This is a genomic window from Microbacterium sp. 1.5R, from assembly GCF_001889265.1.
Lineage (GTDB): Bacteria > Actinomycetota > Actinomycetes > Actinomycetales > Microbacteriaceae > Microbacterium.
Genome location: NZ_CP018151.1, coordinates 2,038,666 through 2,094,822 on the forward strand (window position 1 = coordinate 2,038,666; position 56,157 = coordinate 2,094,822).

Consider the following 56,157-nt stretch of genomic DNA (forward strand, 5'->3'; position numbering starts at 1 on the left):
CGCCATCGCCGTCGTCGGCGTCGCGCTCGCGGCTCTCCGCGTCGCAGGTGTTCCCGCCGACATCATCGTCACCGCCGGCTTCCGCTACAGCCAGCCGCTGTGGTTCCTCGGAGTCTTCCTGGGCTGTCAGGCGCTCCTCCCGGCACTCTCGAGAGCCCACGCACGCAGGCCCCTGGTCACCGTCGCAGCCCTCGTGTGCCCATCGGTCTGCGTCGATGTGGTCCGGGCGAGCACCGGGGTCGAGGGACTGGGGTTTCTGATTCTCGCCTTCGTGTGGCTCGCACTCCAGCAGATCGGGTTCTTCCTCGCCGACGGCACGATCGACCGGCTGCCTCGAGCGACGCGGGCCCTAGTGGGAGCAGCGGCTCTGACCGCCCTCATCGCAGCGTTCGCGACCGGGATCTACTCCCCCGACCTCATCGCGAACATCAATCCCCCGACCGCCGCGCTGCTGCTCGTCGGCGTCGTGCACCTGAGCGCCGTCTCGCTTCTGCGCGATCGCATCGACGCGCTCAGCCACCGGCCGGTCCCCGCCGCGTTCGGCGCCTTCGTCAATCGCCGCACCATGACGATCTACCTGTGGCACATGCCGGTACTGCTCGCCATGGCGGGGATCTCGGCCGTCGCCTCACTCGTCAGCGGAATCGCGCTGCCGGATCCGAGTTCCGTCTCCTGGTGGGTGTCGCGTCCGATCTGGCTCGCCGTCGCCCTGACTCTGACAGCGGCGATCGCGACCTCCCTCACCCGCATCGAGACGCAGCCGTCGCCGCGATCCGCTGACAGGACGCACCGGGTCGTGATCGCCGCCGTCCTGGGCATCGCCTCCGTCGTCCTGCTCCTCGTCGCGGGGACGACCGTGCTCACTGCCTCGGTCGCCGCCGGCGGGATGCTGCTGTCCCTGCGCATCGCCCGCCGATCACACGAGACCGCGAGCGGCGAGAGCGTCGCCGACGTCGTCCGCGTGGCGTAGTGTCCTGACCATGAGCGGCACCGCGCCTCGCACGCCGCGACGGATGCCGCGTGCGAGGTGGGCCTCGGTGACCGCATGGGCGAAGCCTGCGACCACCGGAATCATCGTGAGGGTCAGCGAGATCGTCATCGCGACGGCATCGGCATCGATGCCCAGTCGGCGCAGCGGTCTCAGCATCCGATGCAGCACCGCGAGCAGATCGCCCATCCGGGTGGTGATCGTGAGAAGCGACGCCAGCAGCAGCAGTGATGCCACCCTGGCCGTGCTGACCCATGCCGTGAGCGGTGTGGCGAAGATCCACAGGGCGGCCCCGAGAACCAGTACGAGCCACCGCAGCCGCCACGCCTCGACGAGCAGGGTCGTCACCGGAAGGCCGGCGGCGAGATAGAGCAGGCAGACGACGAGAAGCGCGGCTGTGACGCTCCATCGATCGTGCGGGTAGCCGGACGAGACGAGCGCGAGCACGGCGAAGACGGCGAGCTTGGGGCCCGCCGGCATCCGGTGGACGATACTCGCCCCCGGCCGATAGGACTGGATCACGCGGCCAGCTCGCGATACTCGGCGACCACGTCCGGCGGGGCGCCCGACGCGATGATCGAGCCCGCCTCGAAGAGGACCGCGTGGTCGCACCTCGCTGCGAGCTCGAGGTCGTGGGTGACGATGACGACCTGGGCGGGAAGCGCCAGCAGCAGATCCGCGATCCGTCGGGAGTTGCGCAGGTCCAGCAGGGTCGTCGGCTCGTCGGCGACGATCAGCTGCGGTTCGGTGATCAGGACAGACGCGAGAGCCAGCATCTGCTTCTGACCGCCGGACAGCTCCGACGCCGGCACGTCCGCCCGATCGGTCAAGCCGTGCTCGGCGAGTGCCGCGGCCACACGTCTGTCGACGTCCGCACGAGAGGATCCGCGAAGCGACAGCGCGAGGTCCTCGGCAGGCGTAGGCATGAGGATCTGCGCCTGCGGATCGGTGAAGACGAAACCCACCCGCCGCCGCAGAGCCTTCACATCCCGACGAGAATCGAGACCGTGCACCGTCACGCGCCCTGCATCCGGGAGCACGAGGCCGTTCAGCAGACGCGCGAAAGTGGACTTTCCTGAACCGTTCGCGCCGATGACCGCGATCCTCGCCGTCGTGAGCTCGATGCTCACATCGCGCAGGATCGGCTGCCCCTCCCGCTCCACGGTGACATCGTCGACCGAGATCGATCCGGTCGAGGTCTCAGACCGCACGGACGGATGCCGGCACGGATGGGGCACTCGTGCCGAAAGCTCGAGGGTACGCGCGCCGTAGCGCGAGGACCAGCGCTGTGGCCGCTGCCGCCTTGAGCAGATCGCCGGGGAGGAAGACGAGACTCGCCAGTGCGGTGGGTCCCAGGTCGAGCCCGAGTACGAGCGCGGTGACGGGCACCCCGCAGACGTACACGACCACGATGCCGCCGACGACGACCCCGAGGGCGATCCGCCACCAGCGGGGCCGACCGCTGCGCACGATCAGTCCGATGACGATGACGCCCAGGAGCCACCCGAGCAGGTAGCCGGCTGTCGGACCGACGAAGACGCCGAGACCGCCACGGCCACCGGCGAGGACGGGGAGCCCGACCGCTGCCAGCACCAACACGAGGAGCACCGAGAGCGGGGCCAACCGCGGGCCGAGTACAGCGCCGGCGAGCATCACCCCCAGGGTCTGCGCGGTGATGGGCACCCCGCCGGGGATCGGGATCGTCACCATTCCGAGGACGATGATGAGCGCGGCGAAGATCGCCACCCTCGCGAGTTCGCGACCGAGGTCGTCTGTGTGCCGAGCCATCATCCATCACCTTCCTGAACACCGTTCACTTGAACGGTGTTCACTATACTGACGGGATGGCCCCGGCGCACAACTCGACCCGTCACGACCGCGACGGCGTCGCGCGCGCTGCACTCGCGCTCCTCGACGAGGTCGGCCTCGCCGACCTCTCGATGCGGCGGATCGCCGGCAGGCTCGATGTGCAGCCGAGTGCTCTCTACTGGCACTTCTCGAGCAAGCAGGAGCTGCTGGCGGAGTTGGCCGATCGCATCACCGCGGGCATCCCGCGCGACGATGCGGACGTGTTGACCACCGCCCGCAGCATCCGCGACGCGCTCTTCACCTATCGCGACGGGGCCGAGCTCGTGCTCAGCACGTATGCCCTGCGTCTCGGCTCGTCGTATGCGCACACCGCACTGGAAGCCGCGCTGACGCGCCACGGCCTGTCGGACGCACCGGAGCGAGCAGCCGCACTCCTGCACTTCGTGCTCGGCCATGCGACTCTCGTTCAGCAGCGGATGCACGCCGACAGCCACGGAGCAGCGCTCGACGACCACACGATCGACGTCACAGCGGGACTCGACCGCGTCTTCGACCTCGGCGTGGCCGCGCTCGCCGGAGAGTCGTCCGGCGCCGGCCTCACCGCTCGGGCGACTCCGCATCCGTCAGCTCCGCGGCGTGCCCCAGCCTGAGTCCCGGCACGAACGCCAGGAGCACCAGACCGAGACAGAACGCGAAGACGACGCCGAAGGCGCTCGCACCACCGCCGAGGCTGGCGACGGCGAGACCCGCGAGAGCGATGACGACCGCGGCGCCCGTGGAGTCCGAGATCGACAGAGCTGACGAGTTGAAGCCCTGGTTGCCGGCATCCGAGTACGCGAGCGTGAGCACGGTGAGGCGGGGATAGAGCAGACCCATGCCGCCGCCGGCGAATGCCCATCCCACCACCACGAAGAGCGGCGAGAACCCCCAGAGCGCTGCGAGGAGCACGAACACCAGAGCACAGACCAGCAGCGAGAGGCTGATGACGGTGATCCTCGTGTTGCCGAGACGTTCACCGAACCTCCCCTGCAGCGCGGACGCACCGGCCCAGGCGAACGCGGCGAACATCAAGGCGATGCCCGCCCACGTCGCCGTGAACCCGAACCTCTCCATGAGCAGGTACGGGATGTACGCTTCCGCGGCGAAGAACGCGCCGGCGACGACGCCCCGCATGAGCACGACGCTCGGCAGGCCCCGGCCGGCGCGCAGAGTGCGTCGAGGGAGCAGCGGCAGCACGGCCACGGCGATGACGGCCACCGAGCCCAGTGCGACCGACCATCCGATCTGCGCGGTCATCTCGGCCGTGAAGCCGATCAGCACGGCGAACACCGCGACGACGACGGCGAGCATCAGACGAGTCACGAGAGCTCGACGGTCCTGTGGTTCGCCATGCCCGAGGTCGACGCCGCGCAACCGGATCGCGATCATGAGAAAGGCGGCCGTCGTCAGCACGGCCACCCCGAGGAATGCCCACCGCCAGTCGAGGTACTCGGCGACGGCACCCGCGAGGAACGGGCCGATCATCGACGGCACCACCCAGGCCGCGGCGAACGCCGCGAAGACCCTTCCGTGCAGGTGGGGCGGATACAGGCGGGCCACCACGACGTACAGGGCCACCGTCTGTCCGCCCGCACCGAGCCCCTGCACCAGGCGGCCGATGAGGAACTGATCCATCGTCACCGCGAACCCCGACAGCAGAAGGCCGGCGATGAACAGCGACACGGCGGCGTACAGCGCACCCCGGGGCCCGCGAGCGTCCGACCAGGCACCCGCGGCGACCATCCCGATCACGCTCGTCGCCAGTGTCCCCGCGAAGGCGACTGCGTACAGCGCCTGGCCGTCGAGCGCCTCGCTGACGATCGGCATGACGGTCGTCACCGCCAGAGCCTCGATCGCCGCCAGGAAGATCAGCGCGACCGCGCCGGCGGTGACCCAGAGGCGTTCCCGGTCCCAGATCGACGATGTCGCGCGATCGACCGTCATCGATCCACGAGCGTCGCGATGCGCTCGATGGCCTCGGTGATGATCTCCGGACTCGTCCCGAAGTTCAACCGCACGAATCCCCTGCCCTGCTCGCCGAAGGCGGGGCCGAAGTGCAGGGCCACCTTCGCCTCCTTGAGGATCCGACGCGCGGGGTTGTCGCCCCATCCGAGAGCCGAGAGATCGATCCAGGCGAGGTAGCCGGCATCGGGCATCCGGTAGCGGGCGCCGGGGAGCTTCGATGCGAGCAGGTCCTCGAGGAGTACGCGGTTCGCGTCGAGTGTCGCGAGCAGCCCGTCCAGCCACTCATCGCTCTCCTCCGAGAAGGCGGCGACAGCCGCGAGCAGACCGAACTGACCGGTGCGCCACTCGACCTCGATCGGCAACCCGCGCACGACCGCGCTCGTCGAATCGGAAGCGGTCACCATGAGGGCGCACTTGAGGCCGGCCAGATTGAAGGCCTTGCTCGCGCTGACGACCGCATACCCCACGCGCTCGGCGGCCTCGCCCGTGTCGAGGAACGGCGTGAAGCCGGTTCCCGGCTGGGCGAGCGGTGCGTGGATCTCGTCGGAGACCACCGCCGCGCCGAACTCGTCGGCGATCTCGGCCAGCGCCGCGAGCGCGTCGCGACTGTGGACGGTGCCCGTCGGGTTGTGCGGATTGCAGAGCAGGATCGCGGTCGCGCCGTCCTCGAACGCTGCACGGACGCCGTCGAGATCGAGTTCCCACCCCATCCCCGTGTCGATGAGAGGCACCCGTTCCACCTCGGCGCCGGCCTCGGATACCAGGTCGAAGAACGGCGGGTACACGGGAGGGGTGACGACCACGCGCTCTCCCGGCTGCGTCACGCGGCGGAGAATCTCGACGATGCCCATGCTCACATCGGCCGTGGTGCGCATCCGCGTCGGATCCGCCTCCCAGCCGAAGCGACGGCGTGCGAACGCCGCGTAGGTGTCGGGCAATGGTGTCCGCGAGGCGATGTACCCCGTGTCTCCGAGCTCGACGGCGCGACGCAACGCGTTCGAGACCTCCGGTGCGAGCGGGAAATCGGTCTCCGCGACGAAGAGCGGAAGCACGTCGGCGGGATACTCCCGCCACTTCTCGCTGCTACGTCGTCTGAGCTCCGCCAGAGGCAGAGCCGTGACTTCGAGCATTCTCAGATCGCGAAGCCGAGGGCGCGCATCATGTCGCGCCCGTCGTCTGTGATCTTCTCCGGACCCCACGGCGGCATCCACACCCAGTTGATGCGGAAGCGGTCGACGACGTTGTCCAGAGCCTGCGCGGTCTGGTCCTCGAGCACGTCCGTCAGGGGGCAGCCGGCGCTGGTCAGCGTCATGTGGATGACGAGAGCATCGTTCTCGTCATCCCAGGCGAGGTCGTAGATGAGGCCGAGGTCGACGACGTTGATCCCGAGTTCCGGGTCCATGACGTCTTTGAGCGCCTCGGTGACCTCGTCGTACTTCGCGTCCGTGAGGGTGGCTGTCATGCGAATCAGCCTACGCCTCGATGGGGGCTGCGGGGTCGAGGAAACGGTCGTATCCCTCTTCCTCGAGCCGGTCTGCAAGCTCAGGGCCGCCCTCTTCGACGATCTTGCCCGCGACGACCACATGCACGAAGTCCGGACGGATGTAGCGGAGGATACGGGTGTAGTGCGTGATCAGCAGCACGCCGAGTCCGGTCGACTCCTTGGCGCGATTGACGCCTTCCGAGACGATCTTCAGCGCGTCGACGTCGAGGCCCGAGTCGGTCTCGTCGAGAATCGCGAACTGCGGCTTGAGGACCTCGAGCTGCAGGATCTCGTGACGCTTCTTCTCGCCACCGGAGAAGCCTTCGTTGACGTTGCGCTGAGCGAACTTCGGGTCCATGCGGAGGTTCGCCATGGCCGCCTTGACGTCCTTGGTCCAGCCGCGGATCGCCGGAGCTTCGCCGTCGAGTGCCGTCTTGGCGGTGCGGAGGAAGTTCGTCACCGTCACGCCGGGGATCTCAACCGGGTACTGCATCGCGAGGAACAGGCCGGCGCGCGCGCGCTCGTCGACGCTCATCGCGAGCACATCCTGGCCGTCGAAGGTGATCGAGCCGGAGGTCACGGTGTACTTCGGGTGGCCGGCGATCGTGTACGCGAGCGTCGACTTGCCCGAGCCGTTGGGGCCCATGATCGCGTGCGTCTCACCGGTGTTCATGGTGAGGGTGATTCCGTTGAGGATCGGGGTGGTACCCGCCTCGGTCTCGACCGTCACGTGCAGGTCGCGGATTTCGAGAACAGACATTCAGACTTCCTTCGTCACAGTCGGGTCGATGAGCACGTCGTCGCCGTCGATCTCGACGACGTAGACCGGAACGGGCTCATAAGCAGGGAGGTTCTGGGGCTTGCCGGTGAGCAGCGAGAACGCGGAGCCGTGGGCCCAGCACTCCACCGTGTCACCTTCGACGAAGCCTTCGGCGAGAGAGATGTCGCCATGCGTGCAGGTGTCCCCGATGGCGTGGATCACGCCTTCGGAGTCCTTGATCACGGTGATCGGGACGCCGTTCGGCTCGACGCGGATCGGCATGTCCTGCTCGAGTTCCGCGACGCCGCACACGCGCTCGGCGCTCATGCGTTCACCTCGGCGAGCTCCGTCTCGATCGCGTCGAGCAGCTCGGTCTCCAGTGCCGGGATCCCCAGGCGCTGAACGATGTCGGTGAGGAATCCGAGCACGACGAGTCGGCGCGCTTCCTCTTCGCTGATGCCGCGGGCCTGCAGGTAGAACAGCTGCTCGTCATCGAAGCGCCCCGTGGCGCTGGCGTGGCCGGCGCCGAGGATGTCCCCGGTCTCGATCTCGAGGTTCGGGATCGAGTCGGCGCGTGCACCCTCGGTGAGCACCAGGTTGCGGTTCGCCTCGTAGGAGTCGGTGCCCGTCGCATCGGCGCCGATGAGCACGTCGCCGATCCACACGCTGTGCGCTCCCTGCCCCTGGAGCGCACCCTTGTAGAGCACGTCGCCCTTGGTGTGCGGGCCCTTGTGGTGCAGGTAGACCTGGCTCTCGAGGTGCTGCCCGGCATCGGCGTAGGACAGTCCGTAGAGGTAGCCCTCGGATCCGGCGCCGGCGAGCTCGACGCTCGGGTTCACGCGCACGACTCCGCCGCCGAAGCTGATCACGAAGTGCTTGAGCGTGGCATCCGCATCGACCCTGGCCTGATGCGCAGAGGTGTGCACGGCCTCGTCCTGCCACTGCTGCAGGCTGATGACAGTGAGCTTCGCGCCATCGCGGACGATGATCTCGACGTTCTGCGAGTACTGCGCGGCTCCGGTGTGCTGGAGCACGACGGTGGCCGAGCTGTGCTCGAGGGCCTCGATCACGATGTGGGCATCGGCGCGCAGTTCGGCGCCGAGGCCCTCGATCGAGACGAGGATCGGCTCAGCGACCTCTTCTTCGCGCGGGATGCGGATGTGCAGCGCCTCGGACGAGCCCTGCCAGGCGACGGCCGCCGTGATGTCCTCGGCCAGGAAGACCTCTCCGCGCGGGGCATCGCCCGCGGCGAGCGGTGCCGCCACGTACTTCTCGCCGTCACCGAACGAGTAGCGCACGCCCTCGGTTGGACCTGCCACCTCGAAGAGGGCGGAGAGCTTGGCCACCGGAGTGTGCTTCCAGTTGACCTCGCGGCCGGTCGGCGAACCGAAGTCGGCGGGTTCGAAGGAGTGCGGACGCTCCGAGCGGGTCTGCACCGGGACGAATCCGGCATCCGAGACCTGAGCTGCGGGGTCGATGTGCGCGTTCGTGTGCTGCGCCTCGCTGGGCGCTGTCGTCGAGGCCGCCATTTAGCCGACCGATCCTTCCATGCCCATTTCGATGAGCTTGTTCAATTCCATCGCGTACTCCATGGGCAGTTCGCGCGCGATCGGCTCGATGAAGCCGCGCACGATCATCGCCATCGCCTCGTCCTCGGGCATGCCGCGGGACTGCAGGTAGAAGAGCTGCTCCTCGCTGACCTTCGAGACGGTGGCCTCGTGGCCCAGCTGCACGTCGTCGACCCGGATGTCGATGGCCGGGTATGTGTCGGAGCGCGATTTCGTGTCCACCAGCAGCGCGTCGCAGCGCACGGTGTTCGCGGAGTGGTGCGCGTTCGCGTCCACCCTCACCTCGCCGCGGTATCCCGCACGTCCACCGCCACGGGCGATCGACTTGGAGACGATCGACGACTGCGTGTACGGAGCCATGTGGATCATCTTCGCGCCGGCATCCTGGTGCTGGCCGGGACCCGCGAAGGCGACCGAGAGGGTCTCGCCCTTGGCGTGCTCGCCCATCAGGTAGATCGACGGGTACTTCATCGTCACCTTGGAGCCGATGTTGCCGTCGACCCACTCCATCGTCGCGCCCTCATGGGCGACGGCTCGCTTGGTGACGAGGTTGTAGACGTTGTTCGACCAGTTCTGGATCGTCGTGTACCGAACGCGGGCGTTCTTCTTCACGATGATCTCGACGACGGCCGAGTGCAGCGAGTCCGACTTGTAGATCGGAGCGGTGCAGCCCTCGATGTAGTGGACGTAGCTGTCCTCGTCGGCGATGATCAGGGTCCGCTCGAACTGGCCCATGTTCTCGGTGTTGATGCGGAAGTACGCCTGCAGCGGGATCTCGACGTGCACGCCCTTGGGGACGTAGACGAACGAACCTCCCGACCACACGGCTGTGTTGAGCGCGGCGAACTTGTTGTCGCCGGCCGGGATCACGGTGCCGAAGTACTCCTCGAAGAACTCGGGGTGCTCGCGGAGCGCGGTGTCGGTGTCCATGAAGATGACGCCCTGCTCCTCCAGATCCTCGCGGATCTGGTGGTAGACGACCTCGGACTCGTACTGCGCTGCGACGCCGGCGACGAGGCGCTGACGCTCGGCCTCGGGGATGCCGAGGCGCTCGTACGTCTCGCGGATCTCAGCCGGGAGATCCTCCCAGGACTGGGCCTGCTTCTCGGTCGAGCGCACGAAGTACTTGATGTTGTCGAAGTCGATCTCGCTGAGGTCTGCACCCCAGGTCGGCATCGGCTTGCGACCGAAGAGCTGATAGCCCTTGAGTCGGGTCTTCAGCATCCATTCGGGCTCGTGCTTGAGCGCCGAGATCCCGCGGACCACCTCTTCGGAGATACCGCGCTTGGCGATGGCTCCGGCGGCATCTTCGTCATGCCACCCGAATTCGTACACCCCCAGGCCGTCAAGCTCCGGGCGGTCGATCAGCACATCCGACATCACACACTCTCCTCACAGGTCCCAAACGGTGTCATCCGCCCCGACACACCTGATCCCCGTCGAGTCTGCGGGAGCGGGTGCCGTTGGTGGGCCCTCATCACCGGCGCATCCATCGCGCCTAAACTGTTAGCGATGCTTCAGCGCGGTCAGCGCTCATCACAACAATCCGATTCTACAGGTTCCGCCTGAAGACAGGGCCGCTCGCCGTGTCCGGCGCGGTTCGGAGAGACTTATGCCCGAGACGACGATCTCCTCCCCCACGAACGCGGCAGCGTCGACGCATGCGATCCTCTGGGGACGAGCGCTTCGCGTCTTCGCCTGGCTCTCATTCCTCGCGCAGACCATCATCATCGGCACCGGCGGTGCCGTGCGGCTGACCGGATCAGGCCTCGGATGCTCCGAGTGGCCGCTCTGCACGCCGGAGTCGCTCGTCCCGATCTATGCCGATCAGGGAATCCACGGCATCATCGAGTTCGGCAACCGCGTCATGACGGGTGTGGTCGGCGTCATCGCCCTCGCCGTCCTGCTGCTCGTGCTGGCGCGCACCGGGGGGAAGGCCACGGTGTTCTCGGCCCTCCGCTTCGCCGCCGCCGGAATCGTGGCGGCCGGGGTCGTGTTCTTCGTCTTCACGCTCGTCGACCTCCCCGCCACGCCCTTCGCGATGGCGGCTCTGCTCGTGACGGTCATCGCCGCCACGGTCAGATCGGTCAGGGTGACGACCGAAAGGCGGGATCTCGTCATCCTCGCCTGGGTCGTGCTGATCGGCGTCGTCGCGCAGGCTCTTGTGGGCGGCATCACGGTGCTCACGGGACTGAACCCCTTCATCGTCGGATTCCACTACGTGTCGTCCCTCCTCCTTGTGTGCGTGACCGCGGCCTTCCTGGTCAGGCTCTACGCCGCGCCCGGACCGCGTGAGCGCGCGGTGCCGACCTGGTTCGCGGCACTGAGCCACATCACCGGTCTCGCCCTCGCCGTGACGATCCTGTTCGGCGTGCTGACCACCGGTTCCGGGCCGCACTCCGGCGACGCGGCCGTCGAGCGCCAGGGATTCGACGCCACGGTGCTCGCCCACGTGCACTCCTGGCCGGGATACATCCTCGCCGCGCTCGTCGTCACCTTGACGATCGCCGCGTGGGTCCTGCACCTACGACCGCGCAGATGGCTGCTCGTGCTCGTGCTGGCGATCCTGGTGCAGGTCGGCGTGGGCGTGTGGCAGGCGCGCGAAGGCCTCCCGCCGGTGCTCGTGGGCATCCACATGGTGCTCGCCTCGCTGTCGGCGGCTGCGTACACCGTGGTGGTGCTGAACCTGAAGAAGCCGGCCGCTGCGGAGGCCTGACCCCGGCTGCGCACAGGGGATGCATAGCCCGGGCATCAGCGGCTCATCAGTTCGTCGTGCACCGTTGCGGACATGAACAAGTCATTGACACGCAGCATCGGCTTCTGGCTCCTCCTCGTGCTCTCGCTCGCTTCAGCGGGAGTGGGCGGGTGGCTGATCGCCGGCCAGGTCGGCACCATGACGAGCACTCTGCTCGACGGCACGGCGACCGGCATCGAGGTCTACGTGGGGCAGTCGCTCGTCGTCGTCGGAGCCGCGCTTCTGGGCGCCGGCGTCATCGGCGTGCTGATCGCCGTCGGTCTGAGTGCGGTGCAGGCGCTCCTGCCTTCTCCTGCACCCGCAGTCGTCGGGCCGATCGACGGGACGAACGAGTCAGCTGAGGCGGATGAAGCCGACACCATCGACTCCGAGATCCCCGCGACAGCGGCGGACGACGAGCTGGTCGGCGACGCCGAGCAGGATCAGAACGGCAGCAGCGGGTCGACCGCGACGGCCACGAAGATCAGCGTCAGATAAGTGATCGAGGCGTGGAAGACTCGCATCGGCCGCGCCTCGTTGCCTCGCACCGCCTGGTTGTACAGGCGGTGCGACTCATAGATGAACCAGCCGCCGAACACCGCGGCGGAGACGCCGTAGACGAGGCCCATGTTCGCGATCGGGATCAGCAGCAGCGAGCAGGCGACGGTCGCCCAGGCATAGAGGATGACCTGGAGGCCGACCTGTGAGGCGTTGCGGGTGACACCGAGCATGGGCACGTCGACGTCGTCGTAGTCGTCCTTGTACTTCATCGACAGCGGCCAGTAATGCGGCGGCGTCCAGAGGAAGATGAGCGCGAACAGGATGAACGCGGGCCAGTCGAGCGAGCCGGTGACGGCAGCCCAGCCGATGAGCACCGGGAAGCACCCGGCGATGCCGCCCCAGATGATGTTCTGCTCGGTGCGTCGCTTGAGGATCATCGTGTAGATGACGACGTAGAAGAAGATGGCGGATGCCGACAGCGTGGCCGCCAGCCAGTTCGTGGTGAACCACAGCCATACGGTCGAGACGACGGCCAGCGTCCAGGAGAAGATCAGCGCGCCTCGCGGGCTGATCTCGCCGGTCACCAGCGGACGGTTCTCCGTGCGATGCATGTGGGCATCGATGTCGCGGTCGAGGTACATGTTGAACGCCGCGGCCGAGCCGGCGCTCAGCGAGCCGCCGATCACGGTGGCCAGCACGAGCCACATGTCGGGAAGACCGCCCTGAGCGAGGAACATCACCGGGACGGTCGACACCAGCAGCAGTTCGAGGACGCGCGGCTTGGTGAGGGCGACGTACGCCTTCACGGTGCGACCGATGGACTTCTTCACAACGGTCTGATCAGACATCGTCGAGATCTCGATCGCCTCCTCCACACGCGTCACGACAGCGTTTCCCAGTCTAGGGCACGCCGGGCGCAGGGCTCGCCCGCCCCGATGATCAGCGCTCCACCGACCCTCGCATCCGGGCTCCCGGGACGCGACGGGATCGCGTTCCAGGACTCCTGATCCGCAGTTCCACCGCCCATCGGAAGCCTCGACGAAGGCATGGAATTACTGGACGGGCGGAGCGTTGTAAAGGGGGGTAACGAGTCGAACCTCGGCGCTATGCTGAAATGACTCGCGCGTCCGGCGCACATCACAAACCCCTCCGTATCGTTGCGGACTGCGATCGTGCAATCCGGCGCTCTCGAACAGTTGCAGAAGGGCTTCACAGTGTCGGAATTGCAGTGGGATGAGATCGACCGACGCGCGGTGGACACCGCGCGTCTTCTGGCTGCGGATGCCGTGGAGAAGGTCGGCAACGGCCACCCCGGCACCGCGATGAGCCTGGCTCCGGCCGCGTATCTCCTCTATCAGCGGGTGCTTCGTCACGACCCGGCCGACACCGACTGGCTGGGTCGTGACCGTTTCATCCTCTCGGTCGGACACTCCTCTCTCACCCAGTACGTGCAGCTCTACCTCGGCGGCTTCGGCCTCGAGCTCGACGACCTCAAGGCACTGCGCACGTGGGGTTCCCTCACCCCGGGCCACCCCGAATACGGTCACACCAAGGGCGTCGAGATCACCACCGGCCCGCTGGGACAGGGACTCGCTTCCGCCGTCGGCTTCGCCTACGCCGCCCGCTACGAGCGCGGCCTGTTCGACCCCGAGGCAGAGGCGGGCACCAGCCCGTTCGATCACTTCGTCTACGTGATCGCCGGTGACGGCGACCTCCAGGAAGGCGTCACCAGCGAGGCCTCCTCGCTCGCGGGCCACCAGGAGCTCGGCAACCTCATCGCGATCTACGACTCCAACCAGATCTCGATCGAGGACGACACGAACGTCGCCTTCACCGAAGACGTCGCCAAGCGCTACGAGGCCTACGGCTGGCAGGTCCAGGTCGTCGACTGGAAGAAGACCGGCGAGTACGTCGAGGACGTCGCCGAGCTCAACGCGGCGATCGAGGCCGCGAAGGGCGAGACCTCGAAGCCGTCGCTCATCATCCTGAAGACGATCATCGGCTGGCCCTCGCCCGGCAAGCAGAACTCCGGCAAGATCCACGGCTCCGCGCTCGGTGGCGACGAGCTCGCCGCAACGAAGAAGGTCCTGGGCTTCGACCCCGAAGAGCACTTCGCCATCGCCGACGACGTCATCGCCCACACCCGCGCACTCGCGGATCGCGCCGCGGAGACCCGCGCCGAGTGGCAGAAGTCGTTCGACACGTGGGCCGCGGCCAACCCTGAGCGCAAGGCGCTGCTCGACCGCCTCGAGGCGAAGCAGCTGCCAGCCGACATCACCTCGGCGCTCCCCGTCTTCGAAGGCGGCAAGGACGTCTCGACGCGTGCGGCCTCCGGTCAGGTCATCAACGCCCTCGCCGCCGAGCTCCCCGAGCTCTGGGGCGGATCGGCCGACCTCGCCGAGTCGAACCTCACCACGATCAAGGACTCGAAGTCCTTCATCCCCGCCGAGTGGTCGACCCACGAGTGGTCGGGCGACCCCTACGGCCGCGTGCTGCACTTCGGCATTCGCGAGCACGCCATGGGCGCCATCGTCAACGGCATCGTGCTGCACGGCCCGACGCGCGCCTTCGGCGGCACCTTCCTCATCTTCAGCGACTACATGCGCCCGCCGGTGCGTCTGGCCGCGCTGATGAACGTCCCCAGCATCTTCGTCTGGACTCACGACTCCGTCGCCCTCGGAGAAGACGGCCCGACGCACCAGCCCGTCGAGCAGATCGCGACGCTCCGCGCCATCCCGAACTTCACCCTGGTGCGTCCGGCTGACGCCAACGAGACCTCGGCCGCCTGGCTCGAGATCCTCCGACGCCACGAGGGCCCCACCGGCATCGCGCTGACCCGTCAGAACATCCCGGTGTTCGAGCGCGGCCAGGGTGCAGCCGACGGTGACCTCTTCGCCTCGACAGACGGTGTCTCGAAGGGTGCATATGTGCTCGCCGAGGCGCCGAACGGCACCCCCGACGTGATCATCATCGCGACCGGGTCCGAGGTCCAGCTGGCGGTCGACGCCCGTGCGGCCCTGGCCGACGAGGGCGTCAACGTCCGCGTCGTCTCCGCTCCGTCGCTCGAGTGGTTCGACGAGCAGGACGAGGCATACCGCGAGTCGGTCCTGCCGAAGGCCGTCACCGCCCGCGTCTCGGTCGAGGCCGGCTCCGTCCTCAGCTGGCGCGGCATCGTGGGCGACCGCGGCCGTTCGGTCGGCATCGACCACTTCGGCGCCTCCGCCGACTACAAGACCCTGTTCCAGAAGTTCGGCATCACCACCGAGGCCGTCATCGCGGCCGCACGCGAGACCATCAAGGAGAACGCATGAGCACCCCCACCGCAGACCTCGCAGCAGCCGGTGTCAGCATCTGGCTCGACGACCTGTCCCGCACCCGCATCTCGTCCGGCAACCTCGCCGAGCTGATCGAGTCGCGCAACGTGGTCGGCGTGACCACCAACCCGACGATCTTCGCGAACGCGATCACCGACAAGAACAACACCTCGTACGACGCTCAGGTCACCGAGCTCGCAGCGTCGGGCGCCACGGCGGAAGAGGCCGTGTTCGCCGCGACCACGCAGGACGTCGCCGCCGCTCTCGACGTCTTCCGCCCCGTGTGGGAGAAGTCGGGCCACGTCGACGGCCGCGTCTCCATCGAGGTCTCCCCCGACCTCGCGCATGACACCGAGGGCACCGTCGCACAGGCCAAGCAGCTGTGGGCAAAGGTCGACCGTCCGAACCTGCTCGTGAAGATCCCCGCGACGAAGGCGGGCCTGCCTGCCATCACCGAGGCGATCGCATCGGGCATCAGCGTCAACGTCACCCTGATCTTCAGCCTCGAGCGCTACGCCGAGGTCATCGACGCCTACCTCACCGGTCTCGAGCGCGCGCACAGCGCCGACTTCGATCTGTCGAGCATCCACTCCGTGGCCTCGTTCTTCGTGTCGCGCGTCGACACGGAGACCGACAAGCGCCTCTCGGCGATCGGCACCGACGAGGCCGAGGCGCTCAAGAGCAAGGCAGGCCTCGCGAACGCGCGTCTCGCCTACGAGCTCTACGAGCAGAAGTTCGCCGAAAAGCGTGCGCAGGACCTCATCAAGCTGGGCGCCAACCCGCAGCGTCCGCTGTGGGCGTCGACCGGCGTCAAGGACCCGGCCCTGCCCGACACGCTCTACGTCACCGAGCTCGTGGCGAAGGACGTCGTCAACACGATGCCGGAGAAGACCCTCGAGGCCACCTTCGACCACGGCGTCGTCACCGGCGACACGATCACGGGCGGCTACGACGAGGCTCGCGCCGTGTTCGCCGGTCTCGCCGACCTCGGCATCGACTTCACCGACGTCACCCAGGTGCTCGAGGACGAGGGCGTCGCCAAGTTCATCGACTCCTGGCACGATCTGCTGACGCAGGTGGCTGAGGGCCTCGAGGCTCAGCGATGACCTTTGCGATCCACGCCTCGGGCGCGGCTCGGGTCGCGATCGACGAGACGGTTCCCGCTCTCGTCCACGACCTGGTCGCCTCGCGGGTGACCGGCGGCGACGCAGCCCTGTGGGGTCCCGCCGCCGAGTCCGAGGCGTCGATCCGCCTGGGCTGGGTCGAGGCGGTATCCGTCTCGCGCCCCCTCGTCGCCGAGATCGTCGCCCTCCGCGCCGATCTGCACGCGAAGGGTGTGAACCGCGTGGTGCTCGCCGGCATGGGCGGCTCATCGCTCGCCCCCGAGGTGATCGCCCAGACCGCCGGTGTCCCGCTGACGATTCTCGACTCGACCGCGCCGAGCCAGGTGCTCGCCGCGCTCGACGAGGGCCTGGAGAACACCGTGCTGGTCGTCTCCTCGAAGTCCGGCTCGACCGTCGAGACCGACTCGCAGCGTCGCACTTTCGAGGCCGCGTTCCGCGACGTGGGCATCGACCCGCTCGAGCGCATCATCGTCGTGACCGACCCGGGCTCGCCGCTCGACGTCTCCGCTCGTGAAGCCGGCTACCGCGTGTTCAACGCCGACCCGCACGTCGGCGGGCGGTACTCGGCCCTCACCGCCTTCGGCCTCGTACCGTCGGGGCTCGCGGGCGCTGACATCGCCGAGCTCCTCGACGAGGCCGAGGCCTCGCTCCTCGAGGTCGCCATCGACTCGGCCGACAACCCGGCACTCCGGCTGGCCGCGGCGATCTCCGCCACCACGCCGCGACGCGACAAGCTCGGTCTCATCACCGACGGCACGCACATCAACGGGCTCCCCGACTGGATCGAGCAGCTCATCGCGGAGTCCACCGGCAAGGACAGCACCGGCATCCTTCCCGTCGTCCTGCTGCCCGTGTCGCCGGAGCTCGACTCCCGACCCGCCGATCTCCAGATCGTGCGGCTCGTCGACGACGCGAACGAGTTCCACCTGCGCGAACGTCACGAGGGCGAGATCCTCGTCAGCGGTTCGCTGGGTGCGCAGCTCATCGTGTGGGAGTACGCGACCGCCATCGCCGGGTATCTGCTCGGCATCAACCCGTTCGACCAGCCCGACGTCGAGTCGGCGAAGGTCGCCGCCCGTGGACTGCTGGATGCACGTCCCTCTCCGACGACACCGGCGTTCGTCGAGAACGGCGTCGAGGTCCGCGTCTCCGACCCCGCTCTCGCGGTGTCGGGAACCGTCGAGGGCGTGCTCGACGCGCTGTGGGCTGTGCTGCCGGAAGACGGCTACGTGTCGATCCAGGCATACGTCAACAGGCTCGACGTCCCGCAGCTGCAGGGTCTCCGCGAGCTCGTCGCCGCCGACTCCGGTCGGCCGACGACGTTCGGATGGGGACCCCGGTTCCTGCACTCCACCGGCCAGTACCACAAGGGCGGGCCGGCGCAGGGCGTGTTCCTGCAGATCCTGGAGCGCACGGATGTCGACCTCGAGATCCCCGAGCGCCCGTTCACGTTCGGACAGCTCATCGAGGCACAGGCCGCCGGCGATGCCGGTGTCCTCGCCGAGCACGGCCGTCCGGTCGTCTCCCTGACGATCACCGATTCGTCGGCCGACGTCCTCACCCTCTTCGAAGCCGCACAGAAGTAACAGCCAGGAGAATCCCCCACCGATGTCTGTTCCCATCTCGCGCGGGCACAACCCGCTGCGTGACCCCGATGATCGCCGCCTCAACCGGATCGCCGGGCCCAGCGCCCTCGTGATCTTCGGTGTGACCGGAGATCTGTCACGCAAGAAGCTCATGCCCGCCGTCTACGATCTCGCCAACCGCGGACTCCTGCCTCCCGGATTCGCTCTCGTGGGCTTCGCCCGTCGAGACTGGGAGGACCAGGACTTCGCCCAGGTCGTGTACGACGCCGTGAAGCAGCATGCACGCACGCCCTTCCGCGAAGAGACGTGGGCGCAGCTGCTGCAGGGCATCCGCTTCGTCTCGGGCGAGTTCGACAACCCCGAGTCCTTCCGCAAGCTGCGCGACACGGTCGATCAGCTCGACGTCGAACGCGGCACGATGGGCAACCACGCGTTCTACCTGTCGATCCCGCCGAAGGATTTCCCCCTCGTCGCGAAGCAGCTCAAGGACTCCGGCCTCGTCGGAGCGAATGACGACGACGATGAGCGCTGGCGACGTGTCGTGATCGAGAAGCCGTTCGGCCACGACCTCGAGTCGGCGCGCGAACTGAATGCCGCCCTCGAGGTGGCGTTCTCCGCCGACTCGATCTTCCGCATCGACCACTACCTCGGCAAGGAGACGGTCCAGAACATCCTGGCCCTGCGCTTCGCGAACGAGCTGTACGAACCGATCTGGAACCGCAACTACGTCGACCACGTGCAGATCACGATGGCCGAGGACATCGGCGTCGGTGGCCGTGCGGGCTACTACGACGGCGTCGGTGCTGCGCGCGATGTCATCCAGAACCACCTGCTGCAGCTGCTCGCGCTCACCGCCATGGAAGAGCCGATCAGCCTGTCCGCCGAGCACCTGCGTGCCGAGAAGGAGAAGGTTCTCGCTGCGGTCCACGTGCCGGAGGATCTCTCGCTCGCGACCGCCCGCGGGCAGTACGCGGGAGGCTGGCAGGGTGGCGAGCAGGTGACCGGATTCCTGGACGAGGACGGGATGAACCCCGAGTCCGCGACCGAGACCTATGCCGCGATCAAGCTGGAGATCGACACCCGACGCTGGTCCGGCGTCCCGTTCTACCTTCGCACCGGGAAGCGTCTGGGGCGTCGTGTGACCGAGGTCGCCGTCGTGTTCAAGAAGGCACCGGAGCACCTCTTCGGCCGCTCGAACACGGCAGAGCTCGGCCAGAATGCGCTCGTCATCCGCGTCCAGCCCGATGAGGGCGTCACGATCCGCTTCGGATCGAAAGTTCCCGGAAACGGCACCAACGTGCGCGATGTCACCATGGACTTCGGTTACGGCCACGCGTTCACCGAGGCGAGCCCCGAGGCGTACGAACGTCTGATCCTCGACGTGCTCCTGGGCGACCCGCCGCTGTTCCCGCGCCATGAGGAGGTCGAGCTCTCCTGGAAGATCCTCGACCCCGTGGAGAAGTACTGGGCAGCCGAGGGCGGCCCGGTCGACCAGTACGCACCCGGTTCGTGGGGTCCGGCATCCGCCGACGACCTCCTTGCCCGTGATGGACGAGTGTGGAGACGCCCATGATCATCGACCTTCCCGACACGACCGTCAGCCAGGTCGCCAAGCAGCTCGTCAAGGTGCGCGAAGAGGGCGGCGCCGTCGCACTCGGCCGTGTGCTCACGCTGATCATCTCTGCACGCAACGGCGTCGCAGAGGCAGCGATCGACGCGGCAAACGACGCGTCCCGCGAGCACCCCATGCGTGTCATCGTTCTCACCACGGGTGAGGGCGAGTCGCGTCTCGACGCTCAGATCCGCGTCGGCGGTGACGCCGGCGCCTCCGAGGTCGTCGTCCTCCGGGCCTACGGCGACGCCGCCAGCAACGAGGAGAGCCTGGTCACAGGTCTGCTCCTGCCCGACGCCCCCGTCGTCGCCTGGTGGCCCGAAGAGGCGCCGACGTCGCCGGCCTCGTCTCCCCTCGGCAAGATCGCGCAGCGCCGCATCACGGATGCCGCGACCGCACCCGATGTTCGCGACCGCCTGGGACTGCTCGGCGAGACCCACGCGCCCGGCGACACCGACCTCGCGTGGACCCGTCTCACGCACTGGCGCGAGCAGCTCGCCGCCGTGCTCGATCAGCCGCCGTTCGAAGAGGTCACCGCGGTCGAGGTGCGCGGTGGATCGGCCTCGCCGTCGACCGCGCTTCTCGCCGCATGGCTGCAGATGGCCCTCGACGTCCCGGTGACCTGGTCGTACGAAGACCCCGAGCACTGGCAGGAGGGCATCAAGTCGGTGCGTCTGCACCGCTCGTCGGGCGACATCCTGCTCGAGCGGCCCACGCCCGGCGTGGCCGTGCTCACGCAGCCCGACCAGCCCGACCACGACCTGCACCTGCCGCGCCGCACGCTGCGGGAGTGCCTCGCCGAGGAGCTGCGTCGCCTCGACCCCGACGTCCTGTACGGTCGAGTGATCACCGAGGGCTGGGAGAAACTGGGTCCGCCCCAGACAGGAGAATGATGTCGACGAAGACAGCGCCCGCAGAGAAGCGGGTCGTGGTCGAAGCCACGCCCGCAGCACTTGCCGCGAGCGTGGCCGACAGATTCCTGACGCGCCTTCGTGCGCGCACGCGCAACGGCCGCATCGCCCACATCGCCCTCACCGGCGGTTCGATGGGCGGTGCGGTTCTGCGTGCGACGCGCGACGACCCCAGGTCGGGTCAGATCGACTGGTCGCTGGTGCACTTCTGGTGGGGCGATGAGCGGTTCGTCGCTCGCGACGACGCAGATCGCAATGCGGTGCAGTCGCGTGAGGCCCTGCTCGACCACATTCCCGTCCCCGCCGAGAACATCCACGAGGTCGCTGCTGCGGACGAGGGGCTGACCCTCGACGAGGCCGCGTCGGCGTACGCGGCGGATCTCGCGCGCTACGGGACCGACGAGCACCCGTGGCCGTCGTTCGCGGTCTGCTTCCTCGGTGTGGGGCCCGACGGCCACATCGCCTCACTCTTCCCCGATCGCCCCGAGGTCACCGTGACGGACGCCGCCGCGCTGCCGGTTCGCGACTCTCCCAAGCCTCCGCCGGAGCGTGTCACGCTGACGCGCCCGGTGCTCAACGCGTCGAAGCGTGTCTGGCTGGTCCTCACCGGCGCGGACAAGGCGTCGGCGCTCGGACTCGCCCTCGCGGGAGCGAGCTACACCAACGTTCCAGCCGCGGGCGCCAAGGGCCGCAAGCGCACCGTCTTCTTCGTCGACGAGGCCGCTGCGTCAGAGGTCTCGCCCGACCTCATCGACCCGGCGTACTGAAGTCGAGAGAACTCAGGCCTCGGGGTCTTTTGTCGCGTCGTCACTGCCGCGCGTGATCCCGAGGTCCTGGCTGTCGCTCAGCACCTGCGGGTGGTACCGCGCGAGGTTGACGACGCCCCAGATCGCGATGGCACCGGCCACGGCGAAGATCACGAGGACCCACGGCGGTGACGCCGCGGCCTCTCCGAGCACGACCATGCCGATGAGCACGGCGACCATGGGGTCGACGACCGTCAGTCCGGCGATGACGAGATCCGGCGGCCCCGAGCTGTAGGCGGACTGGACGAAGTACGCTCCGACGGCACCGGCCGCGATCAGCGCGATGACGCACACGAGGGTGATCCACTCGAAGTTGCCGGCGCTGATCCGGCTGATGACGGCTTTGGCGAGAGTGGCGACGAAACCGTAGAGGATGCCGGCGCCGATGACGTAGAACAGAGCGCGCATGCGGTGGCGGAGCACCAGCCAGCAGGCGCCGAGCACGATGATGACGACCAGCAGGATCGCCAGGATCGTGAAGAGCTCGGTGTCGGTGATCTCCTTCTCCGTGGCGTAGATCGCTGCGAAGAAGACGAACAGGAAGATGCCGCCCACACAGCAGACGATCGCGATGATCGACTTCCTGGTCGGCGAATGACCCGAGATCCGTGCGTTTAGCAGCGTGGTGATGACAAGCGCGATGGCGCCGAGCGGCTGCACGACCATCAGCGGCGCTTGAGAGAGCGCCGCGAGCTGACACACGATCGCCAGGCCGAGCATCAGCGTTCCGGCTATCCAGGAGGGCCGGGTGAGCAGGCCCTTCATCTGGCTCATGCTCAGACCGCTGGCTCCGTCGGATCCGCTGAGCCGCTCCACCTTCTCGACGCCACGATGCTGATACTGCGCGCCGAGAGACATGAAGACGGCACCCGCAAGCGCGAGGGGGATGCCGAGGAGCAGTTTCGGGTTCTGGAAGACACCGACCAGCTGCTCGGTGACGTCTTCCGCCCCAGTCATCCATACGGAGATGCTCACCCTTCGACCCTACCCGGCGATGTGCGCCGAGTAGGGTTATGGCGTGGCTGTTCTTCCTATTCGCATCATGGGCGACCCCGTCCTGCACTCCCCCGCTTCCGTCGTCGAGGAGATCTCCGACGACATCCGCACGCTCGTCGCCGACATGTTCGAGACGATGGACAGGGCCCCGGGCGTCGGTCTCGCCGCACCCCAGGTCGGCGTGCCGCTGCGCATCTACACGTACGCGTACGTCGATGATGACGAGCAGCCGTGGCGTGGCGTGATCATCAACCCGGAGCTCTGGATGGTGCCGCTGGAGCCCGGCGAGCCGGACGACGAGCTGGAGTCCGAAGGCTGCCTCTCGTTCCCGGGTGAGCGATTCCCGCTGCGGCGCTCGGAGCGGGTGCGGGTCTCAGGCGTCGATCTCGACGGGGCGCCTGTGGAGATCGCGGTCGACGGCTGGCGCGCCCGCATCATGCAGCACGAGTTCGACCACCTCGACGGCATCCTCTACATCGACCGCCTCTCGGACGGCGACTGGAAGACCGTCCAGAAGATCGCGAAGAAGCGCGGGTGGGGCAAGCCCGGCGCGAGCTGGGTCCCCGGCATCGACGATCTGGAAGCCTGACCTTCCCTCCCAGCCCGCTCACAGTCTTCTCGGAGTTGCATCACAGACTCCGGCCCGGATACCGTGCTTGAGGTGGTATTTCAATATGCCACTCACCAAGAGGCTCTGGAGGGGACGAAATGATGAAGATGCGCACGCGACGCGCACTGGCGCTGGCAGGTTCTGCTGTGGCGCTGTCGGTCGCACTGACCGGCTGCAGCGCGCTGAACGGCATCCTGGGGGGCGGTTCGGGCGACGCCGACCGCGACGAGGACACCGGACAGGTGACCGAGAGCTCGAACATCGACATCTTCTCGCTGAAGCTCGGCGACTGCAAGATGGCGAGTGCAAGCGGTCTCATCGAGGACGCCGACGTCGTCCCGTGCGACCAGCCGCACGATGAAGAGGTCTACTACGAGATCACGATGGACGACGGCGAGTTCTCCGAGGAGAACATCGACGCCGCGTCGCAGGAGTGCATCGGCGACGCCTACACGAGCTTCGTCGGTGTCGCCTTCGAGGCCTCGGTGCTCGAGGTCTACCCGATCACGCCGACCCAGCAGACCTGGGACGAGCTGAACGACCGCGTCGTGCAGTGCGTGATCTCCGACCCCGCCGGCCAGACCACCGGGTCACTCAAGGGCGCAGCGCGCTGATCTCGCTCTGATCACCGAACGAGGCTCCGTCATCCGACGGGGCCTCGTTCGCGTATCCGGAGGTCACCATCGAATGACCTCGAGGAGACAGTAGCGGGGACTCGCACCGCAGAAAGGGAAAAGCCCCTCCGAAGAGGGGCTTTTCATTGGCTCCCCGGCTTGGACTCGAACCAAGAACCTGCCGGTTAACAGCCGGCTGCTCTGCCAATTGAGCTACCGAGGAATGTGCTCCGCTGTGCGGGCAACTCGTCAATCCTAGCAAACTCCGGAGCGTGCTCGTGACACGGGCCGCAGGTCGGGCGTGTCGTCGGCACCCCTGTCAGTGGCCCGAATCCGCCTCGGCGTTGGGCGCCCACAGCAGGTCCTTGCCGACACCGCGGGCGACCACGTGACCCCCGCGCAGCATCAGCGTCTCCGCATTCAGCTCACGGATGAAGTCGGCGTCGTTCGTCACCAGCAGCGCGCCCATCCCCTGCTCCTTGCGCCGACGGGTGATCGCGTCGAACACCACGGGCCGCACCTCGAGATCGAGGTTGGCGAGGATCTCGTCGGCGATGAGCACCCAGGGCTCGAGCACGAACGATCGCGCAATCGCCACGCGCTGACGCATGCCTGCGCTCAACTCGTACGGGAACCTCGCGGCTGTTCCGAGAGGCAGGTGCAACTCGTCGAGCAGCGTCGCGACGCGAATGGTGAGCGCCTGGGTATTGACCCGCTTCTCGCGGATCAGGATCGGCTCTGAGATGATCTCGCTCACCGTGAGCTGGGGAGGGAGGTCGGCACCGGCGCGCTGCGGAACGAATCCCGTGCGGTAGGTCAGCAGGCGATGCTTGCGTCCCGGCCGGCGGATGTCGACTCCGCACACCTGAGCGCTGCCTCCGACGACCCGGACCGACGGATCCGTGGATCCTGCCAGCGCCGCGACGAGCGTCGACTTGCCCGAGCCGGTCGGGCCGGCGACGCAGATGAGCTCGCCCGGTGCGAGAGCGAAGCTCACCCCGTCGATGGCGCGGGTGGGGCCGCTGTGCCCGATTCGATCGATGACCAGATCAGAGCTGTCGATCGCGTTGGTCGATTCGGGCCGGGAGAACATTCCTCCATCCTGCCTTGCCGCGCCTGACAGCCGGCGTTACGACTCGGCGAACCGCTGACGCTCGACGTCGATGTCGCGAAGACGCATACGCAGGGCGCGCCCGCCGTCCGAGTCCGCGGGAACCCGCTGCACGGCACCGAGGAGCTCCTGCTTCTCGTGCTCGAGGATGCGCATGATGAGCCGCTTGGCGAGATCGGTCGTCGAGGCGACGGCGCCGTCTTCGTTGCGAGCCGGGAACGGCGTCATCAGCAGCTCGCCCGCGAGCGATCGGTAGGGTTCGCGCACCGAGTTCACGGCATCCGTCACCCAACCGGCGCGGGTGCGGTCAGCCGCGGCCGCGACGGCCTCGCGCACGGCGTCGAGCCCCGGGGTGCGGAACGGAGCGCTGAGGGCGCGGGTGAGCAGCGCCTGATCGATCTGGTGACCGTACTGCAGGGCGCCCATCAGCGCGTCGCGTTCGACCGCGACATCCGCGGTTCGCGGCAGGCTCGCAAGAGTGACCGGAGCCATGCCCGGCGCCACTGTGGCGGGGTCGATCGTGGTCTCGTGCCTGGCCGCCTCGTGCCGCGCGGACTGCGCTCCCCCACGTGCGGCACGTTCGACCTCGTTGCGCACCTCGGTCGGGTCCATGCCCAGCCTTCGCGCGAGCACCCGCTCGTATCCGGGTCGCAGCAGACGATCGCGAATCTCCGCCACGATCGGCGCTGCCGCGCGCAGCGCGCCCACCCGGCCCTCGACCGTCGAGAGGTCGAAGCCGCTGAGCTTCCTGTCGATCGCGAACTCGAACATCGGCTGCTTGGTCTCCATGAGGGAGCGCACGGCGGCATCACCGCGCTGTAGCCTGAGGTCGCACGGGTCGAGGCCGTCGGGCGCCACCGCCACGAACGTCTGCGCGTTGAAGCGATCGTCCTCGGTGAAGGCGCGAAGCGCGGCCTTCTGACCTGCCTCGTCGCCGTCGAAGGTGAAGACCACCTCTCCGGAGGCGTTGTCGTCGCCCATCACCCGGCGGAGCACCTTGATGTGATCGGTTCCGAACGCCGTGCCGCACGTCGCGATCGCGGTCGTGAGGCCGGCGAGGTGACACGCCATGACATCGGTGTATCCCTCGACCACCACGACCCGGCGGGGATCGCCCCGCGAGATGTCGCGCTTGGCGAGATCGAGGCCGTACAGGACCTGGGCCTTCTTGTAGATCGGCGTCTCAGGCGTGTTCAGGTATTTCGGCCCCTGGTCGTCGTCGAAGAGCTTGCGCGCACCGAACCCGATCGTCTGACCGGAGACGTCGCGGATCGGCCAGACGAGGCGGCCACGGAAGCGGTCGTAGACGCCGCGCTGACCCGTCGACACCAGACCGGCAGCACTCAGTTCCTCGCGCGTGAACCCCTGAGCCGTGAGGGCTTTCAACATCTTGTCCCACCCGCGCGGCGCGAAGCCCACGCCGAAGTGCGCGGCAGCACCGGCGTCGAAGCCGCGCTCCCCGAGGAACCGGCGTCCCGCCTCCGCATCGGCGGTGAGCAACTGGCCGCGGAAGTACTCGGCGGCAGCGGTGTTGGCCGCATAGAGACGACTGCGTCCGCTCGTCTCCGGTGCCGACCCGCCGTCCTCATAGTGCAGCGCGTAGCCGAGGCGGCCGGCCAGTCGCTCTACGGCCTCGGTGAAGCTGACGTGGTCCATCTCGCGCAGGAACGAGTAGACGTCACCCGATTCACCGCATCCGAAGCAGTGGTAGTAGCCGACCTGGGGCCGCACGTGGAAGCTGGGGCTCTTCTCGTCATGGAACGGGCACAGGCCCTTCAGCGAGCCGACGCCGGCGGACTTGAGTGCGACGCGCTCCCCGACGATGTCGGCGATGTTCGTGCGGGCCTTGACCTCGTCGACGTCGGCCTGGCGGATGCGGGGCATCAGCCGACCCCTTCGATGACCGCCTGACGCGGGGTGTGCTGACGAGCACCCGGTCGCGCATGTCTCGGAGTCCAGATCCCGACCTCTGCAGGGTCGATCTCGCCGACGAGCCTGTTGTGCCAGTCGATCGCGCTCTGATCGGTGAGGCTCGCGATCTGATCGACGATCACGCGGGCGCGCTCGGCGTCGCTCGTCGCCGCGAGGAAGTCCGCCGAGAAGGCGGGCTCGAGCACGTCCGCGCCGGCAGACCACAGCGCGTCGGTCGACCAGAGCGCATCGGCCAGACGCTTCAGCACCCGCCGCTGCTCTTTGTACACGCCCTTACGGGCATCGATCGTGACGATCGCCTGCCCCATGATGCCCTTGAGCACGGCGATCTCAGCCTCGATCACCCGCGGCACCACGACGTGAGCGTTGTAGCGCACGAGAGCGGGGCCGGAGTATGCCTCACGCGTCGCCGAGACGGCTGCTCTCGCGAAGCGGCCGATGAAGTCGCTCGTCAGGTTCTTGAGCCGGACGAGGTCATGCCGTGATCGGTCGAAGGACTGCAGCCACATCGGCTGGGAGGCGAGTCGATACAGGGCATCGGCGAGGTCGTCGCGGGTGAAGTCGTACCCGACCCACTGCTGGATGCGGTCGATGAGCGCCTCATGCTGACGCGGATCGGACAGCTGCGCGACATCGACGTAGCCGTTGACGATCGCATCCTCGAAGTCGTGCACCGAATAGGCGATGTCATCGGACAGATCCATGATCTCCGCCTCGATGCAGCGTCGGCGTCCAGGGACTCCCTCGCGCAGCCACCGGAAGACCGCCTCGTCCTCGGGATACACGCCGAACTTGAGTCGACCTCCCGGGTCGGGCACGGGGCTGTCGGCGGTCCACGGGTACTTGCAGGTCGCGTCGAGGCTGGCTCGCGTCAGGTTGAGTCCGACAGAGCGCCCGTCGTCGTCGATCGCCTTGGCCTCGAGACGGCTCAGGATGCGCAGCGACTGCGCATTGCCTTCGAACCCGCCGATGGGCTCGGCCCACTCGTTGAGCGCACGCTCGCCGTTGTGCCCGAAGGGAGGGTGTCCGAGATCGTGACTGAGGCACGCGGTGTCGACCACATCGGCCGAGACTCCGAGTGCGGTGGCGAGTTCGCGTCCGACCTGGGCGACCTCGAGCGAGTGGGTCAGACGATTGCGGGCGAAATCGGCTGTGCTGGCCGGGCTGAGCACCTGGGTCTTCGCGGCCAGTCGACGCAGAGCCGCCGAGTGCAGCACGCGCGCACGGTCGCGGGCGAAGTCGTCTCGTTCGGATCGATGGGTCTCGGCGAAGAATCGCTCGGCATCGCGCGGGTCGTATCCGTCCGAGCGTCCGCGAGCCGGGTATGCCTGAGGATCAGCCACCACTGTTCTCGATCTCCGCCCCTCGCATCATCTCTGAGGCCGACGCCGCGAGTTCCCGCGACTCCAGCCACTTGTCCGGCAGCGCCGGGCGTTTCGGGCGACCGGACCGACCGCGCTGTCCTTCGGCATCGGCGCCGGGGTACGGCGCCGAATGATCGAGCTGGCCGAGCAGCTCGTCGATCTCGGCGAGGCTGGATGCTGTCGCGAGCCCCGTCCGGATGTCGCCGCCGACCGGATAGCCCTTGAAGTACCACGCGACATGCTTGCGGACATCGCGGCATCCGCGGTCCTCATCCTCGAAGAACTCGACCAGCAGCTCGGCGTGGCGACGGAAGGCATCGGCCACGAACCCGAGGGTCGCGTCGACCGGATGCGATTCCGCGCCAAAGGCCGCCGCGAGCTCGCCGAAGAGCCAGGGACGACCGAGGCATCCACGTCCGACGACGACTCCGTCGCAGTCGGTCTGCTGCATCATGCGCACGGCGTCGTCGGCCGACCAGATGTCGCCGTTGCCGAGCACGGGGACGCTGGTGACGGCCTGCTTGAGCTCGCCGATCGCGTTCCAGTCCGCGAAGCCGGAGTAGAACTCGCTCGCCGTCCGCGCATGCAGCGCGATGGCCGAGACACCGGCGTCTTCGGCAGCGCGCCCGGCGTCGAGGAACGTGAGGTGGTCGGGATCGATGCCCTTGCGCATCTTGATGGTCAGGGGCACGTCGCCCGCCGCCTTGACCGCCTGGGTGACGATCTGCGAGAAGAGAGAGCTCTTCCACGGCAGCGCCGCTCCCCCGCCCTTGCGCGTGACCTTGGGGACCGGGCATCCGAAGTTCAGGTCGATGTGGTCGGCGTGGTCTTCGGCGACGATGATGCGGACGGCCTCGGAGATCGTGTGCGGGTCGACGCCGTAGAGCTGGATCGACCGCGGAGTCTCGGACTCGTGGTGGCGGATGAGTCGCATCGTGGTCTCGTTGCGCTCGACCAGCGCGCGCGAGGTGATCATCTCGCTCACGTAGAGCCCCGCACCGTATTCGCGGCACAGCCTGCGGAACGCGGTGTTCGTGATACCCGCCATGGGTGCGAGGACGACCGGCACGTCGAGGGCGATCGGACCGATGTTGAGGGTGCGAGCTGAGGCGGTGGCGAGAGTCATGTCCCCTCCATTCTCCCAGACACGGAGCCGGTCTCGGCGCATCGACCTAAGCTGTGAATATGACCGATCCCGCAGTCCGTTCCATCCCCTTCACAGACGCCGACGGCAACGAGAAGACACTCGATGATCTGGGTGCCGATGTCGTCCTCGTGGTGAACGTCGCCTCGAAGTGCGGCCTCACTCCGCAGTACGAGCAGCTCGAGGAGCTGCAGCGCCTGTACGGCGACCGCGGGTTCAGCGTCGTCGGGTTCCCCTGCAACCAGTTCTTCGGGCAGGAGCCGGGATCGGTCGATCAGATCCTGGAGTTCTGCTCGACCACGTACGGTGTGACCTTCCCGATCAACGACAAGGTGAAGGTCAACGGCAAGAACGCCACCGATCTCTACAAGACGCTCAAGGAGACCCCGGATGCCGGCGGCAAGGCGGGTCGCGTCGAGTGGAACTTCGAGAAGTTCCTGGTGCTTCCCGACGGAGAGGTCGTCCGCTTCCGCCCGAAGCAGAAGCCGAACGACCCCGAGATCGTCGGCGCGATCGAAGCCGCGCTGACCCGCTAGACCGCGGCCGTCTCGGCTTCGGCTTCCGGCTCGGTCTCACCGCGCTTGGCCCAGAGGTCACGCAGGACGTTCTCGAACGCTGCGGGCGGCTGCGCTCCGCTGATGCCGTACTGACCGTCGATCACGAAGAACGGCACGCCCTGGATCCCATAGGCCTGGGCCTGCGCCTGGTCCTGGCGGACGTCGGCGAGGTGACGAGCGGACACCAGCGCTTCTCTCGTGTCGTCCGGGTTCAGTCCGACCTCGACCGCGAGTTCGACCAGGTCGTCGATACGGCCGACGTGCTTGCCCTCGGTGAAGTACGCGGACATCAGCCGCTCCTCCATCGCGTGCTGCACACCCTGTGCCTTCGCGAAGTGAAGGAGCTCGTGCGCCTTCACGGTGTTGGTGTGCTGGAGGAGGTCGAAGCGGTACGCGAGCCCGGCGTTCTCGGCGACTCCGGTGACGTGCGACAGCATCTGCTCGACCTGGTCGCGCGGCATCCCCTTGTGACCGGCGAGGAAGTCGATCTCATCCCCGTCGAAGTCGACCGGGGTGTCGGGCGAGAGCTCGAACGAATGGAAGGTGATGTTCACCTGCGGCGCGTCGTCGTCGCCGGAGACGGCTTCGAGACCCTTCTCGAGGTTGCGCTTGCCGATGTAGCACCACGGGCAGGCGATGTCGGACCAGATGTCGATCGAGATGGCTTCACTCACATTGACATCCAACCGTATGCACCTATGGGCTATTCCGTCGTTAGGATTCTCAGATGCTCTCCGCCGACGATCCGCTGCCGCTTCGGCCGGAGAGAGTGCTGATCGCCGGTGTCACAGGATCGGGCAAGACGACGCTCGCACGACGCATCGCCGACCTCTGGGATCTGCGTCACGTCGAGATCGACGGACTCTTCCACGGTGAGAACTGGACTCCACGGCCGTCCTTCCTCGACGACGTCCGCGCCTTCGCTGCGGAGGACCGCTGGGTCACCGAGTGGCAGTACACGAGCAAGGGAACCGATGAGATCCTCGCTCCTCGTGCGAAGGTCGTGATCTGGCTGGACTACCCGTATCGCGTGGTCCGGGCACGTCTGCTGCGGCGCACGCTCGGGCGCAGCATCCTGCGCACCCGCATGTGGAACGGCAACGTCGAGAAGCCGATCTGGCGGATGTTCTCGGGAGATCCCGAGGAGAACATCATCGCCTGGCAGACGCTAACGCTGCACAAGTGGACCGAGCGGATGCCCGGCGTCGTGAGCGAGCAGCCCCATCTTCTCATCGTCCGGCTGCGCCACCCGCGAGAGACGGAACGATGGCTGCGGGCTCAGGCGGAAGCGTCAGGGGTGTCGATCGCCCCGCCGAAACGACGATCGCGGGACAGGTAGACCCCGATCGCGCGCCAGAGCTCCTCGCGAGAGAAATCGGGCCAGAGCGTGTCGAGGAACACCATCTCGGCATACGCCGCCTGCCAGAGCAGGAAGTTCGAGGTGCGCTGCTCGCCGGAGCTGCGCAGGAACAGGTCGACGTCGGGCATGTCCGGCACGTAGAGGTTGCGACGGATCATCTTCTCGGTGATCGCGTTCGGTTTCACCCGTCCCGCCGCGACATCGGCGGCGATCGCGCGCATCGCGTCGACCAACTCGATACGCCCGCCGTAGTTCACGCACATGGTGAGGGTGAGCACGTCATTGTTCTTCGTGAGCTGCTCCGCGTACTGCAGCTCTTTGATCACGCTGCCCCACAGCCGGGGCTTGCGTCCAGCCCATCGCACGCGCACGCCCCACTCGTTGAGCTGATCACGTCGACGGTGCAGCACGTCGCGGTTGTACCCCATGAGAAAGCGCACCTCCTCGGGAGACCGGGCCCAGTTCTCAGTCGAGAACGCGTAGACGGAGAGATGCTTGACCCCTGCCTGGATCGCACCGGCGACGACGTCGAGGAGCACCTCCTCCCCCGCCTTGTGCCCCTCGACGCGGTTCAGTCCGCGGCGGTTCGCCCAGCGGCCGTTGCCGTCCATGACGATGGCGACGTGCTCGGGCACCGCTCGGAACGCCGGCGGGTGGACGCCCGTCCAGTCGAGCGGACGATAGGCGACGGCATCCTTGTGGGTGTAGGGCTTGGGGCTCACCGTGCTCCTTCTCGAGGGATGTCGGCCACGAGGTGGGCCAGCGAGCGGATGCCGCGCTCCAGGTGCCACTGCGCATAGGCAGCGACGAGGCCTGATGCCGCGGCGTTGTCCGCGTGAGGCGCGGCATCGATCGCCTCCCACTCTCCGGTCATGAGGGATCGCAGCAGCGACAGGGTCTTCTCTGCCACCTTCGGACTTCCGGCCGGCGCGCAGTTCACGCATACGGCGCCTCCGAGCTGACCGACGAAGTGCGCGTGCGGGCCGGGGGCGGCGCATCGTGCGCAGTCGCCGAGAGACGGCGCCCATCCCGACAGCGCCATCACGCGCAGAAGGTAGGAGTCGAGGATGCTCCTGGGGGAATGCTCGCCCCGCGAGAGCGCACGCAGCCCGCCCACCAGCAGCAGGTACTGCTCGGGCGTCGCCTCGGAGTCGCTCAGCCGATCGGCGGTCTCGACCATCGCGTTCGCCGATGTGAACCGGTCGTAGTGGGCCGCGATGTCGGAACCGTAGGAGCCGAGCGACTCCGCCTGCTGCACGATGTCGAGCGAGCGTCCCTGATACAGCTGCACGTCGGCCACCATGAACGGTTCGAGGCGCGACCCGAACTTCGACGACGTGCGCCGGACGCCCTTGGCCACCGCACGGATCTTGCCGTGCTGACGCGACAGCATGGTGACGATGCGATCCGCCTCACCCAGCTTGTGGGTGCGCAGGATCACCGCTTCGTCTCGGTAGGTGGGCACCGTTCGATTATCCTCCGTGCGGGAGAATAGAGGCGTGACCGAACCGCTCTTCACCATTCCGCTCTGGGCGGACCTCCTCGGCGTCGGCCTCGGCGGCGTTCAGGGCGCGATGTTCGCGTCGGGGTTCCAGGGGCAGCGACGACTCGACTGGCTCGGCGTCGCGATCATCGGCATCATGATCGGCATGGGCGGCGGTCTCATCCGCGACATCCTGCTCGGTCAGACTCCGGCCACGCTGCAGAGCAACTGGTACTTGCTCACGGCCACCGGCGCCTCGCTGCTCGGGATGCTGCTCGCGGGACTATTCAACCGTCTCAACACCGTCATCGTGGTGCTCGACGCCGTGGTGATCGGCATGTTCGGCGCGTTCGGCACGAGCAAGGCGATCGCCTTCGGCATCCCTCCCGTTCCCGCGGTGTTCATCGGCGTCTGCGCAGCGGTCGGCGGCGGCGTGCTGCGCGACATGCTGATGGGCCTGCCGACCTCGATCATGCATGTCGGCTCGCTCTACGCCGTCGCCGCCGGTGCCGGCTGCGTCTTCATCGCCACCGCGAACGGACTCGGGATGTCGATCACGCTCGCCGCCGTGCTCGGCATCGTCGTCACCGCGGTGATCCGAGTGCTCGCCGTGAGCTTCGACGTCTCGCTTCCGGAGCAACGTCGCCTGTATCGCCGCAAGGTCGCCGCGGAGACCGGAGTGATCCAGGTCGTCAAGCCGAGCCCTGAGTGACCGATCCTCGGCACGGGGCAGACGTAACGCCCCCGCGGTCGATGACCGCGGGGGCGTTCTCGTCGACCCTCAGACCGCTGCCAGCTCCAGCTGGCGCGTGCGGATCGAGCGGTTTACTCCCGAGACGATCGCCTTGAGGGATGCCGTCGAGATGTCTCCGTCGATGCCGACGCCCCACAGGCGCTGATCGCCGACCTGCAGCTCGACATACGCCGCAGCCTGTGCGTCGCCACCTGCACTGAGTGCGTGCTCGACGTAGTCGTAGAGAGTGATGTCGAAGCCCTGACCGCGCAGCACCTCGATGAACGCGGCGATCGGTCCGTTGCCGTTACCGGCGACGGACACCTGCTGATCGTCGTCGCGCAGTGTCACGTCGAGCACCACGTCACCCGACATGTCGCTGCGGGTCTGCGTCGAGAGCAGCTCGAACCGGCCCCACTTGGCCTCGGTGTCAGTGGCGGGCAGGTACTCGTCGTTGAAGATCGACCAGATCTGCTCGCTCGTGACCTCGCCGCCCTCGGCGTCGGTCTTGTTCTGGACGACGCCCGAGAACTCGATCTGCAGCTTGCGCGGCAGGTCGATCGCGTGGTCCGCCTTGAGCAGATAGGCGACGCCGCCCTTGCCGGACTGCGAGTTCACACGGATCACGGCCTCATAGGAGCGTCCGAGATCCTTCGGATCGACCGGCAGGTAGGGGACGGCCCATTCGATGTCGTCGACCGTGACGCCCTCAGCCTCGGCACGGGCAGCCATCGCCTCGAAGCCCTTCTTGATCGCATCCTGGTGCGACCCGCTGAACGCGGTGAAGACCAGGTCGCCCGCCCACGGCGACCGCTCGGGCACCGGCAGCTGGTTGCAGTACTCGACCGTGCGCTTGACCTGGTCGATGTCGCTGAAGTCGATCTGCGGATCGATGCCCTGCGTGAAGAGGTTGATGCCCAGCGCCACGATGTCGACGTTTCCGGTGCGCTCGCCGTTGCCGAACAGGCAGCCCTCGATGCGGTCGGCCCCGGCCATGTAGCCGAGCTCGGCCGCCGCGATCGCCGTGCCACGGTCGTTGTGCGGGTGCAGCGACAGGATCACGTTCTCGCGGTGCGCCAGGTTGCGGCTCATCCACTCGATCGAGTCGGCGTAGACGTTCGGCGAGGCCATCTCGACGGTCGCCGGCAGGTTGACGATGACCTTGCGGTCGGGGGTGGGCTCGAAGACCTCGATCACCTGGTTGCAGACGTCGACGGCGAACTCGAGCTCGGTTCCCGTGTAGCTCTCGGGCGAGTACTCGTAGTAGACCTTCGTGTCGGGGATGGTCTTCTCGTACTGACGGCACAGCCGAGCACCCTCGAGCGCGATGTCGATGATGCCCTGCTTGTCAGTGCGGAAGACGACCTCGCGCTGCAGCACGCTGGTCGAGTTGTAGAGGTGCACGATCGCCTGCTTGGCCCCGGAGATCGACTCGTACGTGCGGGCGATCAGATGCTCGCGCGCCTGGGTCAGCACCTGGATGGTGACGTCATCCGGGATCAGGTTCTCTTCGATGAGCTGACGGACGAAGTCGAAATCGGTCTGGCTCGCCGAAGGGAATCCGACCTCGATCTCCTTGTACCCCATGCTAACGAGGAGTTCGAACATGACGCGCTTGCGCTCGGGCGACATCGGGTCGATGAGCGCCTGATTGCCGTCGCGGAGGTCGACTGCGCACCAACGGGGCGCCTCGGTGATGCGGGCGTCCGGCCAGGTGCGGTCGGGCAGGTTGACCGTGATCTGCTCGTGGTACGGCCGATACTTGTGGATCGGCATCGCAGACGGGCGCTGAGTGTTCTGCATGATGGGGCTTCTTCTCTTCGTCAGAATTGTGAACGGGCCAACACAAGCGCCGCGACGAGGAAGGCCCTAGCTTTAGGACTCGTCGCGGCAGCTAAGAAGAAGCAGACCGCCGAAAGGCATGCGGCCATGGTAGCAGGGATGCCGATCCGCTCCGAGCCGCCGTGAGACGATCACGCGTCACGAGACACTGTCAGGCATGAGCACACCGCACAGCCGCATGCTTCTCGCCGCCGTCGCCGTCATCGGGATGTGCGTCCTCGCCGCCTGCTCGTCCGGTTCCGGCGGTGCATCCGCGCCGACGAGTTCGGCCTCACCGACCTGGGACGCCGCGAGCGTCCCACCGCCGGAAGGACGGGTGATCGGCACGGGCACGGTGCTCGATGTGGGCGGTGAGCCTCGGCTCTGCCTCGGAATCGTCGCCGAGTCGTATCCCCCGCAGTGCTCGGGCCTTCCCCTCGACGGCTGGACCTGGGACGGGGTAGACGGGAGCGAATCCAGCGGCGACACCACGTGGGGAACCTACGCGGTGTACGGAACCTTCGACGGCGAGCGATACGCGGTCACCGATCCTCCGATCATGCTCGCCCTGTACGACCCTGTCCGACCCGAGGATCCCACGGGCGGTGTCCCAGGCGCGAGCTCCGAGGCTGAGCTGGCGCAGGTGTCCGACGAGCTGTCGAATGCCGTGGGACGCGATGCGCTCACCCTGTGGACCGAACGCGGCTATGTCTGGATGCAGGTCGTGTGGGACGACGGGTCGGTGCAGAACGCGATGGATGCGGCCTACGGCGATGGGGTCGTGGTCGTGACCTCGGCGCTGCGCGAGATCGATTAGGACGACGGGATCAGAGCGAGCTTTCCGCCGGGGTGCCCTTCGGCGAGCAGAGCGAGTGCCGCCGGAGCGTCCTCCAGGGCGAACGTCCGCGCCACGGGAACGATCAGATCTCCGTTCTGAGCGAGAGCGATCAGTTCCCCGCGCACCTCGTCCCGGAATCGGGCGCTGACGGGCATCGAACCGGCGATCACCCGGATGCCGTCGGAGGCGGCCCTGCCCATCGCTGCGATCGTGACGATGCGCTGGCGGTCTGCGACCAGCTCGAGGGACACGTCCACGGCCTCGTCCGTGCCCACCGCGTCGAGGGCTGCCGAGACGCCCGCCTCGCCCGCGGCCCCCCGGACCCGCTCCGCCAGGCCGGCCCCGTATCGCACGGGGACTCCCCCGAGACGACGGACGACGTCGAACCGCTCGGCGCTCGCGGTGCCGATCACTCGAATCCCCCGCAGTGCGGCCTGCTGCAGCACGCTCACTCCCACCGCTCCGGACGCGCCGTGCAGGAGGATCGTCTCCCCCGGTGCCGCGCCGGTCACCCAGAGCATCTCAGCGGCCGTGGTGCCGGCGAGCAGCAGATTCGCGGCCTCCGCGTGCGTGAGTGTGGTCGGCTTCGCGAAGGCCTTCTCGGCGGGCACGGTCAGCTCGGTCGCGTATCCCCCGCGCACGCGGAAGGCGACGACCTCGTCACCTTCTTTCGCATCCCCCGAGCCGATCCGCGTGCCGGGTCCGATCGCGCTGATCGTGCCCGAGACCTCGTAGCCGATCGGCACAGGCAGCTGCACGCCCTGGTGAGCAGACGCGACGTGCTTGGCGTCCGCGGGATTCACCCCGGCGGCCTCCACGCGGATCGTCACCTCACCGCGGCCGGGAGACGGCACCTCGTAGTCGACGAACTCCCATGTCTCAGGCGCGCCCCACGACGATGCGATCCAGTGCTGTGCGAGTGTCATATCGCGACCCTACCCCTGCGGGAGAGTCCTGCGGCCGTGCCGCTGGAGCACCGGATCCTCGCCGCCTCTCGTGTCGAGGGTCAGAAGCCGAGGCGGCCGAGCTGCTTCGGGTCGCGCTGCCATTCCTTCGCGACCTTCACATGGAGGCCCAGGAACACCCTCGTGCCGAGAAGCTCTTCGATCCCGACACGGGCCCGGCGTCCGACATCGGCCAGACGCTTGCCCTTGTGGCCGATGATGATCGCCTTCTGGCTGTCACGCTCCACCACGATGGATGCGTGCACATCGGTCAGGTCGGTTCCCTCACGCGGGGCGATGTCGTCGATCACGACCGCGATCGAGTGGGGAAGCTCGTCGCGGACCCCGTCGAGCGCGGCCTCGCGGATCATCTCGGCGATCCGGTCCTCCTCCGACTCGTCGGTCGTGACACCCTCGCCGTACAGAGCCGGCCCCTCGGGCATCAGTGCGAGCACCTCGTCGGCGAGCACCTCCAGCTGGTCGTTCGTGAGCGCGGAGATCGGGATCACCGCGTCCCAGTCCTCGCGCAGCGCGTCGACCTCCATCAGTCGCTCGGTGATCTGGTCGCGACTGGCCGCGTCCGTCTTCGTGACGATGGCGATCTTCTTGGCACGACGGTACCCGTCGAGAGACGCCGCGATGCGGCGGTCGCCGGGGCCGACCTTCTCGGTCGCCGGCACGCAGAAGCCGATCACATCGACGTCGCCGAGCACCTGTTCGACGAGGTCGTTCAGGCGCTCGCCGAGGAGCGTACGGGGCTTGTGGATGCCGGGGGTGTCGACGATGACGAGCTGCCCCTGCGGACGGTTCACGATCCCGCGGATCGCCCGCCGCGTCGTCTGCGGCTTCTCACTGGTGATCGCGATCTTCTCGCCCACCAGCGCATTCGTGAGAGTGGACTTCCCGACGTTCGGTCGTCCTACGAAGGTCACGAACCCGCTCCGCGTCTGCTCAGTCATCGTTTCCGTCTCTCTCATCTGCGGCATGACCCGCGTCGTCTGCCGCTCGTTCCACGAAGACGGTCGCGATCCCGCGCCCTCGTCCTCGAGACGCGCCGCCGGTGAGGGTCAATCCCTCGACCGTCGCTGTGGATCCCGGTTGCGGGACCTGTCCGAGTGCCTTGCCCAGCAGACCGCCGATGGAATCGACGTCCTCGTCCTCGAGCTCGAGGCCGAACAGATCGCCGACGTCCTCCAGCGAGAGTCGGGAGCTCACGCGATAGCGTCCGTCGCCGAGTTCGACGACCTCTGCCGATACCTGATCGTACTCGTCGGAGATCTCGCCCACGAGTTCCTCGATGAGGTCCTCCAGGGTCACGAGCCCTGAGATGCCGCCGTGTTCGTCGATCACGAGGCACACGTGCACGGCGTCCCGCTTCATCTGCTGCAGAAGGGTCTCGGCGCGCATGGACTCCGGCACGAAGGTCGCGGGTCGCGAGATCGGACGGATGGATGCGGTTCGCCAGGCGTTCTCGTCGCGGAAGGCGAACAGCACCAGGTCCTTCAGATAGAGCACTCCGACCACGTCATCGGCGTCGTCGTCGACCACAGGCATTCGGGAGACGCCCCGCTGCAGGAACAGCGTCATCGCCTCGCTCGTGGTCGCCGTCGCATCGACCGTCACCATCTCGGTGCGCGGCACCATCACCGCACGCACGAACTGGTCGGTGAAGTCGAATACGGAGTGGATGAGGTCGCGGTCGTCAGCCTCGATCAGATCGTTCGAGGCGGCCTCGTCGACCATGCTCAGCAGCTGCTCCTCGGACGTGAACGAGCTGCGTCCCCGCCCGGGGGTCACCCGGTTGCCGAGCACCACGAGTCCGTGAGCGAGTGGCCCCAGGATGATGCGCAGCCCGCGGACGATGCGTGCGTTGGCCCGGAGCATGCCCTCGGCGTGGTGCCGCCCGAAGGATCGAGGGCTCGCCCCCACCAGCACGAAGCTGATACCCGTCATGAGCAGCGCTGCGGCCAGCATCGCCCACCAGATGTTGTCGAACAGGATGCTGAACGCCACCGTGACGAGCACCGCGGCCGCCGTCTCGGCGAGCACGCGGATGAATGCGACGGCGTTGACGTGTGCGTCAGGGTCGGCGGCGATGCGCACCAGCTGGGGGCCGTTGCGCCCCTCCGCGCCCATCTCCTCGATGTCCGACCGGGACGTGACACCGAAGGCGGCGTCGATCGCCGCCATCAGGCCGCCGAAGGCGACGAGCAGGACAGCGCCTGCGAGCAGGAGGGCCGCGGTCATCGTCGACGTTCAGCCGCGGCGAAGCCCTGGATGAGCTCCTTCTGCAGTCCGAACATCTCGCGCTCCTCGTCGGGCTCGGCGTGATCGAAGCCGAGGAGGTGCAGCAGACCGTGGGTGGTGAGCAGGATCAGCTCGTCCATCAGGGTGTGGCCGGCGGCCTGGGCCTGAGCCTCGGCGACCTGAGGACACAGCACGATGTCTCCCAGCAGCCCCGGGGCCGTGGGGCGATCCTCGGTGCCCGGGCGCAGCTCGTCCATCGGGAAGCTGAGCACGTCGGTCGGACCGGGCTCATCCATCCACTGCACGTGGAGGGCCTCCATGGCAGCCTCGTCGACGAGCACGATCGCGACCTCGGCGTCCGGGCTGACATGCATCTGCGCGAGGTTGAAGTCGGTCAGGCGCTGCAGCACGGTCTCGTCGACGTCGATGGCCGACTCGTTGTTGATCTCGATCATGGCTGTGCTCGTTTCATCAGGAGAGGCCTCGTTTCGGCATCCGGTCTCGGGGTCCTGGTCGCTGTGCGCCCCGCCGGTCGGCACGGTTGGCGAACTCCGCCGCCTGCTCGCGCTCGTAGCGCTGGGCGGTGCGCCGCTCGTCATACTCGCTGTAGGCGTCGACGATCCGTCCGACCAGCGAGTGACGCACCACGTCGTCGCTCGTGAGCCGCGCGAAATGGATGTCGTCGATGCCGTCGAGCACGCGGGTGACGAGCCGGAGTCCCGAGGATCCCTGCGGGAGATCGACCTGGGTGATGTCACCGGTGACGACCATCTTCGACCCGAAGCCGAGACGCGTGAGGAACATCTTCATCTGCTCGGGAGTCGTGTTCTGCGCTTCGTCGAGCACCACGAACGAGTCGTTGAGCGTGCGGCCGCGCATGTAGGCGAGAGGGGCGACCTCGATCGTGCCCGTCGCCATCAGACGAGGGACGATCTCGGGGTCCATCATCTCGTTCAGCGCGTCATAGAGCGGGCGGAGGTACGGGTCGATCTTGTCGGTGAGCGTGCCGGGCAGGAATCCGAGCCGCTCTCCGGCCTCGACCGCGGGGCGGGTGAGGATGATGCGGGTGACCTCTTTGCGCTGCAGGGCCTGGACGGCCTTGGCCATCGCGAGGTAGGTCTTTCCGGTACCGGCCGGGCCGATGCCGAAGACGATCGTGTTCTCCTCGATCGCGTCGACGTACTCCTTCTGCCCCAGCGTCTTGGGACGGATGACCTTGCCCCTGGTCGACAGGATCGCCTCTCCGAGCACCTCGCTCGGGCGAGGGCCGCCGTCGTTGCGCAGCAGGCGGGCCGAGCTCGTCACGTCGCTCGGGGCGAGGTCGTGGCCTGCCTTGGTCATGGTCATCAGCTCGTCGACCAGGGTCTTCGCCTTCGCGACGGCCTCCGGCGCGCCGGTGAGCGTGATCTCGTTGCCGCGCACGAGCACCTGGACGTCGCGGTGCTCCTTCTCGAGCATCCGGAGCAGTCGATCCTGCGGACCGAGGAGCTGCACCATGGCGACGCCGTCGGCGTAGATCTTCTCGACGGCGGTGTCGGATGCGGTTAGGTCGTTTTCGTCAGAAGCCAACGAGCTTGCTCTCCTCGATGTTGCCGAGCACATGGGCGTGCACGTGGAAGACGGACTGGGCGGCGCTGGCGCCGTTGTTGAAGATGAGGCGGTATTCGCCGTTCGCATGCTCGGAGGCGAGCTGCTTCGCAGCCGCGACGATCTCCGCGAGCAGACCGGGGTCGCCCTCGGCGAGCCCCGTGACGTCGCGGTAGTCCTCGGTCTTGGGGATCACGAGCGCGTGCAGCGGTGCCTGCGGGTTGATGTCCCGGATCGCGAACACGCGGCCGGTGTCGAGCAGGATCTCACCCGGGATGTCGCCGTTGAGGATGCGCGTGAAGATCGAGGGCTCGGACATGCTCCCAGTCTACTGACCGCAGCACTGCCGGGTCCGTAGCCTGATCACCAGCGGCTGAGTGCGACCGACAGCACGGCGATCGCAGCCGGGCCCGCCGTGGACGTGCGCAGCACGGTGTCTCCGAGCAGCACACGCTCGGCGCCGGCATCCGACAGCTTCGAGAGCTCGTCGTCGGAGATACCGCCCTCGGGCCCGACGACGAGGACGATGTCCCTGCCGTCCGGCTCGAGCTCGGACAACCGCACGGGGGCGGTCGGGTCGAGAAGCAGCACCCGCTGAGATGCGGCGCGTCTCGCGAGGTCGGCGGTCGACGCCGGAGGCGCCACCTCCGGGACCCACGCCCGGTGAGCCTGCTTCGCCGCCTCGCGGACGATCGTCGCCCACCGCTCGCGCCCCTTGACGGCCTTGGGACCATCCCATCGGGACACGCTTCGGCTCGCCTGCCACGGCACGATCTCATCGACGCCGAGCTCGCATGCCGCCTGCACGGCGAGCTCGTCGCGATCGCCCTTCGCGAGAGCCTGCACGAGCACGATGCGAGGGCTGGGCGCGGGGTCGACCGATCGCTCGGCCACGCGCACGTCGACGCGGGACGGAGACACCTCTTCGGCGACGCCGGTCAGCCACACCCCCGAGCCGTCGCCGACCGTCACCGCCTCGCCGACGCGGAGCCGTCGGACGACGGCGGCGTGCTTCGCCTCGGCGCCGGTGAGCGACACGAGGTCGCCGACCGCGGCATCCGAGGAGTTCTCGACGAGGAAGTGGAGTGCCATGAGCGCCGTCCGGATCAGTGCGAACGGAAGCGGTCGCGGAGCTTCGAGAACAGCCCCTGCTGGAACTGCGCCAGCTGCGGGCCCGGTGCCTTGGTCTTCTTCGCGAAGTCCTCGATGAGCGCGCGCTGCGCGGAGTCGAGCCGGGTCGGAGTGACCACCTGCACGCCGACGCGGAGGTCGCCGCGCTGGTTGCCCCGCAGCGGCGTGATGCCGCGGCCCTTGATCGTCAGCACGTCGCCGGACTGGACGCCCGAGCGGATCTCGAGATCGACCTCGCCGTCGAGACCCTGGATCGTGGTCTCGGTGCCGAGGATCGCATCCGGCATCGACACCTCCAGCGTCGCCAGCAGGTCGTCGCCGTCGCGGCTGAAAGACGGGTGCGGGTTCACGGTGACCTCGACGTACAGGTCGCCGTTCGGGCCACCCGCCTTGCCGACCTCGCCAGAGCCCGGCAGCTGCAGGCGCAGCCCGGTCTCGACGCCGGCGGGGATGTCGAGCGAGACGGTGCGACGCGAGCGCACCCGCCCCTGGCCGCCGCAGGTGCCGCACGGATACGGGATCGTCGTGCCGTAGCCCTCGCAGGTGCCGCAGGGCTGAGAGGTCACGACGTTGCCGAGCAGGCTCCGCACCTGACGCTGAACGTGTCCGGAGCCGCCGCAGATGTCACAGGTGACGGGCGACGTGCCCTCCTGGCAGCACGAGCCGTTGCACGTCTCGCACAGCACGGCCGTGTCGACCTCGATGTCGCGGTGCGCACCGAAGACGACGTCGCCGAGATCGAGGGTCACCCGGACGAGGGCGTCCTGTCCCCGTTCGCGGCGTGACCGCGGACGCGCGCCCCTGCCGCCGCCTTGGCCCGCGCCGAAGAAGGTCTCGAAGATGTCCCCGAAGCCGCCGAAGCCCTGGAAGTTGCCGGCGGTGCCGTCTCCGCCGCCCATGTCGTAGCGGCGACGGGAATCGTCGTCGCTCAGGACGTCGTATGCATGCGTGACGAGCTTGAACTGCTCGGCCGCGTCCTCGCCCGGATTCACATCGGGGTGGAGCTGACGAGCGAGGCGTCGGTACGCCTTCTTGATCTCGTCGGTGGAGGCGTCACGAGAGACGCCGAGTACCTCGTAGTGGTCTGCCACAATGGCCCTTCTGCGTGTGCTGTTCTCTGGGCGGCCGCGTCAGCGGGCCGCCTCGTCTTCGTCGAGCATCCGAGACAGATAGCGGGCCACGGCCCGCGCCGCCGCGAGATTGCTCGGATAGTCCATGCGCGTCGGCCCCATCACGCCGACTCGCGCCGTGCCGCTGGGGGCGGCGTAGTTGCTGGCCACGATCGATGCCTCGCCGAGGCCGAAGGACGCGTTCTCGGTGCCGATGCTGGCGGCGAGACCGTGGGAGTCCGCCTCCATCTCGCTCATCAGCCGCAGCAGCGTCACCTGCTCCTCGATCGCCTCGAGCAGAGGGTGGATGCTGCCGCGGAAGTCCTGCTCGCGTCGAGCCAGAGTCGCTGCTCCGGCCATCACCAGGCGCTCCTGACGGAAGGCGCCGAGCTCGTCGACGACGATCGTCGCGAGAGCGCGCAGTACGACGTCATGACTGTGTGCGTCGTCCGCGAGAAGCGCCTGCAGCCGCTCAGCGGCGTCGCTCACCGCCCGGCCCGTGATCAGGGCGGAGAGACGAGCACGCAGCAGCGCCATGTCGGCGTCGTCGACGTCGACGGGCAGCGGGGCGATGCGCTGCGAGACGCCGCCCGCGTCGGTGACGAGCACGATGAGCAGACGATTCGGCGCCAGCGCCACGAGTTCGAGATGCGTGAGATGCGCGCGCGCGAATGACGGGTACTGCGCCAGCGCGACCTGCCCCGTGAGCTGCGTGAGCACTCGGACCGTGCGCACCATCAGGTCGTCGAGGTCGGAGGGAGCGGTGAGGAAGGACTCGATGGCCGTGCGCTGCGCGACCGACAGTGGCCGCAGCTGGGCGAGATGATCCACGAACACGCGGTAGCCCTTGTCGGTGGGGACGCGACCGGAGGAGGTGTGCGGGGCGGCGATCAGCTCTTCGTCTTCGAGCAGTGCCATGTCGTTGCGGATCGTCGCCGCGGACACGCCGAAGGAGTATCGGTCGACGATCGATCGGCTGCCGACGGGTTCATGGGTCTCGACGTAGTCCTGCACGATCGCGCGGAGAACCTGGAGGCCTCTTTCGCTGACCATCGCAACTCCCTCCCTCTTGGCACTCACTGGCTACGAGTGCCAATTCTACCCGCCGACGCCGACCACGTGCTGATCCGGCACGATGTCCGGACTCAGCGGTCGCCGATCAGTCGGTGAGCTCACGCACGACGGCATCGGCGAGCAGGCGCCCCCGCAGTGTGAGCTGCACGCGTCCGCGAACGGCAGCGGCCGGGTCGACGAGCCCATCCGCGATCAGACCCGCGACGCGTGTCCTCTTGTCCGCGGCGAGGTCGCTGACGGCGATGCCCTCGCGGATGCGACTCAGCAGCAGGATGCGCTCGAGCGTCGTCGACTGCTCGTCCGGCCGCTCCGTGCCGGCGGCGGGAGACTCCGCTGCGGCGAGCCGCTGTGCATACGCGGCCGGATGCTTGACGTTCCACCACCGCAGGCCGGCGACGTGACTGTGCGCGCCGGGACCGAATCCCCACCAGTCGCTCCCCCGCCAGTAGGCGAGATTGTGCCGCGAACGCTGCTCGGGCGAGCGAGACCAGTTGCTGATCTCGTACCAGTCGAAGCCCGCCGCTGCGAGACGCGCATCGGCGAGCTCGTACATGTCGGCCTGCAGGTCGTCGTCCGGCGCCGGCACCTCGCCTCGGCGGATCTGTCGCGCGAGCTTCGTGCCGTCCTCGATGATCAGCGCGTACGCCGAGATGTGGTCCGACTCGAGTGCGAGCGCCGCGTCGAGCGACGCCTCCCAATCACCGATCGACTCACCGGGGGCGCCGTAGATGAGGTCCACGCTCACGGCGAGGCCTGCGTCCTTCGCCGCGGCGACCGCTGTCGTCACGTTCTCGGGGCGATGAGTGCGGTCGAGAGCGGCGAGCACATGCGGCACTGCCGACTGCATGCCGATCGACAGCCGCGTGACGCCGGCATCCGCGAGGGTCCGCGCGACCTCGGACGTCACCGTGTCGGGGTTCGCCTCGACCGTGACCTCGGCGCCGTCGACGAGGCCGAACGCGTCGGTCGCCGCACCGAGCATCCGCGCCAGGTCGCCCGGCGGCAGCAGCGTCGGCGTGCCGCCTCCGAAGAACACGGTGTCCATCGGGCGCAGCGCGCCCGCATCCGCGAGAACGCGCCTCGCCAGGGCGATCTCGGTGATGAGCGTCGAGGCGTAGTCCTCCTGCTTCGCGCCGCGGAGCTCTCCCGAGGTGTAGGTGTTGAAGTCGCAGTAGCCGCACCGCACCCGGCAGAAGGGGACGTGCAGATATGCGGAGAAGGGCACGGAGGAATCGATCGGCAGATCGGAGGGCAGATGTCCGTCTGCCGGTGCCGGATCGCCGAGTGGGAGCGGACCGGCCATCAGAGAGGTGCGACCATCAGACCGGAGTCGCGTACAGCGGCGAGATCGCTCGCAGATAGCGTGCGAACAACTCGCGGCGACGGCGCTTCACCAGCGGCGGGACGACGCGGTAGAGAAGGGAGTTCGGCGCGTCGAAGGCACGGACGGAGAACCACACCTCGTCGTTGTCCTCGCGCCAGTCGATGTCGAAGGACTCCTCACCGCGCACCACCGAGCCTCCGACCGTGCCCAGCACGAACCCGATCCGGCGCTTCTCCTCGGTCACGGAGATCACGCGCAGCTCGGCATCCGCCCGCATGCCGGCAACCCGCCCATGCAGGCGCAGCGTCATGCCCGGGCCGGCGAACGGGGTGCCTTCCGCGTCGAAGCGCTGTTCGACGTCGTTCTTGCTCGGTGCGATCGGAGTGCCCTCGGCGTCGAAGCTGACACCGGCGTAGGCGGGACCGGGCGCGGGACGCACATCCTCGATGCTGAGGCCCGCCGCGCGCTGCGCGGTCCAGGTCAGCAGCGCTTCGCCCGCGGACTGGAAGCGGTCATGACCGCTGCCGATCCGCCAGGAGTTCTCCGCCGGGATGCTGCGCTCCGGCGGGTACTGCATCAGATCGGGCGCGTGGGTCGCACCCACGGCCGCATAGTCAACCGTGTCGTCTCGGAAAGTCCCGCGCCGCATGCGTTCCAGCCTACTTCCCGTTCCCTGGACGATCACCCTCCACGCCGGGAACAGCCCGGCCCGAAGGTCCTACTTCTTGTCCTTGCCCTCGACGTCGCCGGAGAGCGCTGCGATGAACGCCTCCTGCGGCACTTCGACACGACCGACCATCTTCATGCGCTTCTTGCCCTCTTTCTGCTTCTCGAGGAGCTTGCGCTTGCGGCTGATGTCACCGCCGTAGCATTTGGCGAGCACGTCCTTGCGCAGCGCCCTGATCGTCTCGCGGGCGATGATCCTGGCGCCGATAGCGGCCTGGATCGGCACCTCGAAGTTCTGGCGAGGGATCAGCTTGCGCAGTCGCTCCGTCATCAGCGTGCCGTAGGCGTAGGCCTTGTCGCGGTGCACGATCGAGCTGAACGCGTCGACCTTGTCACCCTGCAGCAGGATGTCGACCTTGACCAGGTCCGCCTCCTGCTGTCCGGCGGGTTCGTAGTCGAGCGAGGCATAGCCCTGGGTCTTGGACTTGAGCTGGTCGAAGAAGTCGAAGACGATCTCACCGAGCGGCATCATGTAGCGGAGCTCCACGCGCTCCTCGGAGAAGTACTCCATGCCCAGCAGCGCTCCGCGACGAGACTGGCAGAGCTCCATGACCGTGCCCACGTAGTCCTTGGGCAGCAGGATCGCGGTCTTCACCATCGGCTCCGACACCGAGCCGATGCGACCGTCGGGGTACTCGCTCGGGTTCGTCACCGTCACGGTCTCGCCCGTGTCGCTCGTGAGCACCTCGTAGATCACGCTGGGTGCGGTGGTGATGAGGTCGAGGCCGAATTCTCGCTCGAGACGCTCGGTGATGATCTCGAGATGCAGGAGTCCCAGGAACCCGCAGCGGAAGCCGAAACCGAGGGCGACCGAGGTCTCAGGCTCGTACTGCAGCGAGGCGTCGGAGAGCTTGAGCTTGTCGAGCGCCTCCCGGAGCTCCGCGTAATCGCTGCCGTCGATCGGGTAGATCCCCGAGAAGACCATCGGCTTCGGGTCGGTGTAGCCCGGCAGAGCCTGGGTCGAGGGCCTGCGTGCCGTCGTGATCGTGTCACCGACCTTCGACAGACGGACGTCCTTCACTCCGGTGATGAGGTAGCCGACCTCGCCGACGCCGAGCCCCTTGGACGGCACCGGTTCGGGGCTCGACACGCCGACCTCGAGCGCTTCGTGGTTGGCACCCGTCGACATCATCTGAATGCGCTCGCGGGGCGACAGGCTGCCGTCCACCATGCGGACGTAGGTGACGACCCCGCGGTAGGCGTCGTAGACGGAGTCGAAGATCATGGCGCGGGCCGGAGCATCGGCGTCTCCGACGGGTGCGGGGATCTCCTTGACCAGTCGGTCGAGCAGCTCCTCGACGCCGACACCGGTCTTGCCCGAGACACGGAGCACGTCCTCGGGCTTGCCGCCGATGAGCGATGCCAGCTCCTTGGCGTACTTGTCGGGGTCGGCCGCCGGCAGGTCGATCTTGTTCAGCACCGGGATGATGTGCAGGTCGTTCTCAAGCGCGAGGTAGAGGTTCGCCAGAGTCTGGGCCTCGATGCCCTGGGCGGCGTCGACGAGCAGGATCGCGCCCTCGCAGGCGGCGAGAGACCGGGACACCTCGTAGGTGAAGTCGACGTGCCCCGGGGTGTCGATCATGTTGAGCGCGAAGGTCTCGCCGTCGATCTCCCACGGCATCCGCACGGCCTGGCTCTTGATGGTGATGCCGCGCTCACGCTCGATGTCCATGCGGTCGAGGTACTGCGCGCGCATGTCGCGATCCGAGACCACGCCGGTGATCTGGAGCATGCGGTCGGCGAGGGTCGACTTGCCGTGGTCGATGTGCGCGATGATGCAGAAGTTGCGGATCTGCGCCGAAGGCGTCGCGGCAGGCTGAAGCGGAGTGAGAGCGCGTGGTGACATGTCCTGACGATTCTACGGTGAGGCGAGGCTTATGCCCGCTTCGTGCGATCCGGTGATATTCTGCCGAGGTTGCCCGGGAGCCATCCGTGACACCGGATCCCGTGAGCGATAAGACTCCGTCACAGACCAAGTGCAGGCGTCGTGTCGCGCAGATCGGCTGATGGTGATTGACTGTCTTCCCGGCTCAGCGTTGCGTCGGCGGATCCCGCGCGCGTCTGTAAAAGAGAAAGAATCATCACCTTGATCAAGTATCTGTTGCGCCGCCTGCTGGGATGGGTGCTGATGATCGTCATCGCGACGAACATCACCTACTTCCTCGCGTGGCTGTATCTCGATCCCGAGAACAACTACGTCGGACGTCGACCTCCGCTTTCGCCCGATCAGATCGATGCGCTGCTGAAGCCTCGCAACCTCAGCGAATCGGTCCCCCTGATCGAACGATGGTGGACCTGGTTCTCGAGCATCCTCTTCCGCTGGGACTGGGGAGTCGGCCCCACAGGCGAGTCCGTCAACGAGCAGGTCGCATACCGGGTCTGGATCAGCGCCGAGCTCGTGCTCGGGGCGACGATCATCACGACCATCCTGGGCATCGCCCTCGGTGTCTACACGGCATCCCGTCAGTACAAACTGGCCGACCGCATCGGTCAGGGCACGAGCATCATCACGATGAACATCCCCACGGTCGTTGCGGGATTCGCTCTGGTTCTGCTCGCGATCAACTTCAACAACGCGGTCGGCACGACCGTCTTCTACGTCGTCGGATCCTCCAGTCAGGGGGTCGAGGGATTCTTCCCCGTCCTCATAGACGTCCTCCAACATCTGACGCTCCCCACACTCGGCCTGGTGCTCACGGGCTACGCGTCCATCCACTTCCTGCAGCGCTCGCTGCTGCTCGACAACATCAAGGCGGACTACGTTCGCACCGCTCGTGCCAAGGGACTCACCAAGCAGCAGGCCATCCGCAAGCACGCGCTGCGGACGTCGCTGATCCCCGTCACGACGCAGGTCGCGTTCACGATCCCCGCGGTCTTCACCGGAGCGGTGCTGACCGAGACGATCTTCAACTGGAACGGAATGGGTCGGTACTTCATCCAGACCCTGAACAACAACGACATTCACGGCGTGGTCGCAGTCGCGGCGTTCGGCGCCCTGATGACGGCGATCGGCGCGATCCTCGCTGACGTCGCCGTGGTCGTCCTCGATCCGAGAGTGCGGGTGAGCTGATGTCCCTGGAAGCCATCGGGGTGTCCCCCGAGATCGCCGAGCCGGAGAAGCCGAAGAACCGCAAGCGCACCTCGATGCTGACGCTGTACACGCGTCGGTTCCTGCGCAACCGCGGTGCCCTGATCGGCGTCGTCATCCTCGCGCTTCTGGTGGTGTTCGCGATCGTGGGACCGCTCATCGCGCCTTACTCGCACACCGACCTCGACTTCCTCGCACTGCGCCAGGCTCCCTCGGCCGAGCACTGGTTCGGGACGAACGGTTCGGGCAACGACAACTTCGCCCAGGTCGCCGTAGGACTTCAGCGCTCCATGATGATCGCTGCCCTCGTGGCCATCGGCACCACGGTCGTCTCGGCACTCATCGGAGCCACCGCCGCCTACTTCGGCGGCCGGTACGAGCGGATCATGCTCGCGATCATCCACTTCATGATGGTGGTCCCGAACTTCCTGATCCTCGCGATGATCTCGAACGACGCCGGCGGGAACTGGCTGGTGATCTCGCTCGTCATGATCTTCGTCGTCGGCTGGTTCTTCCCTGCCCGGATCATCTGGACCCTGTCGCTGTCGATCCGCGAGCGCGAGTACGTGCATGCCGCTCGCTACGCCGGGCTCTCGGGGATGCGGATCGTCCTGCGTCACATGCTCCCGAACATCGGGTCGCTGCTGGTGATCAACTTCACGCTCGGCGTCGTGTCCGCCGTCCTCACCGAGACCGCGCTCTCGTTCCTCGGCTTCGGTGTGAAGCTGCCCGACGTCTCGCTCGGCGCCCTGATCGGCTACGGCTCCAGCACTCTGGTGAGCGCACCGTGGCTCTTCTACTTCCCTGCAGCGGCGCTCACCCTGCTCACCGTTTCGATGGCTCTCATCGCCGACGGTCTGCGCGACGCCCTGGATCCGACCTCTGCGGCTGGAGGTCGCGCATGAGTACTGTCCTTTCCGTCCGAGACCTCAAGGTCAGCTTCCCGTCGGAAGCCGGTCGAGTCGATGCCGTGCGCGGCGTCTCGTTCGACCTCGAAGAGGGTCGCACCCTCGGCATCGTCGGCGAATCCGGTTCGGGCAAGTCCGTCACCTCGCTCGCGATCATGGGCCTGCTCGACGACAACGCCAAGGTCACCGGGTCGATCATCTATGACGGCCAGGAACTGCTCGGCAAGTCCGACAAGCAGCTCTCGGTGATCCGCGGCAACGGGATGGCCATGGTCTTCCAGGACCCGCTGACCTCGCTCACGCCCGTGTTCACGATCGGTGACCAGCTGATCGAGGCTCTCACGGTTCATCGTCGGCTGTCGAAGAAGGACGCCTGGGATCGCTCCGTCGAGCTGCTGAAGCTCGTCGGGATCCCCGAGGCGGAGCGCCGCATGAAGGCCTTCCCGCACGAGTTCTCCGGCGGCATGCGTCAGCGTGTCGTGATCGCGATCGCGATGGCCAACAATCCCAAGCTCATCATCGCGGACGAGCCGACGACCGCGCTGGACGTCACCATCCAGGCGCAGATCCTCGAGCTCATGGAGAAGGCGCAGCAGGAGACCGGCGCCGCGATGATCATCATCACGCACGACATGGGGGTGGTCGCCAAGACCGCCGACGACGTGCTGGTGATGTACGCCGGCAAGCCCGTCGAGCAGGCCCCGGTGCGCGAGCTGTTCTACCGCACCCGGATGCCGTACTCGATCGGCCTTCTGGGTGCCATCCCGCGGGTGGACAAGACCGAGAAGGTGCCGCTGATCCCGATCAAGGGCAACCCCCCACTCCTGATCAATCTGCCGGATGCGTGCCCGTTCGCGGCGCGATGCCCCATCGCGATCGACGCGTGCCTGCAGCGCGAGCCCGATCTGCTCCCCATCTCCACCGAGGGTCACTCCGACCACTCCGTCGCCTGCATCCGCGCGAACGACATCGACGACGACGGACGCATCGGCGGGCTCCCCGTCTTCCCCATCCCGGAGATCCCCGAGAGCGGGCTGGCGAAGGTGCCCCGCGAGGATCGTCCCATCACCCTCGAGGCGGTCAACCTCAACAAGACCTTCCCCCTCATGAAGGGTGCGCTCTTCAAGCGCAAGGTCGGCGAGGTGCACGCCGTCAAGGGGATCAGCTTCGACATCCGCCAGGGCGAGACCCTCGCGATCGTCGGCGAGTCGGGCAGCGGGAAGACGACGACGCTCCTCCAGATCATGGATCTCGTCGCCCAGGAGGACGGCGACATCCGCATCGGCGGCACGAGCGTCGCTGACATCAAGAACCGAGCGGAGGAGCGAAAGCTCCGTCGTGATCTGCAGATCGTCTTCCAGGACCCGATGGGGGCGCTCGACCCTCGCATGACGGTCTGGGACATCATCGCCGAGCCGATGCTCGCGATCGGCATGAGCAAGGACGACGTGTTCGATCGCGTCGAGGAGCTCATGGGTCTCGTGGGTCTCGACCCGGCGCACAGCGACCGCTTCCCCCAGGCGTTCTCGGGTGGTCAGCGTCAGCGCATCGGCATCGCACGAGCGCTGTCGACCAACCCGAAGATCGTGGTGCTCGACGAGCCCGTCTCGGCTCTCGACGTCTCGATCCAGGCCGGCGTGATCAACCTGCTCGACGAGCTGAAGGCCAAGCTCGGGCTGTCCTACCTGTTCGTGGCGCACGACCTCGCCGTCGTACGCCACATCGCCGACCGGGTCGCGGTGATGTACAAGGGCTCGTTCGTCGAGCACGGAGACGTCGATCAGGTGTTCGACGATCCGCAGCACCCCTACACGAAGGCGCTGCTCTCGGCGATCCCGATCCCCGACCCCGACATCGAGCGCACGCGCGAGCGGATCATCCTTCCCGTCGAGGGTTTCGACCCAGAGGCCGTCGCCGTCAGCTGACCTGTGTACCGATGTGCACAGTCCGATAACGGTTCCGTGTCACTGGGGTTTCGCCCGAGAGTTGCGGGGTTAGTCTGCCCCTATCCCAAGTAAGGCCGACAGGCACTAAGGAGTACCATGAAACGGCATCAGAAGCTGATGGGCATCGCTGCTCTCGGCGCTGCCTTCGCCCTCGCCATGAGCGGGTGCGCACCGGCAGGCAACGGCGGCGGCAACAGCGGTGAAGGCGAAGCTCAGACGGTCGAGGGCGCGGACTACAACCCGCAGCCCCGCGAGAACCTCGCAGAGGGCGGCGAACTCCGCATCCCCGTCTCGAACATCGCCGAGCAGCTGAACTACTTCCACAGCGACGGTGACGCCCGCGTCACCCAGATCGGGACGTGGTTCCGCCCCCAGATCCTGCTGATGGATCCTGACGGCACCGTCAAGAAGAACGACGCATACCTCGACGACTACTCCTTCGGTGTCGAAGACGGCAAGACCGTCCTGCACTTCAAGGTCAACGAGAAGGCTGTCTGGAACGACGGCACGCCCATCGACGTCACCGCGTTCAAGGCCACCTGGGAAGCCCAGAGCGGCGAGAACGAGGAGTACCAGCCCAACGCGACCGACGGCTGGAAAGAGATCGAGTCCGTCGAGGCCGGCGAGAACGACCGCGACGTCATCGTGACCTTCAAGGGCGAGTTCGCCTGGCCCGAGATGGTCTACTCGCAGCTGCTGCACCCGGCCGTCAACACGCCTGAGCTGTTCAACACGGCGTTCCTCGGCGACTGGCACCCGGAATGGGCCGCAGGCCCCTACACGGTCGACAACTTCGACAAGACCGGCGGCGTCGTCACGCTCGTCCCGAACGAGAAGTGGTGGGGCAACGCTCCGCTGCTCGACAAGGTCTCCTTCATCCAGATGGAGCCGACCGCGGCGGTCAACGCACTGCGCAACGGCGAGGTCGACATGGCCGAGACCGGCAGCGCCGAGCTGCTCGCACAGGTCGAGGGTCTCGAAGGCGTCAAGACCTACAAGGGTCAGGCGACCGCGAACGCGATCTTCACGCTGAACTCGACCAACCCGGTGCTGTCCGACCTCGAGGTCCGCAAGGCCGTGTTCGAGGCGATCAGCATCGAGCAGGTCAAGGACATCGTCTTCAACGGTCTGAACTACACCGAGGAGCCCGCAGGGTCCCTGACCCTCTTCTCGTTCCAGCCTGACTATGTCAACGCGCTGGAGGAGGCCGGCCGCAAGGACGGCGACACCGAGGGTGCCAACAAGCTCCTCGATGAGGCCGGCTGGGTCGCCGGTGCCGACGGCATCCGCGAGAAGGACGGCCAGCGCCTGTCGCTCGTCTTCCCCGTGCACTCCGACACCGAGACCGCTCGCGCACGTTCGCTCGCCGTTCAGGCGCAGCTGAAGGAGGTCGGCGTCGAGGTGACGATCGACACCCGCCCGTCCGCTGACTTCGCCGAGGACTACACCACGCAGAACGGTGACATCTTCTTCCTCAACTTCACGTCGTCCGACCCGTTCGGTGCCGCCTGGTTCTGCCAGCTGTACTGCTCGGACAGCGGCCTGAACCTGTCGGGCACCGGCACCGAGGAGATCGACACGATGATCCACGAGGAGCTCGAGACGATCTCCGACCCGGTCGAGCAGACCAAGAAGGCCATGGAGATGGAGTCCGAGATCTTCGCGAAGACCTGGGGCATCATCCCGGTCCTCAACGGCCCGGAGATCTGGACCGTCAAGGAAGGCCTCGCCAACCTCACGCCCGAGCCCTACGTGGGTCTCGACCTCTTCGGCATCACGCCGGTGGAGAACGTGGGATACGAGAAGTAATCCATTCGGAGCCTGACTCGTCAGAGCTTCGCAGCGGGGTCGGTGGTCCATCCACCGGCCCCGCTTTTCTCTATGCTGAACGCGTGAGTGTCCAGATCGTCTTCGTGCACGGCATCCGTACGTCCGCGACGATGTGGCGGTCGCAACTCGCCTTCCTCGAGGAGCAGGGCATCGGGGCCGTCGCTGTCGACCTTCCCGGGCATGGCACCCGGATGGAGGAGGACTTCACCCTGCACGAGGCGCTCCACACCATCGACGTCGCGGTGCGCGACGCAGCGACGCGAGGTCCCGTGCTGCTCGTCGGGCACTCGATGGGCGGCCTGCTGACACTCGCCTACGTCGGCGGAGCGGAGGCACCGAGGGTCGCGGGGCTCGTCGCCGCGTCGTGCACGTCGCTCCCCCGAGGCGCCGGTCTCGCGGCGTATCGCGCGATCGCGCGCGCCGTCGATCGGCTGCCCGATCGCGGGATGTGGATCACGAAGCGCATCCTCGAAGCGACGATCCCCGAAGAGACGCGCTCCGATTTCGCCGCCGGCGGCTATGCGCTGGACACCCAGGACACGGCACTGCGAAATCTCGCCACGCTCGATCTCGCGACAGCGGTCGCCCGCATCCGCGTGCCGCTGTGGTTCGTGAACGGACAGTGGGATCAGCTGCGAGTCAACGAGGCCCTCTTCCGACGGCTCGCGCCTCACGCAGAGCTCATCGTCGTGCCGCGCACCACGCACCTCGTCACGGCGATGCGTCCGCAGATCTTCAACGCCGTCCTGCGGTTGGCCGTCGCGACCATCGAATCCGAGGCTACGGGTGAGGCAGCGGCTCCCGCGCCGGCTGCCTCGCCAGAGCCGTGAGCGCACCGCCCACGAGCGACAGCACGGCGGCTGCTGCGAACACCAGCCAGAATCCCCCGACGAGCGCGACGAGCCCCGCCCCGAGCACCGGGCCGATCAGCTGGCCGAGTGCCGCCGTGACGTAGACGATGCCGAGGTCACGGGCGTGGTCCCTCTCGCCGGGCAGCAGGTCGGCGGCGAAGGCGAGCCCGACGGTCGAGAACGCGCCGTAGCCGAGCCCCATGAGCGCGGCGGCGACCATCGTCGCCTCGAAGGTCGGCACGACGGCGATCACGACGCCGGAGGCCGCCTGCACCAGGGTCGCCAGGATCGTGAGGGAACGCCGGTTGCCCGTGCGATCGGAGAACACACCGGTGAACACCGATGCGAGCACCACGAACAGCGTGTAGACCACGATCAGGAGCAGCAGGTTGTCCTGCGCCACCGTCGTCTCCTGGTGCAGACCATGGAGCAGGAAGAAGAGGAACAGTGCGGTGCCGAGCGCGTTGCCGATGTTGGTCACGAGCCGGCCCGACAGCATCCAGGCGAAATCCCGATCGCGCAGCGATGCCAGCAGATGACGATCACGCGTCACCGGAGTCGCGTCGACGGCCGCGGGCGGATCGGGCAGAAGCAGCGCTGCACCGATTCCCACCGTCGCGATGATCCCGGCGAGCAGCAGGTACCCCTCACGGATGCCGAGCCCGAGGAGCACCACGAGCCCGACGCCGAGCACGATGCCCACCGCCTGACTGGAGCCCACGGCGGCGGATGCGGCGCCACGCTGCGTCGGAGGAAGCTGGTCCGCTATCAGTGCGGTGAAGGCGGCCGACGACACCGCGACGCCGATCGACACACCGACCCAGGCTCCTCCCACGGCCCAGGGCCCCTCACTGAAACCGGTCACCACGAGGAACAGCGCGGTGACGAGCACGCCACCGATCGCCCATGGTCGCCGACGCCGCCGTCCGACGGCCGCGCGATCCGACAGCGCCCCGGCCAGCGGGCCCGCGACGATCCCTGCGAGACCGCCGATGCCGAGCACCAGCCCGGACGAGATGACGCCGGGTATCCAGTCCTTCTCAGACGTGTTCAACTGCAAGGGGAGGAGCAACTGGACCGGAGTGAGCTGCACCGTCCAGATCGCCAGCCAGGCGAGGGTGAAGACGGTCATCCATGGCGGTCCGACTCTCCGCAGAGCGGACACCGGCGATCCGGATGGGAGGGCGGGGCTCATGTCGCTCCTTGACGTCGGGGTCGCGACGCGAGTGTCGGGATATTGATGATTGTGCACCCACACGCACCGACACCGCATCAGTGACGAGGACACCTCGCTCGTTTAGGGTGAACCGCCCGGATGCTGGTAGAGTTGGTTCTTGGCTTGCGTGTGGGTTCTTCCCTCACGACCGCCGAGTGGAAGCCCTCTTCTTCTGCCGGCATTTCCTAACAACTCCGTACAGAAAGCGTCCACACGTGGCAAACATCAAGTCGCAGATCAAGCGCAACAAGACCAACGACAAGGCTCACGAGCGCAACAAGGCCGTGAAGAGCGAGCTGAAGACGCACATCCGCGCGACCCGCGCCGCTGTCGTCTCCGGTGACAAGGCTGCAGCCGAGGCTGCTCTGAAGGCTGCCTCCCGCAAGCTCGACAAGGCCGTCAGCAAGGGTGTC

At 67.4% G+C, this 56,157-nt stretch carries 55 protein-coding genes and 1 tRNA gene (2 of these 56 cut by a window edge); 22 read left to right on the plus strand and 34 right to left on the minus strand.

Annotated elements, in window-relative coordinates:
- A protein-coding gene (locus BMW26_RS09725; protein ID WP_072591380.1) for an acyltransferase family protein crosses the window boundary here: on the plus strand, positions 1–970 show its 3' portion. 347 nt of this gene lie to the left of the window's left edge; only the last 970 of its 1,317 coding nucleotides appear in the window; its start codon lies off the left edge, out of view; the stop codon is at positions 968–970.
- Here the strand turns inward: BMW26_RS09725 and BMW26_RS09730 are convergent.
- Genes BMW26_RS09730 through BMW26_RS09740 form a run of 3 tightly spaced genes read right to left on the minus strand, consistent with a single transcriptional unit; the run spans position 917 to position 2,779 of the window.
- Entirely contained in the window at positions 917–1,468 is a 552-nt protein-coding gene (locus BMW26_RS09730) for an energy-coupling factor transporter transmembrane component T (RefSeq protein ID WP_232224445.1), read from the minus strand. The genes BMW26_RS09725 and BMW26_RS09730 overlap by 54 nt on opposite strands.
- A gap of 38 nt (positions 1,469–1,506) precedes the next feature.
- A complete protein-coding gene (locus tag BMW26_RS09735) occupies positions 1,507–2,199 on the minus strand; it encodes an energy-coupling factor ABC transporter ATP-binding protein (RefSeq protein ID WP_083569345.1) in 693 nt (230 codons plus the stop codon).
- A complete protein-coding gene (locus BMW26_RS09740; protein ID WP_157557420.1) occupies positions 2,189–2,779 on the minus strand; it encodes a biotin transporter BioY in 591 nt (196 codons plus the stop codon). Before BMW26_RS09740 ends, BMW26_RS09735 begins: the two co-directional genes overlap by 11 nt.
- Before the next feature lie 53 nt (positions 2,780–2,832).
- Here BMW26_RS09740 and BMW26_RS09745 point away from each other — a divergent pair, with 53 nt between their 5' ends.
- Positions 2,833–3,447, plus strand: coding sequence for a TetR family transcriptional regulator (locus BMW26_RS09745; protein WP_083569346.1), 615 nt, complete (start codon positions 2,833–2,835; stop codon positions 3,445–3,447).
- Here BMW26_RS09745 and BMW26_RS09750 read toward each other — a convergent pair.
- Genes BMW26_RS09750 through sufB form a run of 7 tightly spaced genes read right to left on the minus strand, consistent with a single transcriptional unit; the run spans position 3,395 to position 9,992 of the window.
- Positions 3,395–4,780: an MFS transporter gene (locus tag BMW26_RS09750; protein ID WP_072591382.1), complete on the minus strand. Its 1,386-nt coding sequence runs from the start codon at positions 4,778–4,780 to the stop codon at positions 3,395–3,397. The two genes, BMW26_RS09745 and BMW26_RS09750, sit on opposite strands and share 53 nt — an antisense overlap.
- Positions 4,777–5,931, minus strand: coding sequence for a MalY/PatB family protein (locus BMW26_RS09755; RefSeq protein ID WP_072591383.1), 1,155 nt, complete (start codon positions 5,929–5,931; stop codon positions 4,777–4,779). The genes BMW26_RS09750 and BMW26_RS09755 overlap by 4 nt, the downstream gene beginning before the upstream one ends.
- A 2-nt stretch (positions 5,932–5,933) precedes the next feature.
- A complete protein-coding gene (locus BMW26_RS09760) occupies positions 5,934–6,263 on the minus strand; it encodes a metal-sulfur cluster assembly factor (RefSeq protein WP_053096448.1) in 330 nt (109 codons plus the stop codon).
- A gap of 10 nt (positions 6,264–6,273) precedes the next feature.
- Positions 6,274–7,044, minus strand: a complete 771-nt coding sequence (gene sufC, locus BMW26_RS09765) for a Fe-S cluster assembly ATPase SufC (RefSeq protein WP_053096451.1) — start codon at positions 7,042–7,044, stop codon at positions 6,274–6,276.
- The gene (locus BMW26_RS09770) at positions 7,045–7,371 is read right to left on the minus strand and encodes a non-heme iron oxygenase ferredoxin subunit (RefSeq protein WP_053096453.1); all 327 of its coding nucleotides are present in this window, start codon (positions 7,369–7,371) and stop codon (positions 7,045–7,047) included.
- A complete protein-coding gene (sufD, locus tag BMW26_RS09775; RefSeq protein ID WP_072591384.1) occupies positions 7,368–8,573 on the minus strand; it encodes a Fe-S cluster assembly protein SufD in 1,206 nt (401 codons plus the stop codon). Before sufD ends, BMW26_RS09770 begins: the two co-directional genes overlap by 4 nt.
- Complete coding sequence (sufB, locus tag BMW26_RS09780; RefSeq protein ID WP_053096457.1) at positions 8,574–9,992, minus strand: Fe-S cluster assembly protein SufB; 1,419 nt, start codon at positions 9,990–9,992, stop codon at positions 8,574–8,576.
- A 232-nt stretch (positions 9,993–10,224) separates the two neighbouring features.
- Here sufB and BMW26_RS09785 point away from each other — a divergent pair, with 232 nt between their 5' ends.
- Positions 10,225–11,328 carry a COX15/CtaA family protein gene (locus BMW26_RS09785; RefSeq protein WP_056278886.1) on the plus strand — a complete coding sequence of 368 codons (1,104 nt, stop codon included), beginning with the start codon at positions 10,225–10,227 and terminating at the stop codon, positions 11,326–11,328.
- 72 nt (positions 11,329–11,400) lie between these two features.
- A complete protein-coding gene (locus tag BMW26_RS09790; protein ID WP_072591385.1) occupies positions 11,401–11,844 on the plus strand; it encodes a hypothetical protein in 444 nt (147 codons plus the stop codon).
- Here the strand turns inward: BMW26_RS09790 and BMW26_RS09795 are convergent.
- Positions 11,790–12,695: a heme o synthase gene (locus BMW26_RS09795; RefSeq protein WP_053099149.1), complete on the minus strand. Its 906-nt coding sequence runs from the start codon at positions 12,693–12,695 to the stop codon at positions 11,790–11,792. The two genes, BMW26_RS09790 and BMW26_RS09795, sit on opposite strands and share 55 nt — an antisense overlap.
- Before the next feature lie 366 nt (positions 12,696–13,061).
- On the opposite strand from BMW26_RS09795, the gene tkt reads away from it, so the two are divergent.
- Genes tkt through pgl form a run of 6 tightly spaced genes read left to right on the plus strand, consistent with a single transcriptional unit; the run spans position 13,062 to position 21,161 of the window.
- Positions 13,062–15,158, plus strand: coding sequence for a transketolase (gene tkt / locus BMW26_RS09800; RefSeq protein WP_072592305.1), 2,097 nt, complete (start codon positions 13,062–13,064; stop codon positions 15,156–15,158).
- Positions 15,155–16,267 (plus strand): transaldolase, encoded by a 1,113-nt coding sequence (gene tal / locus BMW26_RS09805; RefSeq protein ID WP_053096462.1) that lies wholly within the window; start codon positions 15,155–15,157, stop codon positions 16,265–16,267. The genes tkt and tal overlap by 4 nt, the downstream gene beginning before the upstream one ends.
- Entirely contained in the window at positions 16,264–17,871 is a 1,608-nt protein-coding gene (locus tag BMW26_RS09810; protein ID WP_072591386.1) for a hypothetical protein, read from the plus strand. The genes tal and BMW26_RS09810 overlap by 4 nt, the downstream gene beginning before the upstream one ends.
- Before the next feature lie 22 nt (positions 17,872–17,893).
- Complete coding sequence (gene zwf, locus BMW26_RS09815) at positions 17,894–19,444, plus strand: glucose-6-phosphate dehydrogenase (protein WP_053096466.1); 1,551 nt, start codon at positions 17,894–17,896, stop codon at positions 19,442–19,444.
- Complete coding sequence (locus BMW26_RS09820; protein WP_053096468.1) at positions 19,441–20,376, plus strand: glucose-6-phosphate dehydrogenase assembly protein OpcA; 936 nt, start codon at positions 19,441–19,443, stop codon at positions 20,374–20,376. The genes zwf and BMW26_RS09820 overlap by 4 nt, the downstream gene beginning before the upstream one ends.
- A complete protein-coding gene (gene pgl, locus BMW26_RS09825) occupies positions 20,376–21,161 on the plus strand; it encodes a 6-phosphogluconolactonase (protein WP_198032315.1) in 786 nt (261 codons plus the stop codon). Before BMW26_RS09820 ends, pgl begins: the two co-directional genes overlap by 1 nt.
- Before the next feature lie 12 nt (positions 21,162–21,173).
- Here pgl and BMW26_RS09830 read toward each other — a convergent pair whose 3' ends face one another.
- Positions 21,174–22,157, minus strand: a complete 984-nt coding sequence (locus BMW26_RS09830; protein ID WP_053096472.1) for a DMT family transporter — start codon at positions 22,155–22,157, stop codon at positions 21,174–21,176.
- Between the two features lie 61 nt (positions 22,158–22,218).
- Here BMW26_RS09830 and def point away from each other — a divergent pair, with 61 nt between their 5' ends.
- Together def and BMW26_RS09840 are read left to right on the plus strand one after the other, a co-directional pair.
- Positions 22,219–22,785, plus strand: a complete 567-nt coding sequence (gene def, locus BMW26_RS09835) for a peptide deformylase (RefSeq protein ID WP_072591388.1) — start codon at positions 22,219–22,221, stop codon at positions 22,783–22,785.
- Between the two features lie 119 nt (positions 22,786–22,904).
- Entirely contained in the window at positions 22,905–23,420 is a 516-nt protein-coding gene (locus BMW26_RS09840; protein WP_053096476.1) for a septum formation family protein, read from the plus strand.
- 147 nt (positions 23,421–23,567) lie between these two features.
- Here BMW26_RS09840 and BMW26_RS09845 read toward each other — a convergent pair.
- The 5 genes from BMW26_RS09845 to dusB form a co-directional block, all read right to left on the minus strand.
- Positions 23,568–23,643, minus strand: a tRNA-Asn gene (locus BMW26_RS09845).
- A 96-nt stretch (positions 23,644–23,739) separates the two neighbouring features.
- Positions 23,740–24,513 carry an ATP-binding cassette domain-containing protein gene (locus BMW26_RS09850; protein WP_072591389.1) on the minus strand — a complete coding sequence of 258 codons (774 nt, stop codon included), beginning with the start codon at positions 24,511–24,513 and terminating at the stop codon, positions 23,740–23,742.
- Between the two features lie 36 nt (positions 24,514–24,549).
- Entirely contained in the window at positions 24,550–26,415 is a 1,866-nt protein-coding gene (gene dnaG / locus BMW26_RS09855; RefSeq protein WP_056278891.1) for a DNA primase, read from the minus strand.
- Complete coding sequence (locus BMW26_RS09860; RefSeq protein ID WP_072591390.1) at positions 26,415–27,809, minus strand: deoxyguanosinetriphosphate triphosphohydrolase; 1,395 nt, start codon at positions 27,807–27,809, stop codon at positions 26,415–26,417. The genes dnaG and BMW26_RS09860 overlap by 1 nt, the downstream gene beginning before the upstream one ends.
- The gene (dusB, locus tag BMW26_RS09865; RefSeq protein WP_053096491.1) at positions 27,799–28,953 is read right to left on the minus strand and encodes a tRNA dihydrouridine synthase DusB; all 1,155 of its coding nucleotides are present in this window, start codon (positions 28,951–28,953) and stop codon (positions 27,799–27,801) included. The genes BMW26_RS09860 and dusB overlap by 11 nt, the downstream gene beginning before the upstream one ends.
- 59 nt (positions 28,954–29,012) lie before the next feature.
- On the opposite strand from dusB, the gene BMW26_RS09870 reads away from it, so the two are divergent.
- On the plus strand, positions 29,013–29,507 hold the full coding sequence (locus tag BMW26_RS09870) for a glutathione peroxidase (RefSeq protein WP_053096494.1): 495 nt from the start codon (positions 29,013–29,015) through the stop codon (positions 29,505–29,507).
- On the opposite strand, the gene BMW26_RS09875 is transcribed toward BMW26_RS09870, so the two are convergent.
- A complete protein-coding gene (locus tag BMW26_RS09875; RefSeq protein WP_056278893.1) occupies positions 29,504–30,202 on the minus strand; it encodes a DsbA family oxidoreductase in 699 nt (232 codons plus the stop codon). The two genes, BMW26_RS09870 and BMW26_RS09875, sit on opposite strands and share 4 nt — an antisense overlap.
- Positions 30,203–30,255: 53 nt before the next feature.
- On the opposite strand from BMW26_RS09875, the gene BMW26_RS09880 reads away from it, so the two are divergent.
- Positions 30,256–30,867 (plus strand): AAA family ATPase, encoded by a 612-nt coding sequence (locus BMW26_RS09880; protein WP_053096498.1) that lies wholly within the window; start codon positions 30,256–30,258, stop codon positions 30,865–30,867.
- Here the strand turns inward: BMW26_RS09880 and BMW26_RS09885 are convergent.
- Positions 30,807–31,610, minus strand: a complete 804-nt coding sequence (locus BMW26_RS09885) for an isoprenyl transferase (RefSeq protein ID WP_053096500.1) — start codon at positions 31,608–31,610, stop codon at positions 30,807–30,809. The genes BMW26_RS09880 and BMW26_RS09885 overlap by 61 nt on opposite strands.
- Positions 31,607–32,353, minus strand: coding sequence for a DNA repair protein RecO (gene recO / locus BMW26_RS09890; protein WP_053096502.1), 747 nt, complete (start codon positions 32,351–32,353; stop codon positions 31,607–31,609). Before recO ends, BMW26_RS09885 begins: the two co-directional genes overlap by 4 nt.
- A 34-nt stretch (positions 32,354–32,387) precedes the next feature.
- On the opposite strand from recO, the gene BMW26_RS09895 reads away from it, so the two are divergent.
- Positions 32,388–33,083 carry a trimeric intracellular cation channel family protein gene (locus tag BMW26_RS09895; protein ID WP_053096504.1) on the plus strand — a complete coding sequence of 232 codons (696 nt, stop codon included), beginning with the start codon at positions 32,388–32,390 and terminating at the stop codon, positions 33,081–33,083.
- A gap of 69 nt (positions 33,084–33,152) precedes the next feature.
- On the opposite strand, the gene leuA is transcribed toward BMW26_RS09895, so the two are convergent.
- Positions 33,153–34,907, minus strand: a complete 1,755-nt coding sequence (gene leuA, locus BMW26_RS09900) for a 2-isopropylmalate synthase (protein WP_053096506.1) — start codon at positions 34,905–34,907, stop codon at positions 33,153–33,155.
- 196 nt (positions 34,908–35,103) lie between these two features.
- Here leuA and BMW26_RS09905 point away from each other — a divergent pair, with 196 nt between their 5' ends.
- A complete protein-coding gene (locus BMW26_RS09905) occupies positions 35,104–35,742 on the plus strand; it encodes a hypothetical protein (RefSeq protein ID WP_232224446.1) in 639 nt (212 codons plus the stop codon).
- Here BMW26_RS09905 and BMW26_RS09910 read toward each other — a convergent pair.
- The 12 genes from BMW26_RS09910 to lepA all read right to left on the minus strand — a co-directional run bounded on the left by BMW26_RS09910 (position 35,739) and on the right by lepA (position 47,751).
- Entirely contained in the window at positions 35,739–36,689 is a 951-nt protein-coding gene (locus BMW26_RS09910) for a quinone oxidoreductase family protein (protein ID WP_072591391.1), read from the minus strand. The genes BMW26_RS09905 and BMW26_RS09910 overlap by 4 nt on opposite strands.
- Positions 36,690–36,769: 80 nt before the next feature.
- Positions 36,770–37,666, minus strand: coding sequence for a GTPase Era (gene era / locus BMW26_RS09915; protein WP_072591392.1), 897 nt, complete (start codon positions 37,664–37,666; stop codon positions 36,770–36,772).
- A complete protein-coding gene (locus BMW26_RS09920; protein ID WP_053096513.1) occupies positions 37,659–38,954 on the minus strand; it encodes a hemolysin family protein in 1,296 nt (431 codons plus the stop codon). Before BMW26_RS09920 ends, era begins: the two co-directional genes overlap by 8 nt.
- Complete coding sequence (gene ybeY, locus BMW26_RS09925; RefSeq protein WP_053096515.1) at positions 38,951–39,409, minus strand: rRNA maturation RNase YbeY; 459 nt, start codon at positions 39,407–39,409, stop codon at positions 38,951–38,953. Before ybeY ends, BMW26_RS09920 begins: the two co-directional genes overlap by 4 nt.
- 16 nt (positions 39,410–39,425) lie before the next feature.
- Entirely contained in the window at positions 39,426–40,451 is a 1,026-nt protein-coding gene (locus BMW26_RS09930; RefSeq protein ID WP_230100781.1) for a PhoH family protein, read from the minus strand.
- Positions 40,452–40,512: 61 nt separating this feature from the next.
- Positions 40,513–40,860 (minus strand): HIT domain-containing protein, encoded by a 348-nt coding sequence (locus tag BMW26_RS09935; RefSeq protein WP_072591393.1) that lies wholly within the window; start codon positions 40,858–40,860, stop codon positions 40,513–40,515.
- A gap of 44 nt (positions 40,861–40,904) precedes the next feature.
- A complete protein-coding gene (locus BMW26_RS09940) occupies positions 40,905–41,633 on the minus strand; it encodes a 16S rRNA (uracil(1498)-N(3))-methyltransferase (RefSeq protein WP_053096520.1) in 729 nt (242 codons plus the stop codon).
- Between the two features lie 14 nt (positions 41,634–41,647).
- On the minus strand, positions 41,648–42,763 hold the full coding sequence (gene dnaJ / locus BMW26_RS09945; protein WP_072591394.1) for a molecular chaperone DnaJ: 1,116 nt from the start codon (positions 42,761–42,763) through the stop codon (positions 41,648–41,650).
- Positions 42,764–42,802: 39 nt separating this feature from the next.
- The gene (gene hrcA, locus BMW26_RS09950; RefSeq protein WP_072591395.1) at positions 42,803–43,834 is read right to left on the minus strand and encodes a heat-inducible transcriptional repressor HrcA; all 1,032 of its coding nucleotides are present in this window, start codon (positions 43,832–43,834) and stop codon (positions 42,803–42,805) included.
- 106 nt (positions 43,835–43,940) lie between these two features.
- Positions 43,941–45,158 (minus strand): radical SAM family heme chaperone HemW, encoded by a 1,218-nt coding sequence (hemW, locus tag BMW26_RS09955; RefSeq protein ID WP_072591396.1) that lies wholly within the window; start codon positions 45,156–45,158, stop codon positions 43,941–43,943.
- A 16-nt stretch (positions 45,159–45,174) separates the two neighbouring features.
- Positions 45,175–45,828, minus strand: coding sequence for a DUF1990 family protein (locus BMW26_RS09960; protein ID WP_053096528.1), 654 nt, complete (start codon positions 45,826–45,828; stop codon positions 45,175–45,177).
- 69 nt (positions 45,829–45,897) lie between these two features.
- Positions 45,898–47,751, minus strand: coding sequence for a translation elongation factor 4 (gene lepA, locus BMW26_RS09965; protein WP_053096530.1), 1,854 nt, complete (start codon positions 47,749–47,751; stop codon positions 45,898–45,900).
- A gap of 240 nt (positions 47,752–47,991) precedes the next feature.
- Here lepA and BMW26_RS09970 point away from each other — a divergent pair, with 240 nt between their 5' ends.
- The 5 genes from BMW26_RS09970 (at position 47,992) to BMW26_RS09990 (ending at position 54,507) form a co-directional block, all read left to right on the plus strand.
- Positions 47,992–48,975 (plus strand): ABC transporter permease, encoded by a 984-nt coding sequence (locus BMW26_RS09970; RefSeq protein WP_053096532.1) that lies wholly within the window; start codon positions 47,992–47,994, stop codon positions 48,973–48,975.
- Complete coding sequence (locus BMW26_RS09975) at positions 48,975–49,898, plus strand: ABC transporter permease (RefSeq protein ID WP_053096534.1); 924 nt, start codon at positions 48,975–48,977, stop codon at positions 49,896–49,898. Before BMW26_RS09970 ends, BMW26_RS09975 begins: the two co-directional genes overlap by 1 nt.
- Positions 49,895–51,826: an ABC transporter ATP-binding protein gene (locus BMW26_RS09980; RefSeq protein ID WP_072591397.1), complete on the plus strand. Its 1,932-nt coding sequence runs from the start codon at positions 49,895–49,897 to the stop codon at positions 51,824–51,826. Before BMW26_RS09975 ends, BMW26_RS09980 begins: the two co-directional genes overlap by 4 nt.
- A gap of 117 nt (positions 51,827–51,943) precedes the next feature.
- Positions 51,944–53,656: an ABC transporter family substrate-binding protein gene (locus BMW26_RS09985; protein WP_072591398.1), complete on the plus strand. Its 1,713-nt coding sequence runs from the start codon at positions 51,944–51,946 to the stop codon at positions 53,654–53,656.
- Positions 53,657–53,739: 83 nt separating this feature from the next.
- On the plus strand, positions 53,740–54,507 hold the full coding sequence (locus tag BMW26_RS09990) for an alpha/beta fold hydrolase (protein ID WP_072591399.1): 768 nt from the start codon (positions 53,740–53,742) through the stop codon (positions 54,505–54,507).
- On the opposite strand, the gene BMW26_RS09995 is transcribed toward BMW26_RS09990, so the two are convergent.
- Positions 54,458–55,723, minus strand: coding sequence for an MFS transporter (locus tag BMW26_RS09995; RefSeq protein ID WP_072591400.1), 1,266 nt, complete (start codon positions 55,721–55,723; stop codon positions 54,458–54,460). The genes BMW26_RS09990 and BMW26_RS09995 overlap by 50 nt on opposite strands.
- Positions 55,724–55,959: 236 nt before the next feature.
- On the opposite strand from BMW26_RS09995, the gene rpsT reads away from it, so the two are divergent.
- Positions 55,960–56,157, plus strand: partial view of a 30S ribosomal protein S20 gene (gene rpsT, locus BMW26_RS10000; RefSeq protein ID WP_053096545.1) — the 5' portion only. 63 nt of this gene lie beyond the right edge of the window; 198 of the gene's 261 nt are visible here — the first part of the coding sequence; the start codon lies at positions 55,960–55,962; its stop codon lies off the right edge, out of view.

What these genes read in the sequence shown, in the direction of transcription:
- BMW26_RS09730 (WP_232224445.1), bottom strand. Translation starts at nt 1,468, where the DNA reads ATGCCGGCGGGCCCCAAGCTCGCCGTCTTCGCCGTGCTCGCGCTCGTC.
- BMW26_RS09740 (WP_157557420.1), bottom strand. Translation starts at nt 2,779, where the DNA reads ATGATGGCTCGGCACACAGACGACCTCGGTCGCGAACTCGCGAGGGTG.
- BMW26_RS09745 (WP_083569346.1), top strand. Translation starts at nt 2,833, where the DNA reads ATGGCCCCGGCGCACAACTCGACCCGTCACGACCGCGACGGCGTCGCG.
- BMW26_RS09750 (WP_072591382.1), bottom strand. Translation starts at nt 4,780, where the DNA reads ATGACGGTCGATCGCGCGACATCGTCGATCTGGGACCGGGAACGCCTC.
- BMW26_RS09755 (WP_072591383.1), bottom strand. Translation starts at nt 5,931, where the DNA reads ATGCTCGAAGTCACGGCTCTGCCTCTGGCGGAGCTCAGACGACGTAGC.
- BMW26_RS09760 (WP_053096448.1), bottom strand. Translation starts at nt 6,263, where the DNA reads ATGACAGCCACCCTCACGGACGCGAAGTACGACGAGGTCACCGAGGCG.
- sufC (WP_053096451.1), bottom strand. Translation starts at nt 7,044, where the DNA reads ATGTCTGTTCTCGAAATCCGCGACCTGCACGTGACGGTCGAGACCGAG.
- BMW26_RS09770 (WP_053096453.1), bottom strand. Translation starts at nt 7,371, where the DNA reads ATGAGCGCCGAGCGCGTGTGCGGCGTCGCGGAACTCGAGCAGGACATG.
- sufD (WP_072591384.1), bottom strand. Translation starts at nt 8,573, where the DNA reads ATGGCGGCCTCGACGACAGCGCCCAGCGAGGCGCAGCACACGAACGCG.
- sufB (WP_053096457.1), bottom strand. Translation starts at nt 9,992, where the DNA reads ATGTCGGATGTGCTGATCGACCGCCCGGAGCTTGACGGCCTGGGGGTG.
- BMW26_RS09785 (WP_056278886.1), top strand. Translation starts at nt 10,225, where the DNA reads ATGCCCGAGACGACGATCTCCTCCCCCACGAACGCGGCAGCGTCGACG.
- BMW26_RS09790 (WP_072591385.1), top strand. Translation starts at nt 11,401, where the DNA reads ATGAACAAGTCATTGACACGCAGCATCGGCTTCTGGCTCCTCCTCGTG.
- BMW26_RS09795 (WP_053099149.1), bottom strand. Translation starts at nt 12,695, where the DNA reads ATGTCTGATCAGACCGTTGTGAAGAAGTCCATCGGTCGCACCGTGAAG.
- tal (WP_053096462.1), top strand. Translation starts at nt 15,155, where the DNA reads ATGAGCACCCCCACCGCAGACCTCGCAGCAGCCGGTGTCAGCATCTGG.
- BMW26_RS09810 (WP_072591386.1), top strand. Translation starts at nt 16,264, where the DNA reads ATGACCTTTGCGATCCACGCCTCGGGCGCGGCTCGGGTCGCGATCGAC.
- zwf (WP_053096466.1), top strand. Translation starts at nt 17,894, where the DNA reads ATGTCTGTTCCCATCTCGCGCGGGCACAACCCGCTGCGTGACCCCGAT.
- BMW26_RS09820 (WP_053096468.1), top strand. Translation starts at nt 19,441, where the DNA reads ATGATCATCGACCTTCCCGACACGACCGTCAGCCAGGTCGCCAAGCAG.
- pgl (WP_198032315.1), top strand. Translation starts at nt 20,376, where the DNA reads ATGTCGACGAAGACAGCGCCCGCAGAGAAGCGGGTCGTGGTCGAAGCC.
- BMW26_RS09830 (WP_053096472.1), bottom strand. Translation starts at nt 22,157, where the DNA reads ATGACTGGGGCGGAAGACGTCACCGAGCAGCTGGTCGGTGTCTTCCAG.
- BMW26_RS09840 (WP_053096476.1), top strand. Translation starts at nt 22,905, where the DNA reads ATGATGAAGATGCGCACGCGACGCGCACTGGCGCTGGCAGGTTCTGCT.
- BMW26_RS09850 (WP_072591389.1), bottom strand. Translation starts at nt 24,513, where the DNA reads ATGTTCTCCCGGCCCGAATCGACCAACGCGATCGACAGCTCTGATCTG.
- dnaG (WP_056278891.1), bottom strand. Translation starts at nt 26,415, where the DNA reads ATGCCCCGCATCCGCCAGGCCGACGTCGACGAGGTCAAGGCCCGCACG.
- dusB (WP_053096491.1), bottom strand. Translation starts at nt 28,953, where the DNA reads ATGACTCTCGCCACCGCCTCAGCTCGCACCCTCAACATCGGTCCGATC.
- BMW26_RS09870 (WP_053096494.1), top strand. Translation starts at nt 29,013, where the DNA reads ATGACCGATCCCGCAGTCCGTTCCATCCCCTTCACAGACGCCGACGGC.
- BMW26_RS09880 (WP_053096498.1), top strand. Translation starts at nt 30,256, where the DNA reads ATGCTCTCCGCCGACGATCCGCTGCCGCTTCGGCCGGAGAGAGTGCTG.
- leuA (WP_053096506.1), bottom strand. Translation starts at nt 34,907, where the DNA reads ATGCAGAACACTCAGCGCCCGTCTGCGATGCCGATCCACAAGTATCGG.
- BMW26_RS09905 (WP_232224446.1), top strand. Translation starts at nt 35,104, where the DNA reads ATGAGCACACCGCACAGCCGCATGCTTCTCGCCGCCGTCGCCGTCATC.
- BMW26_RS09910 (WP_072591391.1), bottom strand. Translation starts at nt 36,689, where the DNA reads ATGACACTCGCACAGCACTGGATCGCATCGTCGTGGGGCGCGCCTGAG.
- era (WP_072591392.1), bottom strand. Translation starts at nt 37,666, where the DNA reads ATGACTGAGCAGACGCGGAGCGGGTTCGTGACCTTCGTAGGACGACCG.
- BMW26_RS09920 (WP_053096513.1), bottom strand. Translation starts at nt 38,954, where the DNA reads ATGACCGCGGCCCTCCTGCTCGCAGGCGCTGTCCTGCTCGTCGCCTTC.
- ybeY (WP_053096515.1), bottom strand. Translation starts at nt 39,409, where the DNA reads ATGATCGAGATCAACAACGAGTCGGCCATCGACGTCGACGAGACCGTG.
- BMW26_RS09930 (WP_230100781.1), bottom strand. Translation starts at nt 40,451, where the DNA reads ATGGTGCAGCTCCTCGGTCCGCAGGATCGACTGCTCCGGATGCTCGAG.
- BMW26_RS09935 (WP_072591393.1), bottom strand. Translation starts at nt 40,860, where the DNA reads ATGTCCGAGCCCTCGATCTTCACGCGCATCCTCAACGGCGACATCCCG.
- BMW26_RS09940 (WP_053096520.1), bottom strand. Translation starts at nt 41,633, where the DNA reads ATGGCACTCCACTTCCTCGTCGAGAACTCCTCGGATGCCGCGGTCGGC.
- hrcA (WP_072591395.1), bottom strand. Translation starts at nt 43,834, where the DNA reads ATGGTCAGCGAAAGAGGCCTCCAGGTTCTCCGCGCGATCGTGCAGGAC.
- hemW (WP_072591396.1), bottom strand. Translation starts at nt 45,158, where the DNA reads ATGGCCGGTCCGCTCCCACTCGGCGATCCGGCACCGGCAGACGGACAT.
- BMW26_RS09960 (WP_053096528.1), bottom strand. Translation starts at nt 45,828, where the DNA reads ATGCGGCGCGGGACTTTCCGAGACGACACGGTTGACTATGCGGCCGTG.
- lepA (WP_053096530.1), bottom strand. Translation starts at nt 47,751, where the DNA reads ATGTCACCACGCGCTCTCACTCCGCTTCAGCCTGCCGCGACGCCTTCG.
- BMW26_RS09975 (WP_053096534.1), top strand. Translation starts at nt 48,975, where the DNA reads ATGTCCCTGGAAGCCATCGGGGTGTCCCCCGAGATCGCCGAGCCGGAG.
- BMW26_RS09980 (WP_072591397.1), top strand. Translation starts at nt 49,895, where the DNA reads ATGAGTACTGTCCTTTCCGTCCGAGACCTCAAGGTCAGCTTCCCGTCG.
- BMW26_RS09985 (WP_072591398.1), top strand. Translation starts at nt 51,944, where the DNA reads ATGAAACGGCATCAGAAGCTGATGGGCATCGCTGCTCTCGGCGCTGCC.
- BMW26_RS09995 (WP_072591400.1), bottom strand. Translation starts at nt 55,723, where the DNA reads ATGAGCCCCGCCCTCCCATCCGGATCGCCGGTGTCCGCTCTGCGGAGA.